The organism is Dyadobacter linearis, assembly GCF_907165045.1.
Lineage (GTDB): Bacteria > Bacteroidota > Bacteroidia > Cytophagales > Spirosomataceae > Dyadobacter > Dyadobacter linearis.
Genome location: NZ_CAJRAU010000002.1, coordinates 115,343 through 173,013, shown reverse-complemented (window position 1 = coordinate 173,013; position 57,671 = coordinate 115,343). Strand labels below are relative to the sequence as shown.

Annotated in this window: 50 protein-coding genes (2 of these 50 running past the window's edge); 31 read left to right on the top strand and 19 right to left on the bottom strand. The window is 45.9% G+C overall.

The features are described 5' to 3' along the window. The 3 genes from ald to KOD92_RS06825 all read left to right on the top strand — a co-directional run. Positions 1-778: the 3' portion of an alanine dehydrogenase gene (gene ald, locus KOD92_RS06835; RefSeq protein ID WP_215232808.1), read on the top strand. It extends 335 nt beyond the left edge of the window; 778 of the gene's 1,113 nt are visible here — the last part of the coding sequence; its start codon lies off the left edge, out of view; it ends in the stop codon at positions 776-778. Positions 779-1,213: 435 nt separating this feature from the next. Beyond that, positions 1,214-2,980, top strand: coding sequence for a DEAD/DEAH box helicase (locus KOD92_RS06830; protein WP_215232807.1), 1,767 nt, complete (start codon positions 1,214-1,216; stop codon positions 2,978-2,980). 63 nt (positions 2,981-3,043) lie between these two features. Further along, on the top strand, positions 3,044-3,568 hold the full coding sequence (locus KOD92_RS06825) for a DinB family protein (protein ID WP_215232806.1): 525 nt from the start codon (positions 3,044-3,046) through the stop codon (positions 3,566-3,568). Positions 3,569-3,573: 5 nt separating this feature from the next. Here KOD92_RS06825 and KOD92_RS06820 read toward each other — a convergent pair whose 3' ends face one another. Next, complete coding sequence (locus KOD92_RS06820) at positions 3,574-4,521, bottom strand: zinc dependent phospholipase C family protein (RefSeq protein ID WP_229254573.1); 948 nt, start codon at positions 4,519-4,521, stop codon at positions 3,574-3,576. Positions 4,522-4,943: 422 nt separating this feature from the next. Here KOD92_RS06820 and KOD92_RS06815 point away from each other — a divergent pair, with 422 nt between their 5' ends. Continuing rightward, positions 4,944-5,348, top strand: coding sequence for a Dabb family protein (locus KOD92_RS06815; protein WP_215232804.1), 405 nt, complete (start codon positions 4,944-4,946; stop codon positions 5,346-5,348). A gap of 58 nt (positions 5,349-5,406) precedes the next feature. On the opposite strand, the gene ung is transcribed toward KOD92_RS06815, so the two are convergent. Further along, a complete protein-coding gene (gene ung, locus KOD92_RS06810; RefSeq protein WP_215232803.1) occupies positions 5,407-6,072 on the bottom strand; it encodes a uracil-DNA glycosylase in 666 nt (221 codons plus the stop codon). Between the two features lie 126 nt (positions 6,073-6,198). Here ung and apaG point away from each other — a divergent pair, with 126 nt between their 5' ends. The 12 genes from apaG to KOD92_RS06750 all read left to right on the top strand — a co-directional run bounded on the left by apaG (position 6,199) and on the right by KOD92_RS06750 (position 17,735). Next, complete coding sequence (apaG, locus tag KOD92_RS06805) at positions 6,199-6,585, top strand: Co2+/Mg2+ efflux protein ApaG (protein ID WP_215232802.1); 387 nt, start codon at positions 6,199-6,201, stop codon at positions 6,583-6,585. Positions 6,586-6,631: 46 nt separating this feature from the next. Then, positions 6,632-7,405 (top strand): O-methyltransferase, encoded by a 774-nt coding sequence (locus KOD92_RS06800; RefSeq protein WP_215232801.1) that lies wholly within the window; start codon positions 6,632-6,634, stop codon positions 7,403-7,405. Positions 7,406-7,509: 104 nt separating this feature from the next. Continuing rightward, positions 7,510-8,478, top strand: a complete 969-nt coding sequence (locus tag KOD92_RS06795) for a DUF2157 domain-containing protein (RefSeq protein ID WP_215232800.1) — start codon at positions 7,510-7,512, stop codon at positions 8,476-8,478. Further along, a complete protein-coding gene (locus KOD92_RS06790; RefSeq protein WP_215232799.1) occupies positions 8,475-9,611 on the top strand; it encodes a hypothetical protein in 1,137 nt (378 codons plus the stop codon). The genes KOD92_RS06795 and KOD92_RS06790 overlap by 4 nt, the downstream gene beginning before the upstream one ends. A gap of 58 nt (positions 9,612-9,669) precedes the next feature. Further along, positions 9,670-10,647, top strand: a complete 978-nt coding sequence (locus KOD92_RS06785; RefSeq protein WP_215232798.1) for a glycoside hydrolase family 43 protein — start codon at positions 9,670-9,672, stop codon at positions 10,645-10,647. A gap of 29 nt (positions 10,648-10,676) precedes the next feature. Continuing rightward, a complete protein-coding gene (locus tag KOD92_RS06780) occupies positions 10,677-12,707 on the top strand; it encodes a sialate O-acetylesterase (RefSeq protein WP_215232797.1) in 2,031 nt (676 codons plus the stop codon). A gap of 35 nt (positions 12,708-12,742) precedes the next feature. Continuing rightward, positions 12,743-13,804 carry an endonuclease/exonuclease/phosphatase family protein gene (locus KOD92_RS06775; protein WP_215232796.1) on the top strand — a complete coding sequence of 354 codons (1,062 nt, stop codon included), beginning with the start codon at positions 12,743-12,745 and terminating at the stop codon, positions 13,802-13,804. Between the two features lie 94 nt (positions 13,805-13,898). Beyond that, positions 13,899-14,660 (top strand): EcsC family protein, encoded by a 762-nt coding sequence (locus KOD92_RS06770; RefSeq protein ID WP_406566163.1) that lies wholly within the window; start codon positions 13,899-13,901, stop codon positions 14,658-14,660. A 40-nt stretch (positions 14,661-14,700) separates the two neighbouring features. Further along, positions 14,701-15,489 (top strand): MlaE family ABC transporter permease, encoded by a 789-nt coding sequence (locus KOD92_RS06765; protein ID WP_215232794.1) that lies wholly within the window; start codon positions 14,701-14,703, stop codon positions 15,487-15,489. Position 15,490: 1 nt separating this feature from the next. Further along, a complete protein-coding gene (locus KOD92_RS06760; RefSeq protein WP_215232793.1) occupies positions 15,491-16,255 on the top strand; it encodes an ABC transporter ATP-binding protein in 765 nt (254 codons plus the stop codon). 2 nt (positions 16,256-16,257) lie between these two features. After that, entirely contained in the window at positions 16,258-17,271 is a 1,014-nt protein-coding gene (locus KOD92_RS06755) for an MlaD family protein (RefSeq protein WP_215232792.1), read from the top strand. 95 nt (positions 17,272-17,366) lie between these two features. Further along, positions 17,367-17,735: an Hpt domain-containing protein gene (locus tag KOD92_RS06750; RefSeq protein ID WP_215232791.1), complete on the top strand. Its 369-nt coding sequence runs from the start codon at positions 17,367-17,369 to the stop codon at positions 17,733-17,735. A gap of 10 nt (positions 17,736-17,745) precedes the next feature. Here KOD92_RS06750 and KOD92_RS06745 read toward each other — a convergent pair whose 3' ends face one another. Both KOD92_RS06745 and KOD92_RS06740 read right to left on the bottom strand, forming a co-directional pair. After that, positions 17,746-18,930 (bottom strand): glycosyltransferase family 2 protein, encoded by a 1,185-nt coding sequence (locus KOD92_RS06745; protein WP_215232790.1) that lies wholly within the window; start codon positions 18,928-18,930, stop codon positions 17,746-17,748. A 3-nt stretch (positions 18,931-18,933) separates the two neighbouring features. Further along, a complete protein-coding gene (locus KOD92_RS06740; RefSeq protein WP_215232789.1) occupies positions 18,934-19,851 on the bottom strand; it encodes a glycosyltransferase family 2 protein in 918 nt (305 codons plus the stop codon). A gap of 179 nt (positions 19,852-20,030) precedes the next feature. Between KOD92_RS06740 and KOD92_RS06735 the strand changes: the two genes are divergently transcribed. Genes KOD92_RS06735 through KOD92_RS06695 form a run of 9 tightly spaced genes read left to right on the top strand, consistent with a single transcriptional unit; the run spans position 20,031 to position 27,738 of the window. Next, a complete protein-coding gene (locus KOD92_RS06735) occupies positions 20,031-20,567 on the top strand; it encodes a hypothetical protein (protein WP_215232788.1) in 537 nt (178 codons plus the stop codon). Further along, positions 20,564-21,721, top strand: coding sequence for a response regulator (locus KOD92_RS06730; protein ID WP_215232787.1), 1,158 nt, complete (start codon positions 20,564-20,566; stop codon positions 21,719-21,721). Before KOD92_RS06735 ends, KOD92_RS06730 begins: the two co-directional genes overlap by 4 nt. A 6-nt stretch (positions 21,722-21,727) precedes the next feature. Next, positions 21,728-22,066 (top strand): STAS domain-containing protein, encoded by a 339-nt coding sequence (locus KOD92_RS06725; protein ID WP_215232786.1) that lies wholly within the window; start codon positions 21,728-21,730, stop codon positions 22,064-22,066. A gap of 28 nt (positions 22,067-22,094) precedes the next feature. Further along, positions 22,095-22,670, top strand: a complete 576-nt coding sequence (locus KOD92_RS06720; RefSeq protein WP_215232785.1) for an anti-sigma regulatory factor — start codon at positions 22,095-22,097, stop codon at positions 22,668-22,670. Between the two features lie 2 nt (positions 22,671-22,672). Continuing rightward, a complete protein-coding gene (locus KOD92_RS06715) occupies positions 22,673-23,800 on the top strand; it encodes an acyltransferase family protein (protein ID WP_215232784.1) in 1,128 nt (375 codons plus the stop codon). Between the two features lie 29 nt (positions 23,801-23,829). Beyond that, positions 23,830-24,720 carry a glycosyltransferase family 8 protein gene (locus tag KOD92_RS06710; protein WP_215232783.1) on the top strand — a complete coding sequence of 297 codons (891 nt, stop codon included), beginning with the start codon at positions 23,830-23,832 and terminating at the stop codon, positions 24,718-24,720. 11 nt (positions 24,721-24,731) lie between these two features. Continuing rightward, on the top strand, positions 24,732-25,493 hold the full coding sequence (locus KOD92_RS06705; protein ID WP_215232782.1) for a glycosyltransferase family 2 protein: 762 nt from the start codon (positions 24,732-24,734) through the stop codon (positions 25,491-25,493). 14 nt (positions 25,494-25,507) lie between these two features. Continuing rightward, on the top strand, positions 25,508-26,851 hold the full coding sequence (locus KOD92_RS06700; RefSeq protein WP_215232781.1) for a flippase: 1,344 nt from the start codon (positions 25,508-25,510) through the stop codon (positions 26,849-26,851). Positions 26,852-26,886: 35 nt separating this feature from the next. Then, positions 26,887-27,738 (top strand): glycosyltransferase family 2 protein, encoded by an 852-nt coding sequence (locus tag KOD92_RS06695; RefSeq protein ID WP_215232780.1) that lies wholly within the window; start codon positions 26,887-26,889, stop codon positions 27,736-27,738. A 1-nt stretch (position 27,739) separates the two neighbouring features. Here the strand turns inward: KOD92_RS06695 and KOD92_RS06690 are convergent, their stop codons facing one another. After that, on the bottom strand, positions 27,740-28,945 hold the full coding sequence (locus tag KOD92_RS06690; protein WP_215232779.1) for a glycosyltransferase family protein: 1,206 nt from the start codon (positions 28,943-28,945) through the stop codon (positions 27,740-27,742). Positions 28,946-28,951: 6 nt separating this feature from the next. Next, on the bottom strand, positions 28,952-29,890 hold the full coding sequence (locus KOD92_RS06685; RefSeq protein ID WP_215232778.1) for a hypothetical protein: 939 nt from the start codon (positions 29,888-29,890) through the stop codon (positions 28,952-28,954). 170 nt (positions 29,891-30,060) lie between these two features. Between KOD92_RS06685 and KOD92_RS06680 the strand changes: the two genes are divergently transcribed. Beyond that, positions 30,061-30,792, top strand: coding sequence for an FkbM family methyltransferase (locus KOD92_RS06680; protein ID WP_215232777.1), 732 nt, complete (start codon positions 30,061-30,063; stop codon positions 30,790-30,792). Between the two features lie 118 nt (positions 30,793-30,910). Then, positions 30,911-31,264, top strand: a complete 354-nt coding sequence (locus KOD92_RS06675) for an Hpt domain-containing protein (protein ID WP_215232776.1) — start codon at positions 30,911-30,913, stop codon at positions 31,262-31,264. Here the strand turns inward: KOD92_RS06675 and KOD92_RS06670 are convergent, their stop codons facing one another. The 8 genes from KOD92_RS06670 to KOD92_RS06635 form a co-directional block, all read right to left on the bottom strand. Next, positions 31,265-32,749: an O-antigen ligase family protein gene (locus KOD92_RS06670; protein ID WP_215232775.1), complete on the bottom strand. Its 1,485-nt coding sequence runs from the start codon at positions 32,747-32,749 to the stop codon at positions 31,265-31,267. It abuts the gene before it with no gap. A 158-nt stretch (positions 32,750-32,907) separates the two neighbouring features. Further along, positions 32,908-34,080, bottom strand: coding sequence for a glycosyltransferase (locus KOD92_RS06665; RefSeq protein WP_215232774.1), 1,173 nt, complete (start codon positions 34,078-34,080; stop codon positions 32,908-32,910). After that, positions 34,077-36,263 carry a GumC family protein gene (locus KOD92_RS06660; protein ID WP_215232773.1) on the bottom strand — a complete coding sequence of 729 codons (2,187 nt, stop codon included), beginning with the start codon at positions 36,261-36,263 and terminating at the stop codon, positions 34,077-34,079. The genes KOD92_RS06665 and KOD92_RS06660 overlap by 4 nt, the downstream gene beginning before the upstream one ends. After that, on the bottom strand, positions 36,260-36,931 hold the full coding sequence (locus tag KOD92_RS06655) for a TolC family protein (RefSeq protein ID WP_215232772.1): 672 nt from the start codon (positions 36,929-36,931) through the stop codon (positions 36,260-36,262). The genes KOD92_RS06660 and KOD92_RS06655 overlap by 4 nt, the downstream gene beginning before the upstream one ends. Before the next feature lie 51 nt (positions 36,932-36,982). Next, positions 36,983-38,197, bottom strand: coding sequence for a sugar transferase (locus tag KOD92_RS06650; RefSeq protein ID WP_215232771.1), 1,215 nt, complete (start codon positions 38,195-38,197; stop codon positions 36,983-36,985). Positions 38,198-38,209: 12 nt separating this feature from the next. Further along, complete coding sequence (locus KOD92_RS06645) at positions 38,210-38,599, bottom strand: response regulator transcription factor (protein ID WP_215232770.1); 390 nt, start codon at positions 38,597-38,599, stop codon at positions 38,210-38,212. 356 nt (positions 38,600-38,955) lie between these two features. Next, positions 38,956-39,972: an energy transducer TonB gene (locus KOD92_RS06640; protein ID WP_215232769.1), complete on the bottom strand. Its 1,017-nt coding sequence runs from the start codon at positions 39,970-39,972 to the stop codon at positions 38,956-38,958. Then, a complete protein-coding gene (locus tag KOD92_RS06635) occupies positions 39,959-40,549 on the bottom strand; it encodes an RNA polymerase sigma factor (protein ID WP_215232768.1) in 591 nt (196 codons plus the stop codon). Before KOD92_RS06635 ends, KOD92_RS06640 begins: the two co-directional genes overlap by 14 nt. A gap of 137 nt (positions 40,550-40,686) precedes the next feature. On the opposite strand from KOD92_RS06635, the gene KOD92_RS06630 reads away from it, so the two are divergent. Further along, positions 40,687-42,534: a YfbK domain-containing protein gene (locus tag KOD92_RS06630; RefSeq protein ID WP_215232767.1), complete on the top strand. Its 1,848-nt coding sequence runs from the start codon at positions 40,687-40,689 to the stop codon at positions 42,532-42,534. Positions 42,535-42,588: 54 nt separating this feature from the next. Here the strand turns inward: KOD92_RS06630 and KOD92_RS06625 are convergent, their stop codons facing one another. The 5 genes from KOD92_RS06625 to KOD92_RS06605 form a co-directional block, all read right to left on the bottom strand. Next, a complete protein-coding gene (locus KOD92_RS06625) occupies positions 42,589-42,765 on the bottom strand; it encodes a hypothetical protein (RefSeq protein ID WP_215232766.1) in 177 nt (58 codons plus the stop codon). Beyond that, positions 42,762-43,238, bottom strand: a complete 477-nt coding sequence (locus tag KOD92_RS06620; RefSeq protein WP_255567381.1) for a zeta toxin family protein — start codon at positions 43,236-43,238, stop codon at positions 42,762-42,764. Before KOD92_RS06620 ends, KOD92_RS06625 begins: the two co-directional genes overlap by 4 nt. A gap of 120 nt (positions 43,239-43,358) precedes the next feature. After that, positions 43,359-43,832 carry a hypothetical protein gene (locus KOD92_RS06615; protein WP_215232765.1) on the bottom strand — a complete coding sequence of 158 codons (474 nt, stop codon included), beginning with the start codon at positions 43,830-43,832 and terminating at the stop codon, positions 43,359-43,361. Between the two features lie 58 nt (positions 43,833-43,890). After that, the gene (treY, locus tag KOD92_RS06610) at positions 43,891-48,108 is read right to left on the bottom strand and encodes a malto-oligosyltrehalose synthase (protein ID WP_215232764.1); all 4,218 of its coding nucleotides are present in this window, start codon (positions 48,106-48,108) and stop codon (positions 43,891-43,893) included. Positions 48,109-48,164: 56 nt separating this feature from the next. Further along, the gene (locus tag KOD92_RS06605) at positions 48,165-48,548 is read right to left on the bottom strand and encodes a response regulator (protein WP_215232763.1); all 384 of its coding nucleotides are present in this window, start codon (positions 48,546-48,548) and stop codon (positions 48,165-48,167) included. Between the two features lie 192 nt (positions 48,549-48,740). On the opposite strand from KOD92_RS06605, the gene KOD92_RS06600 reads away from it, so the two are divergent. The 3 genes from KOD92_RS06600 to treS form a co-directional block, all read left to right on the top strand. Further along, entirely contained in the window at positions 48,741-52,967 is a 4,227-nt protein-coding gene (locus tag KOD92_RS06600) for a hybrid sensor histidine kinase/response regulator (protein ID WP_215232762.1), read from the top strand. A 161-nt stretch (positions 52,968-53,128) separates the two neighbouring features. Then, positions 53,129-55,087 carry an alpha-1,4-glucan--maltose-1-phosphate maltosyltransferase gene (locus KOD92_RS06595; protein WP_215232761.1) on the top strand — a complete coding sequence of 653 codons (1,959 nt, stop codon included), beginning with the start codon at positions 53,129-53,131 and terminating at the stop codon, positions 55,085-55,087. 6 nt (positions 55,088-55,093) lie between these two features. Beyond that, a protein-coding gene (treS, locus tag KOD92_RS06590) for a maltose alpha-D-glucosyltransferase (protein WP_215232760.1) crosses the window boundary here: on the top strand, positions 55,094-57,671 show its 5' portion. Its footprint extends 758 nt past the window's final position; 2,578 of the gene's 3,336 nt are visible here — the first part of the coding sequence; its start codon is at positions 55,094-55,096; its stop codon lies off the right edge, out of view.

Sequence of the window (57,671 nt, the reverse complement as noted above, 5' to 3'; positions counted from 1 at the left end):
AGTTTGTCTGGCTTACGAAACCGTTGAAAAAACAGACAGAAGTCTGCCGCTGCTTGTTCCGATGAGTGAGGTAGCAGGTAGAATGGCGGTACAGGAAGGCGCCAAATATCTGGAAAAACCGATGGGCGGATTTGGTATTCTGCTCGGTGGCGTTGCAGGCGTAAAACCTGCGAATGTATTGGTACTTGGCGGTGGTATTGTAGGTACACAATCCGCAAAAATGGCCGCGGGACTCGGGGCAAATGTAACGATCGCTGATATCAGTCTGCCGCGGCTGCGTTACCTGGAAGATATTATGCCAGCCAATGTGGATACCGTTATGTCCAACGAATACAATATCCGTGAGCTCATCAAAAGCGCAAACCTGATCATCGGCGGCGTACTGATCCCCGGCGCGAAAGCTCCTTACCTGATTACCAGGGATATGCTGAAACTCATGAAGCCGGGTACTGTAATGGTAGACGTGGCGATTGACCAGGGCGGCTGCTTTGAAACTTCCAAAGCGACCACGCACGAACATCCGATCTACGAAGTGGATGGTGTCGTACATTATTGCGTTGCGAATATGCCCGGAGCGGTTCCCTACACTTCCACCCTGGCTTTGACAAATGCAACTTTACCTTATGCATTGCAGCTGGCGAATCTGGGCTGGAAAACTGCCTGCGCGGCCAATGAAGAGTTGCGCAAAGGATTGAATGTAGTAAATGGTAAAGTGGTATTCAAAGGTGTTTCCGATGCATGGAACCTGCCTTATACCGAGGTGAAAGAATTATTCTGAATACAACAAACCTAACTATATATGCCTGGCAGGAGTTACTCTTGTCAGGCTTTTGCTTTCTAAAAATATTACAATTAATTTACTGCATAGCTTGCAGTTTCCGATTATCTTCTTACTTTTGCATAAAATTTACGAACATCCGTTCGCTTCTCTGCTTCATACGGTCAGGCATTCATTAAAAGATAGCAGCCTGCATCAATTCGTCCGGTAAGACAGCCGTTCACATGCAGAGCCCCACGGATGATTGTGGTGGGCTTTGCGCAATCCCTTTTTTAAAATTTTCGTTTTTAAGCTCTCGTCATTTCGACAGAGGTTTGTTGTCAAAACATTTCATATTACTGAGCTAGACCGGTATATTTTTGTTTCGACAAAACCAGAGTTGGCAAATGCTGCTGAGCTGATTTTTCCAAATAGAATAATACTAATAGACAGATAATGACAACTGAAACAATTGAATCATTTTCGGAGCTTGGTCTCTCTGAGAATATCCTTAAAGCCCTTACAGAAATGGGTTTTACAAAACCCTCGCCGATACAAGCACAAGGCATTCCGGCAGTAATGCAGGGATCTGACGTAATTGGTCAGGCGCAAACAGGAACCGGAAAAACTGCCGCATTTGGTATCCCGGTACTTGAAAGAATCGATATTACCAGTAATGCAGTACAGGCATTGGTACTTTGCCCAACACGTGAATTGGCGGTGCAGGTATCAGAAGAAATCGGCCGCCTGGCTAAATTCCAGAGAGGCATCAAAATCGAAGCTATTTATGGCGGAGATTCGATCGACAGACAAATGCGTTCCCTGAAAAAAGGCGTACATATTGTTGTAGGAACGCCAGGTCGTGTAATGGACCACATGGAACGCAAAACCTTGAAATTCGACGAAGTTCGGATGATGGTTTTGGATGAAGCGGACGAAATGCTTGATATGGGATTCCGTGAAGATATTGAAAGCATTCTTGCAGATATGCCGGAAGATCGCCAGACTATCCTTTTCTCGGCAACTATGTCGAAGCCAATCATGTCGATCACAAAGCGTTTTTTGAACGATCCGATATTGATTAAAGTAGTTCGTAACGAGCTTACTAACGTAAATATCGAGCAGGTTTACTTCGAAGTTAAACCTCAGGCGAAAGTGGAAGTAATGACCCGCCTGATCGATATGCACCACTTGAAATCACTGCTTGTTTTTTGTAATACCAAAAGAAAGGTAGACGAAATCGTTGAAGATCTTCAATTGAGAGGCTACGCTTCCGAGGGTATTCACGGCGATTTGCGTCAGCAACAAAGGAGTAACGTAATGAGCAAATTCAAGGCTGGTGTTACTACTATCCTGGTTGCGACAGACGTAGCTGCCCGCGGTATTGACGTGAGCGGACTTGACGGTGTGATCAATTATGACATTCCTTTGGACGAAGAATATTACGTTCACCGGATCGGTCGTACCGGCCGTGCGGGAATGTCAGGAAAAGCATTTTCACTGGTTGCCCGTGACGAAAAATATCGTCTGAAAACAATCGAAGGTTACACCAAGGTAAAAATCGAAAAAGGAGTTATTCCTTCTTACGAAGATATCGTTGGTGTTCGCAAGGCACGTTTTGTTGAAAGTATTTCTGTATCTATCCAGGAAGGTGACGATCAGGAGCTTTTCGGAGATGTTCTCGAAATGTTGCAGCACGCAGGTTACTCGACTGAGCAGGTTGTAGGCGCCATGGCGAAACAGATCATGGGTGTTCAGAAAAATGAATACGGAGATTCAAACCTGGCCTGGGAAGAAAGACGCGGTGACGCCGGACGTTCTGGCGGTGACAGATTTGAAAGACGTCCTTCCAGCGGAGGTCGCTTCGAAAGAGGTAACGATCGCAGAGAAGGAGAACGTCGGGGAGCTGATCGCTACGCACCAAAAGGTGATTTTCGCCGTCCCGAAGGTGTTCGCGATGAGAACCGCAAACCCGCATCAGTTGAAGCTGGTATGACCCGTTTATTTTTAAGCCTTGGTCGCAAAGACCATATCATGCCGAAGGATATTGTTGGTGCCATCGCTGGCGAAGCCAATATTCCTGGCAAGACGATCGGTGCAATCGACATATACGACAAGTTCACTTTTGTGGACGTTCCTGAACGTGACGCTCGCGCAGTGCTTCGTGCCATGGACGGTAATACCATCAAAGGAAAACCTGTTCAAATTGATATTGCGAAATAATCGCCTGTCAAATCATTCAAAAAGGGGACTCAATCGGGTCCCTTTTTTTGTTATTTTGCCACCATGAAAGAGAATCAGAAACCAGAAGTCTGGCTGCGAGGGCCGATTCCGCACATTCCGCCTCTGCTGCAACCGGTAGCACACGCATTGAAGCAGGCAGTTGAAGAGCTGGCTGTATTCTCTGATTTTTTTCCTGCCGACCTGCTCTGGGAAAAACCTTCGGGTCTGGCTTCGGTCGGTTTTCACCTCCAACACCTTTCCGGCGTGCTCGACAGGCTGTTTACCTACGCACGATCAGAATCCTTGAATGAAAATCAGCTAGCTTATTTAAAAAACGAAGGAAGTGCTACGCTCGGCGACGAGACCTACGAAAGCCTGCTTTTCACGTTCGAGAAACAAGTGGCCGCCTCGCTTAAACAATTGCAATCTACCCCAGAAGCTACCTTGACCGAAGTGAGATATGTTGGCCGTGCAATGGTACCTTCTACACAACTGGGCTTGCTATTTCACGCAGCCGAACACACACAGCGGCATGTAGGGCAATTGCTCGTGACAGCCAGGATATTACTCGCCCGGCAAGATCAGTAATTCACCTAGTCAGATTCAGTGCGCACATTGAACAGCTTTTGAAGCCAGCTTTTTTGTTCTTCCGCCTGCTCCTGCGCTTCTTTTATTCCGGGAGCAAATCCTGATATTTCCCGCAGATCAGGCTGCCCAGCATTGACCCAGCAGGTATACCAAATGTCCCCAACCATTTTTACCGAAGCTTTCATCCGTCGCTCCACCTGCTTTGCCAGCATTTGATGATACTTTTCCGAAAATTCTCTTGAATAACTTCTGGTCAGTACATTATTTCGCAATTCATAACTGTACTTCTCGTCCTTCTTGAACCGCAATGTGAGTTGTTTCTCAAACAGAAATACAGAGTCGCACGCAAGATGCGAGTCACGGACAATTTTCCAGGCTTCGATTGCTATATTATCACAATACTCCGCCGGACCGATCCATAAATCGTAATTCCCGGCAAATAGCTCTGGCAGTCGCGATTCCCAGAATCCATGAATTCCCTCCTGCCCGCTCAGTTGCCCATTATAATTTCTGGTGGTATGTAAAGGCACGTGTGCGTCGGCGACATAGTGGCCCAGGTCCGCCGAGACTTTCAATATCCTCCCCGGATTTTTGGTTTTGAAAGCTTCCGTCAATTGATAAGCGGATTGCTGTATTTGCCAGGGCACGATCCCATGTTTCCGGAGGCTATCTTCTCCAAAACGCGCAACAGCGGCTGGCCAGAATTTGGGAAGGATCAGCAGCGCACTGTCACCGTAAACATCCAGGTCGATGAAATGCCGCTCCGCTTCACCCACGACAGCGTACCTTCGTTTGTCCGGATTAGTCGCATTTTCAGTAAGGTATTCAATATGCTTTTTATAAAATACCTGCATTTCAGGCGGCAGGCGGAAAGTCGCCATTCTGTTAATCCGCTTATGGGCCCAGAATCCCCACCGGATATCGGAGCCCAATGCCTCATTTTGGCCTTTCACCAAACTGAGAATGAGTGTGATTATGAAAAAAAACTTTGCTTCTTCTGAAAAAATTTTTTTAGGAGCACAATGTGAGACCATACATAATTTGGGAATAGATTATAAACCTTCTTAAACCTATTTAGACGCCTCTTGCACATTCTGGTCACATCTTTCAATTGTTCTCAAACTCAGTTTTTGGAAAAATGCATATTTCAGAACTCTAAAAGCCCATTCCAGCGCGTGGTAACCGATTCGTTATACATTTATTCAAATAGTGATTACCAAATTATATTTTGCGACAATGAGATTTTGCTTGCTGATCTTTCTTAAATTTGCAATATTTCAACATAAGTTATATTTAATATCCAAATAATACAATACTTGAAGAATGTTTTACCTTTGTAGCACAAACAAGATTTAAGAATTTTGAATTGCTACAAATGAAAACGAGAAATAAAACATTAGGATATCTGGTACCAGTCTTCGCGCTTTGCGTATTCATGCTGGTAATCTACGGCGCTTATGTGCCGCACAAACCAGCTGAGACGCAGAAAGTGGTATGCATTAAATTTAAAGAAGGAGCTACTGCCGAGGATATGGAGAAACACTTGCGTGACTTTGCTTCCATGAAAACGTCGATCAAAGATCTGGTTGCCTATTCGGCAGGTCGTGTGCAGAAGTCAGAAGGAAGTGCAAACGAATTTGATGTGATCCATTATCTGACTTTCCGCACGGATGAAGGTGCACAGCAATATGCACTGAACTCAGACCGCAAGGAGTTCATCAAAACCAATGAAGCAAATTGGGATAAGGTGCTGGAAATGAATTCCGACATTCAGAAATAAAAAAATAGTAATAGGAGTGAAAATTTGAAAGAGAGTCGGGTTTCCCGGCTCTCTTTTTTTACCAGTTAATTGGTTCTAATCCCTTACTTGTCAAAAATTCATTTGCCTTGCTGAAATGCCCCGTCCCGAACCAGCCGCCGTTGTTAGCGGACATTGGTGAAGGATGTTTTGCTTTAAGTATCAGATTTTTATTTGCATTGATAATCACTCCCTTTTCCTGCGCATACCTGCCCCAAAGCATATAAACAACATCTTCCTTATGATCCGACACGCATTTAATAACAGCATCAGTGAAACGCTCCCAGCCCTTATTCTGGTGAGAACCTGCCAACCCGCCCTGTACAGTCAACGTTGCATTCAGCAATAGTACACCCTGCTTTGCCCACCTTTCCAGATTCCCGGACTGCGGAAATGGCTTCCCCAGATCCTGCTGAATCTCCTTAAAAATATTGTTCAGTGAAGGCGGCATACGAACCCCGTCATTGACCGAAAATGAAAGCCCATTTGCCTGTCCGGGCCCGTGGTAAGGATCCTGACCAAGTATAACCACGCGGCAATCGTCAAAAGTGCAGTAATTGAATGCGTTAAATATTTGCTTTGCCGGAGGATAAATTTGTTTGGTTTTATATTCCTCTTTGACAAATGTCGTTAATGCTTCGAAATAGGGCTTTTCAAATTCCGGTGCCAGTTTCTCTTTCCACGATTGCTCTATCTTTACATCCATATCAGGTCTTTGATTTTTGGGCCAAATTATATGTTTTTGATTTGGTTTTATCAGTAATTGATTGCTATTTTCGTTTAAGTGGAAGTAATGCCGGGTACGATTTATTTACCAACACCCTCAATCCATATGGTTTCCAAAGTGACAGATGGTGTGAAAGTCACCGTTTTGACAGAATATCAACCGGACTATTCCAATCCGGGGCAGGACCATTACGTGTTCACTTACAAGATATTAATTGAAAACCACAGCGAACATACCGTGAAGCTTTTGCGCAGGCACTGGCTGATCCACGATGCAAATGCAACTGTGCGTGAGGTGGAAGGAGCCGGTATTGTCGGACTTCAACCGATCCTGGAACCTGGCGATGTACACGATTACGTCTCGGGTTGCAACCTTAAAACGGATCTCGGCAAAATGTCGGGTACCTATTTAATGGAGCGGGTACTGGACGGGCGTCAGTTCCGGGTTGTGATTCCGGCATTTTCATTGGTCGCCCCATATCGTTTAAATTAAAATCGTCGGGAATACCTGCCGATACCTCCGAAAAACCCCCATTCATTTGATTGCCGCGTATTTAAAGTATCTGCTCAGGTCCGGAAACCAACATTCGATCCATTCTCCGTTTCTGTTTGACCTGTATAATCAGGTTATCAATGTAAAAGACCAGCACGCAGATTACGCGGAAATTAAAAAGCTGAGAAAAGAATTGCTTTCTTCTAAAGAGATCATCGAAATTCTTGATCTGGGTGCCGGGTCGCGGGTCAACAAATCCAACCAGCGAAAAATAGGCACGATAGCAAAAAACGCAGAGAAGCCCGAGAAGTTTGGAAAACTTTTTTACCGGCTTGTGCAGCGTTTTCAACCGGAAACGGTGATCGAGCTGGGTACTTCACTCGGACTTACTACACTTTATTTCTCGAAAGCAAATCCTGCCGCCGACATCATCAGTTTTGAAGGCTGCCCGCAAACTGCCGCGAAAGCAGAAACGCATTTTACGCGGCTGGGAGCAGAAAATATAGAAGTAGTAGTTGGCAATATAGATCAGACACTTCCCGCCAGACTTGCCCAGCTCGATCAACCGCTGGATTTCGCCTATTTCGACGCAAATCATCGTTACGAGCCAACTGTGCGCTATTTTGAGGATTGCCTGCCGCATATTCAGGAGAATTCGGTATTCATTTTCGACGACATATATTGGTCGAAGGAAATGACTCAGGCTTGGGAGCAAATCAAATCGCACCCGAAAGTCACGCTTACGGTAGACCTTTTCTGGATCGGACTTGTATTTTTTCGTACCGGACAAGCCAAAGAAGACTTTACCTTGCGTTTCTAAAAAGCGGCACGTGAGCATTACTTTTCGGCCGATGAATAAATAGCAGGAGTATTAGCAGAATACGATTCTCAAAGTTGCTAATTTACCTTTCTGTCCCTATCTGAATGACAACGCAAAGTATCCTCAAAGAGCTGATTAACAAAAAGATCATTTCCGGTCACCAGGCGGAGGCGATCCGTTCATTTGAAACGAATAAGGCGTTTTCGGTGCACTGGGAGCTCAGGTCGATTCTTTTTCTGGGCATTCTCTTGTTCAGCTCTGGCATTGGAGTGTTGATCTACGAAAACATTGACACAATTGGTCATCAGGCTATTATCGCCGCCATTGCAATTCTGACGATCGTTTGTTTCTGGTACGTATTCAGAAACAGCCTACCCTATCAGCATTCCGAATTAAAAAACACTAACAAATTTGCCAGCTACGTGCTCCTCCTCGGCTGCACTACATTTCTCGCGCTCGAAGGCTATTTGCAATTTCAATATGAAATTTTCGGAATTAAATATGGCCTGGCGGTCCTGATACCCACTATCCTGTTCTTTTTCAGCGCTTATCGTTTTGACCACACGGGCGTACTTTCCATGGCGATTACAGGGCTTGCTTCTTGGGTGGGCCTCACGATCGCGCCGCTTTCGGTTCTTACGAAAAATGATTTTACCGACCAAAAACTGGTCTGGTCGGCGATTATTCTCGGCACTTTGCTGGCTTTGACGGGCTGGCTGAGCGATTCAAAAGAAATCAAAAAGCATTTTTCATTTACCTATCTCTTTCTGGGGGGAAACCTCGCCCTGATTGCTTCCCTGATCGGCTCATTCAGAGGCGAGCCGCAGATCGTATTTCAGTTTGCGGGACTACTGTTCTCAGTTTTCTATATATTAACCGCCCGCCGCTCCCAGTCACTCGTTTTTCTGTTAATGGGCGTTGTGACGGCATATATCATTGTTTCCTATATGTTGGCCAAGCTTTTGGGTGAGGCGCTTGCTATGACGCTCGCTACCCTGTATTTTACGTTTTCAAGCATCGGTGTTATTTTGTTTTTGCTCAAATACAAAAAATTCCTGGGTATCAAGAGATGATAAAGGCTTACAATAATACCTGGGTTACCAATCTTTATATTCGGGAAACTGCCGCAGGCTGGGTTTCTAAAAATCTGCTAACAACCGAACAGGAAGCCCAAATCCAGAAAGCTTTCCCTGAGCATTTTTATCGTCCCGGCATATTTGTGACGATCGGATTATTTTTCTTTGCATCAATCGCCTGTTCCTTTTTTGCAGGTTTCCTTTCCCTTTTCTTTCTGGATGGTTTCTCCGATGGGGCATTCGGCATATTCTCCATCATCTGCGCGATCGCTTTTCTGGCTGCGCTGGAATTTGTGATCCGGGACCGGAAATTGTTCCATTCCGGCATTGATAATGCATTACTTTACGCGGCAGTCGGGGCGGTTATAAGCTCTTTTTTCCTGATTATTGAGGGTGAAAGGCCGTGGCTCTACTGCTTTTTGTCGCTATTTATTCTGGTTCCGGCATTATTGCGCTACGCAGATTTGCTGCTTGCCGCCGTCACCTACTTCACAGCCGCGGCGCTCATCGCACTGATCCTCACTGAATCTGCATTGGGTAAGGCACTGCTACCTTTCGCGTTTATGATATTTTCATTTCTGAGCTACATGCTGGTCAGTCGCAGTACCAGTATTTATTACCACAAATGCCAGCAGATACTGGAAGTGCTTTCACTCGCGACCCTTTACCTGGCTGGTAATTACTTTGTCGTGAGAGAAGGAAATGCATTGCTAAATGATCTGCCCGCATCAACACAGGTCGCATTTGCATATCTGTTCTACTTCTTCACAGCTGCAATTCCAATAGCATATATCTGCCTGGGACTGAAAAAGTACAACAGGGTTTTATTTGTAACCGGCTTACTGGCACTTGGCGCGTCCATTGTAACCTACCGTACCTATTTTCTTCAACTAACAATCTCACAAGAACTTACACTGGCAGGCACTTTTCTGATCATAGTCGCGGTACTTGCAATCAGGTATTTAAAAAACCCGAAAAAGGGCATTTCTGACGAGCCGGAGGCGAAACGGAAGTTTGCTTACCTCGAAGCGATTGTGGCCGCAGAGGTACTTGGCCAGGCTCCCCAGGAGAACGGAATTCAGTTTGGAGAAGGAAATTTTGGTGGCGGAGGAGCGGGAGAAGCATATTAATCTGAGCAAAAATTTAGAACTTTACCCAGGTTCAAATATTAGCTCGATTTATCCCACTATGAATAAATACCTTTTCCTGCTTCTGATCTGCGTTTTTACCAATCCCCTATTTGCTCAGTCTGCTAAAAAAACATCCGGTAACCCTGTATTTAAAGGCTGGTACGCAGACCCCGAAGGAATCATTTTCGACAAAACTTACTGGATATACCCTACCTTTTCCGCGCCTTATGAAAAGCAGGTGCATTTCGACGCATTCTCTTCCAAAGACCTTGTCAATTGGAAAAAGCATGAGAATATCCTCGATACCAGTTCCATAAAATGGGCAAAGCGCGCGATGTGGGCGCCTTCCATTATTGAAAAAGACAAAAAATACTATTTCTTCTTCGGCGCAAACGATATTCAGAGCGACAGCGAAAAAGGCGGAATCGGAGTGGCTGTGGCCGATAAGCCCGAAGGTCCCTACCGCGATCACCTCGGCAAACCGCTGATCGATAAATTTCACAACGGAGCCCAGCCGATCGACCAGTTTGTGTTCAAAGATAAAGACGGACAATACTATCTCTTTTACGGCGGTTGGAAACATTGCAATGTAGCCAAGCTCAAACCGGACTTTACAGGCTTTATTCCTTTTGAAGACGGCACCATTTTCCGCGAGATCACCCCAAAAGGCTACGTGGAAGGCCCATTTATGTTTATCAGAAATGGCAAATATTATTTTATGTGGTCAGAAGGCGGCTGGACAGGTCCGAATTACTCTGTTGCCTACGCTATTGCCGACTCTCCTTTCGGACCTTTCGAGCGTGTTGACAAAATTTTGCAGCAGGACCCCAAAGTAGCTACCGGCGCTGGCCACCACTCGGTGATCCAGGTACCTGGCAAAGACGAATGGTACATAGTTTACCACAGAAGACCGTTAACTGAAACCGACGGAAATCACCGAGAAACGTGTATTGACGTAATGACCTTTGACAGCAAGGGTTTGATCAATCCAGTCAAAATCACATTTGAAGGTGTAAAACCTGTTCAGATAAAGTAATTGTTGTTGCGAAAAAGCATCTGCGTAAAATGAAGGCATTAATACCTGTCACCAGCTGCATGCACCGGCTGTTAAAAAATTCGGTAACCCTACTTTTTGTAATCTGCATTTCGGTTCCTGTTCAGGCGCAGCGGTTCAATTCTGTCGTTTTTGAAAAGCTTCCCCAGGATTTTCAGCTTTATCCGCGTGACGAAAAAAGTGAGGGAATTGTCCCGATCTCCGGGATTGTTGAGGCGCCGGACTGGAACTATATATCTGTTCAGATCACCAGAAATAATGCTCCATTTAAATATCTGAAGGCAAATCTTACTTACCAGTCCGGATTAGGAAGATTTGCAACCGAGGCGAAGATCAAAGCAGAGCTTGCGGGTTATGATTTCAAAGTTTACGTAGTGAAAGGAAGCGACTCGGTACTGGTAGTGACGAGGAAAGATGTGGTCAGCGGGGACTTTTTTGTCTTGTCGGGACAATCGAATTCCACCGGATTTTTTACTGAACAGGATACTTCCCGGTTTTGCAGGACATTTGGAAAAATCACGGAAAACCTCAATACCAATCCTTACAACCCAGCTGATACATTATGGGCATTTTCTAATGATGACAGTTTCAGGACGAATGTGGGTTCGATGGGTTTTGAGATTCAAAAGCAGCTTACTCAGCAATCCGGGATTCCAAATTGCCTCATCAATGCCGGATTTCACTGGTCTTCCGCTTTTGATCACACGAAAAGAAACGAAGCAAATCCTACTGACCTGAATACCGGTTACGGCCGAATGCTTTACCGCGTTCAGAAAGCCGGTGCAGCCGATGCCGTGAAAGCATATATTTTCCGCCAGGGTGAAACGGAGGCTTACCATGAAGGCTCAGACTGGCCGTCAAACTTTGCCCAGCTTCGCAAACTCGTAAAACAGGACTTTGCTAACCTGGCCAGAATTTACGTGTACCAGATAGACATTATCTTTTATCCCTCACCCATCGGCGCAGAAGTACGTGACTATCAGCGGCGGCTTTCGGAAATATATCCCGATGTGACTTCACTCGCAACCGTGGGCACCGCCGAATTTGACGGCTTGCATTACGGGCGAGAAGGGAACAAGCAAAATGGCTTCGAGCTTTCCAGGATCATGCTCAAAGACTTTTACAATTCAACAGATACCTCTAATATCCTTTCGCCTTTACTCAAAAAGGTATTTTTTAAAAATGCCGAAAAAAAGCAGCTGGTACTGGTATTTGACGAAGGCCAGTCGCTGGTGTACCCGGAACCTTACCGTACACCTTCGGGGGTAACGTTGGGTATGAAGGATTTTTTCTTCCTCGACTGGGAATCTGGCAAGGTAGCCTCGGGCAAGGCCGACGGAAACAAGATATTGCTCGAACTGACGAGCCCGCAAAACTCAGGGATCATTAATTACCTGCCGATGTACGTACCTGAGGGCGGCCCCTATTATCCTTTTACAGGTCCGTATATTAAGAATAGTAAGGGAATGCGCGCGATGACTTTTTACAATGTGCCGATCGGTACCGCATTGGCCGCACCGACCTTAACCGCCGCAAAAGAGAACGATACGAAGGTAAAACTCAGCTGGCAGATACTGGCGGGTGCGAATCAATATGTACTTGAAAGAAGATATTCAGATGAGTCAACATTTATTAAAATTGCCAGCCTGGATTCAGCAGATACCCAATTTGTAGACGAACCCCAGCCGGCCGATACCGTTACGTACAGATTGAAAGGAATCGGAAAGCTCTCTGAATCAGCCGATTTCGGTTACGCAAGCATTAATATGCCTGTTGTGCTGGGTGTGGAAAAAGTACTTGGCGCGTTATTTTCAGTATTTCCTAATCCAGCAATCAATAACCAGAAGGTACAGGTGAGATTTAGAAAGCCTGTGTCGGGACAACTTTCGGTCTTATCTTTGGACGGACAGACCATTTCGGAAATACAGGTAAAAGATGAGGGGGAAGTGAGTATGGACCTGCCAGCATTTCGGGAAGGGATTCATGTGATCAGATTCAGATCGGGAGAACAGGAATGGTCCGGTAAGATACTGGTGCGTTAATCGACATATACTTACCATCGTGAATTAAATTAAATATGCATTCTCTTAAAACGGGTTTGGAAATCGCCGGCGGGCTGATCGTTCTTTTTTCAGTTATTCCGCTCATTAGAAACGATTTCTGGGCTTTCCGCGTGTTCGAATACCCCAGGCTTCAGAAGCTTTTTCTGAATGTTTTGGTTTTAATATTATACTGCTTTCTATTCAGGATATCCTCGAATTTCGAGATCGGCTTTGTTATAGTTCTGTCCCTTAGTACAGCCTATTTATGCTATCAGATCTTCCCGTTCACGTTTCTTGCGAAGCGCGCTATGCTGCGGGCAACGAAGAGTGATCCTGAAAATACGGTAAGCATTATTTCGTCCAATGTATTTCAGGATAATAAAAACACGGCCGGCTGCCTGGCGCTGATCAAAAAGTATGATCCTGAGATCGTACTGCTTCTTGAAACAGACCAGTACTGGCATAAAGGTGTGGAAGAATTGAAGGAAACTTATCCGCATCAGGCGCTGGTTCCGCTGGAAAACACGTACGGAATGCTCCTTTATTCCAAGCTAAAACTGAAAGATACGGAGGTACGTTACCTGGTCGACGAAGAGATCCCTTCTATCAAAACGTGTGTGGAACTTGCGTCCGGCAAAACCTTCCAGCTGCATTGCGTACACCCTACTCCGCCCGTTCCCGGAGAAAATATTTATTCGACCGAGCGGGATAAGGAATTGCTGCTGGTAGCCAAAGAAGTGAAGGAATGCCAGATACCCACGATCGTCGTCGGCGACCTGAACGATGTGGCCTGGTCTTACACCACGCAGCTCTTTACCAGAATCAGTGGGTTGCTTGATCCAAGGCTGGGACGCGGCTTTTTTAATACATTTCATGCTAAGTATCCCTTCCTGAGGTTTCCCCTCGACCACGTTTTCTGCTCGACGGATTTTAAATTAAATCATTTGAAAAGGCTGGAAAATTTCAATTCCGATCATTTCCCGATTCTGATCTCACTGCAATACGAAGCAATCGCTGAAAAGCAGCAGGAAGAGCCGGAAGCGGACAAGGAAGACCTGGAACTGGCGGAAGAGAAGATCAGAAAAAAGACCGATTAAGGTTCAGTTGGAATGATTTTTGTGATCAAGTGGTAAACCTGATCTGTAAAAGTTACATTATCCTTCCTGATTCTTTATTCTGACCGATATGCATTTGACCACTTACGAGGAAAATACGCGGCAAGAACTGTTGAAATGGCAGCAAAAGATGCAAAAGCGGCCCAACTTTGTCGATAGGACTTCGAAGGCGGTGCAGGATAAGGTCAACAGCATTATTCCCGATAAAGTACACCAGGCGATCACGACGACGATCAAGCAAATGACGCGTGCAGTGCTTACCGGTGCAGAATTCACAACATCCATTACCCCGGCCCGGCATTCCCTGGAAGATATCGAGGAAGCGGCCCGGAAAAGAATACTATTTTACAAAAGAGCTGGCGCAGCCGAGGGCGGGATCACAGGTGCCGGCGGTTTTCTTCTGGCACTGGCCGAGTTTCCGATCCTGATTGGTATCAAGCTGAAATTACTTTTTGAGATAGCAGCTATTTACGGCCGCCCGGTGAACGATTACCGCGAGCGACTTTTTATACTACATATTTTTCAACTGACCTTTTCCAGCCAGAAACAGCGGCAGGAGGTTTTTTTGAAAATGAAGGATTGGCAGTTGAAAAGTCAGGACCTGCCCGAAGATATTCACCAATTTGATTGGAAAACGTTTCAACAGGAATACCGCGACTATATTGATCTTGCTAAAATGGCGCAGCTGATCCCCGGCATCGGAGCCGCGGTTGGGCTGATCGTCAACTACCGTTTGCTGGACAAGCTGGGAAAAACAGCAATGAATGCGTATAGGATGAGGTGGTTTGAGGAACAGACGTTGCCGGGAAACAAAGCATTACTCCCGCAGAGCGTCTGAAAGGAAGCAATAATTAAAAAATCACTTTGCCAAAATTTGAATGAGCGCTAAGAAAAGAGAACACGTTTACACCAGAAGATTGGACTCGGCCTTCCTGGCAGTTTACAATGGCTACGTATTCTTTCTGAGATTTTTCCGGGAAGTATTCAAGGGAAGAATGGAATTCCAGGAAATCGTAAAACAATGTTACGCGATCGGGAACAAGTCACTGTTGCTGATCGGAATGACGGGTTTTATTACCGGAATGGTATTTACAAAACAATCCCGGCCCTCACTCGCCGAATTTGGTGCCGTATCCTGGCTGCCTTCACTGGTCGCAATTGCGATCGTCCGTGCACTTGCTGCATTGGTAACAGCCCTGATCAGTGCGGGGAAGATCGGATCAAGTATCGGCGCAGAACTGGGCTCCATGCGCGTAACGGAGCAGATCGATGCGATGGAAGTTTCCGCTGTAAATCCGTTCAAGTTTCTGGTCGTAACCAGGGTACTCGCCTCCACGATTGCTATCCCGATTTTGATGTTCTATTGTACGGCGGTGAGCTTGCTAGGGGCTTTTTTAAATGTAACCCTCAACGAAGGGACCAGCTTTATCGCCTTCTTTGAGAGCGCATTTGAGCAAATCACATTTCTTGACATTTTCACTTCACTTGCCAAGTCTATCGCTTACGGATTTACGATCGGTATTGTAGGATGTTACCAGGGATACAATGCCAGCAAAGGCACTGAGGGGGTTGGAAAAGCTGCTAACTCTGCCGTTGTTATCTCCATGTTCCTCATTTTTATCGAGGAAGTGATCATAGTTCAGGTATCTAATTATTTCAGGATATAAAATGGAAGAAGTAAATCAGCCCGAAGCGCCGGTAATCAATATACAGGATCTGCACAAATCCTTCGGAAGCCTGCACGTACTTCGCGGTGTTGACCTAAGAGTCGAAAAGGGAGAGAATGTGGTGGTATTGGGTCGCTCAGGTACGGGTAAATCCGTATTGATTAAAATCATAGCCGGACTATTGAAACAGGACCGCGGAGATTGCCTCGTTCTAGGTCAGGAAGTTTCTACCCTGAACCAGAAAGAGTTGCGTGACCTGAGGATGAAAATAGGGTTCTCATTTCAGAACAGCGCTTTGTACGATAGTATGACTGTGCGTGAAAACCTGGAATTCCCGCTGGTGCGGAACGTTGCTAACCTGACCCGCGCAGAAATCAACGAACAGGTTGAAACCGTACTTGACGCGGTTGGGCTGCTGCAAACGATCAACCAGGTACCTTCCGAACTTTCGGGCGGCCAGCGCAAGCGGATCGGTATTGCGCGAACGCTCATTTTGCAGCCTGAGATTATGCTGTATGATGAACCCACAGCCGGTCTGGATCCCATTACCTGCCTGGAAATCAACGAACTGATCAACGAGGTAAAGGAAAAATATCACACAAGCTCAATCATCATCACCCACGACCTGACCTGCGCCCGCGCTACCGGCGACAAAATTGCAATGCTGCTGGACGGTCAGTTCCTGAAACAGGGTACGTTCGAGGAAGTATTTAATACAGAGGAAGAAAGAATCAAAAGTTTTTACGATTATAATTTTATTCAGTAATAATGGAAACATCAACAAGAAAACGCTCCGTCACAGTAGGTCTCTTTGTCATCATCGGCATCGTGATTTTCGTTGTAGGTATTCTTACAATCGGGAGCATGAAGAAGGTTTTTTCTTCCACAATAACCGTCAAAACTAAATTTGACGATGTAAATGGATTGAAGCCTGGAAATAATATCTGGTACTCAGGTGTCAAGATCGGGACTGTGAAAACGATCCGCTTCCTGGAAAATTCCAGGGTAGAAGTAATGCTCAATATCGAAGAAAAATCTCAGGAATTTATCCGGAAAAACGCGAAAGCGAAAGTCAGCACCGACGGATTGATCGGAAATAAGATCATTGTAATCTACGGTGGTACCCAAAAAGTACCTTCTATCGAGGACGGTGACGAGCTGGTGGTTGAAAAAATGGAAAGTACAGAAGAAATGCTGGCCGTTTTATCAGAAAACAACAAAAACCTGCTCGGTATCACCAGTGCCTTTAAAACCATCAGTGGGAATATCCTGGCCGGAAAAGGAACGGTGGGGATGCTTTTGAATGATGAAAGACTTTATAACGACGTTGACCAGACGCTGGCTGCGCTCAAAAAAGCTTCCGTGAATGCGCAAACCATGACCGCCTCGCTTTCGAGTTATTCTCAAAAATTGACCCAGAAAGGCGGTCTCGCGAATGATTTCGCAACCGACACGATGATCATGCGGGATCTGCGCGGCACCATATCGCAGTTGAATGAAACAGTAGGTTCGGCCAATGTAATGGTCAACAACCTGAAAACGGCGAGTGCCGAGTTAAACTCTAATAAAACAAGCCCGCTGGGTATATTGCTGCACGACGAAGCGACTGCGGCTAATCTGAAAGGAACTATTCAAAATCTGGAAAGCAGCACTGGAAAGCTTGACGAGAATATGCAGGCGCTGCGCTCAAATTTCCTGTTCCGCAGATACTTCAAGAAGAAAGCTAAGGAAGAAGCGAAAGAGCCTGCAAAAGAAGAGCCAAAAGCAGAGGGAACCGAATAAATGTTATAGTTTTGCGGAATTACTTTGGGGGAGTGTAATGCTCCCTTTTTGTTTATAAAATAACTCACTTCTGGAAGACTTTTAACCGTAAACCGATGGCCCTACAAATAAATCCAGCCCTGGATATTGCTTATATTGACCAGGCATATGGAGAAGATCCCGTAATTCTGCACATGATTTTTGATGCGTTTTTAAGCGACTCGCTCCCCCGATGGAGAGCTCTGGAAAACGCACTGAGCAGAGACGACAGAAAGGAATCGGCCAGTATTGTTCACGGGTTAAAACCTTCCTTCACCATGACCGGCCTCACCGGTATCCGCCCGCGGGTTGAAGTGCTCGAAAAAGCGATCAAAGATGAAGCGGATGCAGGCGAGCTGATGGAAATGTATACCGCTATTTCCAAAGATCTTGACATCTTCATTCCCATTCTTGAAACCGAATCTGCGCGTTTAAAGCTGATGTAATACTGCCCTTTCAAACTGCATTACTGGCACTTTTCCGCTTGGAACGGTCCCAGGCGGCACTTTGTGATCCCTTGATATATCTCCTGATCCCGGCTAGCACGGCGTAATTCATCACGCAAAAATAGTAGGGAACGAACAGCGCCTTGACCTTGATCCTGCGCTTTTCAAGCAACCAGCCTAGCAACGCAGCACCGTAAAATGCAACCTGCGCAGCCAGAATCAGTCCGTAGAACCAGCCGCCCGTTTGCGCCACAATTACGATATTGAGCACAAAAGCAAGCATCATCAGGAACGGCGTGATCGTCCAGCGCAGTACGCGGTGACTGATATATTGAAATGAGAGCAGCGGGTCGTGAAAAGGATTCAATAGTTTTTTAAGTCTCAAAATCGACTGGATCCCGCCTGCGGCAATACGTACCTTTCTCTTTAATTCCTCCTTAATGTCCTCCGACGAAAGCTCCGATGCATAGGCGGCCGGCTCGTAAATAATGCGGTACCCCTGCTGCGCAATGCGCATTGAGATCATAAAATCGTCCAGTATGGTATCCGGCTCAACGTCCGTATAAAGTGAATTCCTGACACTGAAAAGCTCCCCCGCCGCCCCGACCACCGAATACAGCTCAGAATCCCACTTTTTCAATGTAGACTCGTATTTCCAATAGAATCCTTCGCCAGCTGTCGCATCTGCAACCGCCTCCTGCATAACCCTTTTTTCACCCGATACCGCCCCCACTTTCGGATCTGCATAATGCCGGGCTATCAGCAAAAGTGCTTCCTGATTCAGGAAAGTATTCGCATCCGTAAAAACCACGATTTCAGACTCCACTTCTTTCATTGCCCGGTGCATTGCCAGTATTTTCCCGCTACGCTGCGGCGTGTGCATGAGTTTGATCTCCGGATAATGCCGCACGAGCTCCGGCGTGCTGTCCGTGGATCCGTCCGTCACGAATACGACGCTCAGTTTGCCGGCAGGGTACGAAAGCTGCAGCGTATTCGCAATTTTCTCTTCAATGATACTTTCCTCATTATAGGCAGCGATGATTAATGTTAACGTCGGCAGCTCGTGGTCCAGGCCGGGAATAACCCGGTTACCCTTGATCATGCGCCTCAGCCGGACAAGGATATACAACACGATACCGTAGCCGAGAAAAGTGTAAAAAACGACGAACAGACTGAGCCAGAAGAGGATTTTCATAAATTAGCGGGTAAGCGGAAAGCCGAGATCATCGCTGTCCGCCTTGTGAGTTAAATGCCAGGTAATAGCTTTCAGGAACACCGGGATGAAGCTGTATTCCTTGTTTTTGATATATTTAAAAATATTCCGGGGCGCGACTGTGGCCAGAAAGTAGCAGCAGAAAAAGAAGAAGGTACCGCCAGGTGCATTCTTTCGGATGAACAAAATGCGATTCCTGTTCATGAAATATTCCTTTAACGCAGTTCGCTTCCCCACCGAAACCGATTCCTTGTGATAGATCAGCGCGGATAAGTCGACGTGGATCTCGTAACCCGCCTTTCGGATGCGCTCGCACCAGTCCAGTTCTTCATAATAGAGAAAATAATTTTCTGCCATTAATCCCGCCTTTTGCAAAGCTTCCCTCCGGATCATCATCGCTGCGCCGTGCGCGTAGCCCGTCTCTCCGCTGAGCGAGTCATATTGCCCCCTATCCTCTTCAAACTGCCCGATCACCGCATTACGCGCCGTCAAATAGTTCATTGGGGTATAACCCGTATATTGAAGTATTTCGGGGGTATCGAAATAGTTGATCTTTGGAGAAATCATTCCGATTCTTGGATTCGCCTCTAACTTAGCTACCAGCTTGCCGATCAGATCGGGTGTAACTTCCGTATCGTTATTGATCAGGAACAAAAAATCACCCGTAGCTTGTGCGATCCCGATATTATTTCCTCCTGCGAAACCGGTGTTTTTTTCTGACCTAATAAACTTAATGTCGGGGTATTTCGCGTCCCAGGCAGGAACAGGGTCAATCCGACTGCCATTGTCGACCACTATAATTTCCAGATCACGGTAAGTATTAACCTCTTGAAGCGATTTGAGCAGGTCCTCGGTAACCTGAGGCTGGTTAAAATTAACCGTCACAATGGAAACTGTTTTCATTCAAAAAATGACTTCTTAAAGTGTTCGGAATGAGGGAATATTTTCGTTGTTTTGTAGAACTATTTCAAAATTAGCATAAAAAATATAGCTTTAACAAATTGTAATGCTGATGTGCGTATTTTGAACTAAACACCTGCATTCGCACATAGAACCAAGCATCCCTAATCAACGCTGAACTAGTGAAAATTACCCGTCTGCTGGAAATCAGGCCCGTTAAAATCTTCCCGAGAAAACAATCGGAGAATACATTGCTTGAGAGTAAGGTGCAGGAGCTGGTTCAGGCGATCGGGCAAGCGCCTGTGGATTCGCATCGGGCCAGGATTTATCAGGAGCAGATCTCGGAAGCATTTGAAAACGCCGAGGAAACGCGCAGGAAAATCGCGCCTTTCCGGGCACTTGACGAAGATAATTCACTTTCAAGGGAAGAGCTCCTGGAAGGATTGGAAAAATTGCTGGCCGAAAATCAGATAGATAGTAAGATCAGCAGCGGACATCCGGCAAATAAAGGACTTCAGAAAGGAGTGATATTGATACTGGCTGTGATTCTGATCACGACCGGATTTGCAATGATCATTATGCCCGCTCCTGCGAGTTTTGAAATTGCGACCATATTTTATTTCACGCCTCAGGACGGCGTCACGGTAATGGACCTGGTTTCGTTGCTGATCATTTTCGGTGGAGTGCTCCTGATCGTTTTAAACTTTAACAAGAAATGATCGCATTTCCCGACCCGCCCACCAGTGTAAAAAGGATCCTTTTGGTGGAAGATAGCGTGCTGTTCGGCAGAGTAATCGAGTCGGCCCTGCGCAAAGCCGGTTATGAATGCGTGCTTTGCGACTCCGGCCCCGGCGCACTGGACCTGTTGTCAGTGGAAATACCTGATCTGATCATTTCAGATTACGATATGCCGGGCATGAATGGTTTCCACTTTCGCCAGGCGGTGCTGATGAATCCCAAAATCAATGAGATACCCTTCGTATTCCTCACCTCCTTCACCGACAATTCGCTCGTTTTGGAAGGTTTGAATATGTACGCGCTGGATTTCATCAATAAAGAAACACCGATTCCCGTCATCGTTTCCAAGCTGAATAATATTATTAAATCACTTGAAAACGAGCATTTGCGGTCTGTTCGTGAGCTAAAAATTGCAGCCGACGCATTGAATGTGAAATCTATCCCGACCAGCGCACCGGAGCTGCCGGGCTTCAAGATCCATTTCTGGCATAAAGGCTACCGGGGCTATCCAGGCGGCGATTTTATCGATTTTGTCCGTGTCGATAATCGCTATTGTTTCGCATTTCTGGGCGATATTATGGGAAAAAAGTGGAAGGCCTGGTTTTTCACTTTCGGCTTCCTGAGCTATATCCGTGCAGCGATCCGGTTTTGTGTATTAGACAAGGACTTTGATCTGGATGAAATTGTTCAAAAGATCAATAAACTGATCTGTCTCGACGAAAGCCTTCAAAACATCCTGTCCAGCCTTTCGCTGATCCTGCTCGACAGTGAAACCGGCGAAGTGCATTACACCGGCGCGGGTGACCTTCCGCTGATCGGCTTCAAAACCGCAAACCAACGCATAGCAACAGTCCAGTCTTCCGGTCTCTTGCTCGGCCTGCTGGAAGAAGGATTATATGACAAACAGGTCCTGAAAATGCAGCCCGGAGATCAGCTCGCGATATTCACCGACGGTATGATTGACATTCCCGATAAAAACTCTAAAAAAAGCGATTATCCATTTTTTGTTGAAAAGATCCGGCCCTATTTAGGCCAGTCGCACAGTTTTGACCTGATCCAAAAGTACGTACTGTCGGGTATCGACGACTCCAACCAGCTGGATGACGCGAGTATTATTTTTATTGAAAAACAATAGGTTACTATGATCCTAAGTACAAAAGAAGTCAACGGCGTTGTTCAGGCCACCATTTTGGCAGTAGAAGCCAACCTGACCAATGCAGACCAGTTCAAAGAGGAAATGATCACCCTGATGGTGAACGGTGCAAAACTGATCGTGGTGAGCTTTGAAAATGTGAATTATATAGACAGCTCATTTTTAGGAAGCCTGGTGGTCGCACTCAAATACGGACTGCCAAGAAGCATCGATATTTACCTGGTCGCGCTGAAACCTGATGTACATAACCTGTTGACGCTGATCAGAATGGACAAGGTATTCCGGATTTTCAAGGACCACGAGCAGGCGATGGAAACGCTAAGTTAATCGGTGGTCAAACGTTTAAAAACAGAGCATGAGGGAGCCGAATAACAAGTTTGAGAAAGTTTTTAAATGCAGTCGCCAGGAAATTTCAGACATGTTGAACCGGTGTATGGATTATGTGGGCAACGATGAAATGATCTCCGGAGGAGTTACTCCTGAGATCAGGTCGCGGTTTAAATGGGTGGTAACGGAAATGCTGACCAATGCGATCAAGCATTCGGGGGTTGACGAATGTACCCTTTCCATTAAGAATGACGCAAAAAGTCTGATTCTGGAAAAAGAAGATGTCGGACTTCCGCTGAGACTCGCAGAACCCGACGGTCAGAAGCACATTAGCTGGCCGCTGGAAGGAGCTGTTCTGCCGGTCAATTTTCAGATCTATCAGAATGGGGTCGAGTCGCTTTTGCTGACTTCGACCAGTAAAACGAATGCAGTTTTTTCAGTAAAAGAAATAGGTGACGGCGCATTACCGCCGGTCTCCGCTACTCTGAACGAACATTTTGGCCTGCTGATCCTGGCCAAAGCAGCAGACGAATTTGAATATGAATACGACGCCCAGCGTGGGATAAACCGGTTCCGCTGTGTATTTAATTTGAAAAATAACTGACGATGAAGCACAGGTTTGAGGTACTTGACATTTTCCGGGGCTTGTTTGCGTCATTGGTTTTCCTTTTCCATCTGGCCCCATTCGCAGCGACGCCGATCATCAACAACAGCTTCATCGCGAACTCGGATATGTTTGTGGATTTTTTCTTCGTGCTCAGCGGATTCGTAATTGCATACAGTTACCAGGCAATATCCTCTGTCAGCGAAGTGAAATTATTTCTCAAAAAACGCTTTCTGCGGATCTACCCGCTGCATCTTTTCATGCTGCTGGCTTTTGTGATAATTGAATTCGGCAAGAAAATGATCACAGCTTACGTGAAAGTCAACAACCCGAACGATCCCGACAACAACATTTACACCTTCATTACCTCCCTTTTTCTGCTCAACTCCACTCCCGTTTTCGACCCGAAAGACGTAAGCTGGAATATCCCAAGCTGGTCCATCAGCGCGGAAATGGTATCCTATATTGTATTTGCACTCCTCACATTGTGCGTATTTATATTAGGTGCGGGTAAAATAAAAAACTGGTTTTATGCGCTGGTAGTGATTCTGGCAAGCATCTGGCTGATTTCTGTTCAGACCGGTTTCAAGATCGACTTTACTTTCGATTATGGTTTCTTGAGAGGCGCGATCGGCTTTTTCCTTGGCGCGATTTGCGTGAACTTCTTCCGGCTTACTTACAACAACGTTTCCACATTACCTTCTACACTGTTTACATTCCTTGAAATAATAACTGTGGCCGCAATTGTGGTTATGATCAACTGGGGAGAGGTTTTGAAAGAGATCGGTTTTGTTTACGAAGCATTATTTTTTGTCTCGATCTACATTTTTGCATTCGAGAAAGGTCGCATTTCAGGTTTGATGAAAAGTATCCCGCTGCTCCATAATCTGGGCAGATACTCCTACTCTATTTATATGTGCCACGCGCTGATGATCAGCCTGTTCAACGTCGCGTTTATCAGAATACTCAAATTTCCCGAAACCGCTTATTCTTACCTATTTATACTGAATTTCCTGATCATTTACATCTTCTCAGCCTGGACTTACAAGCACATAGAAATGCGGTTTGCGTATAAGTCGAAACCGAAAGCAGCGAGAAATGTAGCGTCGCCCGAATTGAAAACACCCTAATAATCAGCCAGAATTATAACATCGAAAGTATGAGCATGAAAGACACGATTACCATTGTAGTTGCTACCGATAACCACTACGCAATACTGCTGGGCGCGCTGATCAAATCCATCGAGATGAATCACAAGACGCACGAAAAAATCGCATTGTACATTATCGATGACGGCATTTCAGCATCCAGTAAAAAGAAGATACTCGCGTCCAGTAACCCGGCGGTGACGACGATGTACTGGCATAAAACCAATGATGTAATTCCGCCTAATGTGAAGATTCCGGTAGATAAATCTGCATTCCCGATCACTACTTACCTGCGGCTTTTTGCACCTTATATCATCCCGAAAGAGACTACAAAAATGCTTTATCTGGATGTGGACATGCTTTTGATCGAGGATATCTCAAAACTCTGGCACATTGACCTCGGCGACAAACTCTTTGCGGCAGTGCCCGATCTTGCGAAGATTTTTGCCAGCGAATGGGGTGGTGTTCCCAACTATAAAGAGCTAGGTTTCGCGCCCGACACGCCCTATTTCAATGCAGGTATGTTGCTTTTGGATCCTATCAAATGGAGAGCGGGCGACCTTTCGAACAAAATTATCCAGACCATTTTTGACAACATCGCGTCGGCCAGTTTCCCCGATCAATATGGTCTGAATGTGGCTCTGGCAAATCAATGGGTCATTTTGGACCAGCGCTGGAATACCTTCGCCGTGCTCGAAATCGAAGATCCCTGGCTGATCCACTACCTCGATATCAAACCGATATTCCAGTCTTACAATTGTAACCCGGCTTACAAAGACCAGTTTTACAAATACCTGAGAATGACGCCGTGGAAAGATCACAAACCTGTTCCGGACTGGGTAAGATTGAGCAGAAAAGCGTATAACAAACTGAGAAAAATTGTTTCGGGATATCTCAAATAGAACACTTTCAGATGCATAGTTTTGATGAAATAACTTTACTCGTAACGCATTATAACCGAAGCACTTCGCTCGAAAGGCTATTGAAAAACTTCGCCGATCTGGGTTGCAGTTTCGGAAATATAGTTGTGTCCGACGACGGCAGCAAGCAGGAGCATATTGACTATATCAATTCCCTCAAAAGTAAATACACTTTTCAGCTGGTAACCACGCCGAAGAACAAGGGTTTGGGGAATAATATCAATAAAGGCCAGGACGCGGTGGGCACGCCTTATACTTTGTATGTGCAGGAGGATTTTGTGCCGCAAACCATTTTTCCAGCAAACCTCGCCAAAGCTTTTGGTTTCATGCAGGAGCGGAAGGAGCTGGATTTTGTCCGGTTTTATGCCTATTTCAAATATCCTTATCTGAAACCGTACAAAGACGGATTTTCGGATATGATCTTCAAGATCGGTAATCCCGGCTACAAGAAATTTTACTATTACAGCGACCACCCGCATTTGCGCAGAACCACCTTTTTTCAAAGGTTCGGCCGCTACCCCGAAGGCTTGAAGGTGGAAGTGACCGAGTACAAAATGATGATGTCGGTTTTGAAAAACAAAGGTAAGGGGCTGTTTTTTGAGGAATATACCACCCTGTTCGACCAGGTGAACTCTTCTGCTGAACCGAGCACGGTGAGACGAAATTTCTGGCGGGAAACTGAAAATCCTTTCGTTACCATGTCGCGGCATTTGTACCGGCATGTAAAATTTAATTACGATTATCTGACCTCCTAGCGTCAGCCGGTACCATGGCAAGTGAAAAAAATGGAAATGACCAGTATTGGCTGAAATCGGGATTTATCAATGTCCTGCAAAACCTGACGGGCGTACTGTTCGGTTTTGGTGGATTTTATTTGCTGGTAAGAATGCTCGACAAGCATTCATTCGGTGTGTGGACACTTTTCGCGGCTACTACCACCATTTTCGAAATGGTACGCAGCGGACTGATACAGAATGCATTGATCAAATATCTTTCGTTCAGTGACGCCAAAGAACATAACAAGATCCTTTCCGCTTCTTTCGCACTCAGCGGCGGGCTTACCGTGCTTTGCATTCTGGTTAACTTGTTGCTTGCGACTTATTTAGGCAGGATCTGGAATTCAGAGGAGATTATTCCGCTGTTCTGGGTTTACAGCATTGTCTACCTGTTTTCAGGTATTCTGTCACAATTTCACTGGATGGAACAGGCCAATTTCCGGTTCAATGGAATTTTCTTCACGAACTTCTTAAAATCCGGCGTATTCTTTTGCTTTCTGCTTTTCTGCTTCATTTTTGATTTTCAGATCAAGCTGGTACAGCTCGTTTACGTGCAGGCAGTTGCGCTGTTTCTGGCTATTTTACTGGAATATTATTTTGTAAAAGACCTGCTGAATTTCACTTTGCAAGTAACCGGAGAGTGGGTCAGGAAACTATTGAATTACGGCAAATATGCATTCGGTACGTCAATAGGCTCCATTCTTTCGAGTACGATTGACCAGATGATGCTCGGTTCGCTGCTTTCGCCGGCGGCTTCTGGTGCATTCAATATCGCAGTTCGCATCATGAACCTGGTTGATATTCCCACCAATGCGATTGCCGTGATCGTGTTTCCGCAAAGTGCGCGCCGGCTGGCTACCGAGGGAGAAGCTGCTATTAAATATTTGTACGAAAAATCGGTCGGTACCATTCTTGCCATACTGATCCCGGCATTGCTTTTCCTGTTCCTTTTTCCAGATTTTGTGGTGAGTTTTATCGCCGGCGACAAGTACACTGAAACGATTCCGATCCTGAAAGTGACCGTTTTATATTGCGTACTAATCCCGTTTGGAAGACAATTCGGTACCATTCTCGATTCGATCGGCAGACCGAAAATCACCTTTTCACTGGTACTCCTGAGCGCGATCACCAACCTTGGGCTTAACTATATTTTGATCACCAGAATGGGCGTAATGGGAGCGGCTTATGCGACTTTGATTTCCAACATTTTCAATTTCGCAATCTCACAAACGATATTGAACCGGATACTTAACGTCAACATTCTCAACACCTTTGTTTACGCTTACCGGTTTTATCCCGAGTTTTTTGTCAAATACATCAAGCCGAGGCTAACCTGATTTCCAATACTGATCAACATCATAAGTCGATTCAAATGTCATTTTTTAAAAACCCGGACTGGCTCGAAAAATACAATTATCCCTACACTGCATTCGAGCAGATCCCGGCGACTGTTTTCGATGAAATAAACCAGAGGCTGGACCAAAAACAGTCTTCCGACCCACTCGTGACCGTCATGATCGCGGCCTGGAATGAGGAAGTCAACCTGCTGAGATGCGTAGCGACGTTAGCGGCGATGGCAGCTGCTACCCCGTTTGAAATTCTGGTTGTCAACAATAACTCGACCGACAAAACGCAGCAAACCATTGATTCCCTGCATGTAAGAACCGTTTTTCAACCCATTCAGGGACCGGGCCCGGCGCGACAACTGGGTCTGGAAAATGCAAAAGGCAAATACATTCTCCTCGCCGACGCCGATTGTTTTTACCCGAATTGCTGGATGGACGAAATGCTGAAAGTACTTACCCAGCCCAGCGTAGTTTGCGTTTACGGGCGGTATTCATTTATCAGCGAAGAAGGCTACTCGCGCTGGCAGCTGTCGGTTTTGGAAACAGCCAAAGATGTGATCGCCGAATACCGCCACCTCAACCGCCCTTACCTCAATACTTATGGGATCAGTATGGGATTTGTGCGTGAATTTGCATTGAAAATTGGCTTCGTCATGAAAAACGTGCGGGGCGAAGATGGGCGATTGGCCTATGCACTAATGAGTTACGGGAAAATCAAACAGGTAAAGTCAAACAGCGCTCGGGCATGGACTGGCGCGCGCACATTGAAAAGAGACGGAAGCTTTTTTAGTCTTTTTACGAAACGGGTGGTAAAAGAGATTAAAGGGCTGTTCTTCAACCTGCATTCAAAAGCGCCGAAGGAAATCGAAAAGCTCTGAATTACTTATTGCTGAATGCATTAGCCAGCAGTTCCGATATCTGGTCTACCCTTTTTTCCCAGGTATTATCCGTCGCAATCTGAATCCTGCGCTGCCTTTTTTCCTCATTGTCGTTTTGCAACGCATCTTCGATCGCTTCGGTAAACGAATCTGCATCGGCGCAAAAAGCGACGGAATCGCCTGTGAATTCTCTTAGATCGTCATTGAAATTAATGGAAACCAGCGGCTTACCTGCTCCCAGGTATTCAAAAAGTTTCAATGGAAAAATAGTTGCGCTCACTTCATCGCGCTTGAAAGGCAGCAACGCTACATCAAAACCCTTGATCACGGCAGGCATTTCGGAATAAGGAACGCTGCCTGTTGAGTAAACATGGGGAGTATTGAAAAACCAATCGGGAATATAAGACCTATCCTGCGGTCCGACGAAAACGAAACTTTTGTCGGGGTTTTGGCGAATAATCTTTTCCAGCATCTCATAATCCATGCGCCGCTCGATATTTCCAAAGTAGCCGACTACCGGTTTAGGAATATCTTTCAAAACCGAAGCAACTGGCAAATCCGGATCCAGCGCTTTCTGACTGTGCCGGATATCCGCCGCATTTGGAACAAAGTATGTATTGGTATTCAGCAACTTACTGTTGTTATACAGTTGCCGGCTGGTACAGAATACCAGGTCACTTTTTCTGAGCAGTTCGTTTTCTGAAATTCCTCCATGCCGCGCATCAAACGGGACCACAATGGGATCTACGCAATAGTAGGCAGTTAGTTTCGGAGCTAATCCTTCAATCAGATTCGGGTAATGGAAATTGAAGGAATTGATGTAGATGAAATCCTTGATTTGGTATTTCCTAATAACCCTTTTCAGCTTCGCCCGGATCAATGCTTCATTGATTTTCAGCAGCGTCCGAAACAGTTTTCCTTCCGGCAGAAAGTTGATTGAAAGTAACACTGGCGGGACAATTACTTTAAAATCAGCAACATCCGTATCAATCACCGCATCATTTGTTACATCAAAGTAGCCTTTCCTTTTCGCAATCTCGGGTCCTTTTCGCAGCCGCATATAGTCCTTGATCGTGAAAGGATGCTCCACATAAAAGACCCGGTTTTCCCGCGCGAGCATTTTTGCAACGGTGTAATTGGTCGATTCGATTTTGGAATCAAACCGTGGTAAACCAAATACAATGATATCTTTTCCTTTCAGTTTCATGGTACGTCAGACGAAGTATTCATTTACATACTGCTTTACTTCATCGTCAGTTTTCGCATGAAGGATTTTCGCGCCGGAAAGTTGCGGGTACAACTTTTCGTAGCATTTGAAATGATGCTCCGGCCCCTTCTTGGAAAGGATCAGATTTGTGCCGCCAAAATAACTTGCCAACGTGGCCGTACCGCCGTGAATGGAAATGAATTTGCTGGCATTTGCGTACACGATGAGCTGTAAGTGATTGAAGTTGTTCGCATTTGCCTTATTTTCCTTGAAGAGATTTTCCATCAGAATCACATCAGGATAAGTCCTTTCCAGCCAATCATATTCGTCCAGATCATAAATATCACTGTTATCCATCGTGATATGCTGCGGTCTCGGACGGTTGTAAATGATCGTGTATTTGTCAGACAGACTATCAAATATATAGGTGAGCAATTCAATACTGTAAAAACTAATCGGCGGACCGTCCCATTCCATATTATACCGGTTCGCGACGATCAAAATGGGCTTATCGTATACATAAATATTATTCTTATAATGCGCTTTCAAAGGTACCGGCAGCCACTTTTTCATATCATAGTCCTGGCTGTACAAAATACGCGGCATTTCGAAATTCTTATTGCCTTCTTCGGTGCGAATATCAAATGCTTCAATATGTTCCGGCGAGAAAAAATAAAGCTCTTTGGTAAACTTCGGACCACTGGTCGTTTTTAATGTACCATTTTTAAAATGCCAATACGCAAAAGGAAGGACAAATTGTAATTCAGGAGCAAATTCACCCTGAAAAGACAGCTCTTTGTATTTTGGTTTAAACAAATAATCCCTAAAAAAATACCTGATCTGGTTCAGCCGGCAGGAATAAGTGTGTCTGTAAAAGTATCTGAGCTCTATCGGCAGATTACCATATTTGATCAGTACTAAAAAGCTAAGTAATTTATTAAACATACAGTCACAAATTGTTCACAAAAGCGTAACTCCGGTTGGTTCATTTTAGTAAAAATAAGGAAGAAATGTCAGTCGTGTAGCAATCGTGTGCTAAAAGTATTAAATTTAGGAGTGGCAACTATTTCTACGAAAGGAGCAGTACATCTTATTTCCCAGTTTTACCTATTACCATGAAAAATTTTATCCGTTACCTGTTGCAGAAAACGCTGTCTTTCAAAAATTATCTTTTCCTGTTTTCGCTGTATTCGATCAGGACTATTGAAGCCGGAAAGTACGAGCGAGAATTTTTGCATTTCATTAAAATCATCAAAGGGAACGGCATCATTCTGGACATTGGAGCGAATATCGGTATTACTGCTGCACCGCTCGCCAAACATCATCCGGGCGCACAAATCCACGCCTTCGAACCTATTTCAGAAAATTTTTCTGCGCTGCAAAGGGTTGTTAATTATCTCAAACTGAATAATGTGAAGCTTTTCAATATTGCATTGGGAAGTGAGGACGGAAATTTGAAAATGATTATGCCGGTGCGAGGTAATTCCCGGATGCAGGGATTGAGCAAAGCTTACGAAGAAGGCGCTGGCGAAAAAGGAGTTATCTACGATGTTCCTTTGAAAAAACTGGATCACATTTATCCTTTCGAAACCAATATCACTGCGATCAAAATTGATGTCGAAAACTTCGAGCTGGAAGTTTTGAGAGGTTCGGTTGAGGTGTTAAAACGCAATAAACCAACTATTTACGCAGAGCTATGGGAAAATGATAACCGCACCAAGGTATTTGAGCTGCTGAAAAATATTGGCTACAATTCCTTCACATTCGATCTCCAAAGCGAAACGCTGCAACCTGTCACAATCAGAGAAGGGTTACCTGCCGGAAACTTTTTCTTTATCCCTGCTTGAAATAATACTACACCAATAAATTATTGATTTATTAATATTAAATTTGCAGGAAAGCCCCTCTTATTATTAAAGAGTCGATTTAGAAAATGTCAATTCCCGCGCCAAATAGTACCCAGAAATGAATAATTCAGCAGAAGGAGATTCTTTGATTGATATAGCTTATCTTAATGAAATAACGGGCGGAGATGAGGAGCTCAGAACAGAATTAATAGAAATGTTCGAGACGGAAACCGTTGACCAACTGGGGAATATAAAAGCATATTACACTTCTTCAAATCTGGAACAATTAAAACAGGCAATTCATAAATACCGCTCTTCCCTGTTCTCGGTAGGATTATTAAAAACTGCTTCTAAATACAAGGAAATTGAAACAACCCTGAAAAGAAATGAACCTGTTGAAAACCTGAACACAAAGCTCGGTGATCTGGAACAGGAATCTCTGGTTGCATTGCAGTTCCTGAAAGAAATCTGATCAGGTATTTTTTTCAAAATGCGCTGACTCTTTTCGGTCAATCAATAATGTAGTGTGCACGATTGCTGCGGCCATAAAAAACAGGATATTATTGGGAAACTGAACCAATGCTTCCTGCGGAAAATTGCCAATATTCAGTGCAAATATCACGAGCGTCATCGCCAGACAGTAAGTCTTCAATTCGCTATTCCTGATTTTATAAAAATTATTGATCCCCATTTTAAGGATCGTAAACATCATAAAACAGAAAAGTAATAATCCAATCCAGCCAAGCTCTACTGCCACCCGAATATATCCGCTGTCGGGGGGAAACGTCGCCAGGAAAGAATGCGGCGCAAAACGTGCACCCCAGGCGCCCGTGGACCCGAGCCCGCCACCGATCGGGTGACTTAAAATATAAGGCTGAATCCGTTTCTGATTGTGTTTTCTAACATTAAAAGACGCGTCGTCTGACGGGCGGAATGCAGTTTGAAATCGCGCAATCGTTGGACTCGAAGTGGGCATCAGGATCAGTATTGTGATAAAAACCGCAGCCACACAGGAAGCAAGCATGATCTTTTTGCTGAAATTAAGCAGCGCAAAAGGAATAAGTGCCGCCGGCACAAGCACATACGCGCCCCTCGTTCCCGAATATAGCATCGCCATCAGAAATGCAACGATCATTGCGGCGAGTATCCCTTTTTTCAGCCAGCTTCTCTTTGAAGATAACAAAGCAATACAGATCACACTCGCGCAGACCATCGTATAAGAGAACGATACCGGATCCGAAAAAATGGAGTATTTCCTCCAAATCCCGTTGATATACAACAAACTAATCGACATCGGATCACTCCACAAGTCGGCTAATTCCGCCGGGGCGATTCCAAAAAACTCCTGTTTGAAACCATAAATTGCGCCGCAAACCGCAAGTACCAGCCAGGCCCGAATCACAATGCGGATCGATTTGAGAGTCCGGAGGTGATATACGAACACGAAATACATGATCGTGACCGCCGCGACTGACCGCACCGTATACACCCACGCGAGCCGCGACTCCGCCCAGGGATTGGCGACCTGGATCAAATTATAGCCGATCCAGATCAGGATCATCACCGAAACCGGATTTTTAAAAATGCTCATTTCCCACTCACCCCGCTGCTTTACCTTGATTAAAACTCCCAGCAAAAGCAGCACTTCCAGTCCGTCCATCAGTGTTCCCAGCGGAAAATTGATACCAAGCCGGAGAATAAAAAACAGGAAAAAGCCCATCGTAAGCAGCGTTACGATTCCGAAAAGCGGGTAGACTACTATCGCGTAAACCACCGGAATCGCTATCATTGAAACCAATAACAACAACCCAGCAACCAGTCCACCGTAAATAGTAGCAATGCCGACACACACCGCAATCACTGCGAGCACGATCATTCCCACCGTTCCATTCAACTTATCAATGAGTGGAATATGCGTGAAATTGCGATCTGAATGTGCGGACAATTCGTACTTCAAAGGTTACCGGATTTAAAAAAATAGTATTTTAAAAAAGAATACAAATACGCTGATAAAAGCCAGGATTAAGGCGATAGTTCGCGTAACAGTTTGCAAATGTGTAAGTTCCGGATCGCGGACTTTATGTCTGACTTTTCTGCTTGGGAATACTTTCATTGTCAGGGCGCTTTGCGGTAAGTATGTTTGGTTGCCACCGAAATTTTGTTCGCCTTCTTCGCTTTCAGAAGCGACTTCACCTGATAGAACATAAAAACGGGGATCGAAGTAAGTGAGCGGATAATGCGTTTATCAACAGATGAATCGAATAACGGTACCAGGAATCCAGCCACGAAAACCAGTAAACCTGTAAACCAAAGTGCACTTGCCACGGGATTAATCCACAAGTCGACGAACATGAAGAGTACCGCCAGGATCAGAAAAATGAAAAGCGGCGGACGCAGCAGCACGAAGCCAAACAAAAATCGGTTCCAGCTCAGATTCTTGACGCCACTGAAAACCATATCAAAACCAAAACTGAAATATTTAAACCAGGTATTGATCCACCGCGAACGCTGGTTCACAAGCTGCTCGGATTCAGAAGTTTTTTCGTCCCACACCACAGCTTCTTCCCTGAATGCGATCCGGTGACCGCCGCCTACGATCTGCTTTTGCAGTATTTTATCAAAACCAGCCCCGACAATATCGAGGTGCCCCAATGCTTCTTTGTATAATTTCACAGTAAATGCCATTCCCGAGCCAGAAAGCGTAGCCGAAGAACCCGCACCAAACAACTTCTCACCGTCGTAATAATGGTAATAAATATCGCGGGCTGCATCCAGACAGGCATAAACAGAATCGAGATTCTTCGCTTTCCGAACTCCCTGAACCGCTACAAACCCTTCGTCGAAACACACATCGAGCTCGTTAAGAAACTCAGGATCAACCAGGTTATCGCTGTCAATAATAGCGAGGCGCTCGTGCTGTCTTCTGAAATGATTGATCGCGAAAAAGTGTGAGCGGGTATTACTGGCCAGCACGGTTTCGGGATGCAATACGATCACTCTATCACTTTCCAGGTGCAAGCCGGACGCGTCGCACTTGTCAGCGACGATGTAAACGAGGTAATTCGAATAATTCAGTCTCGAAATCGAGGCGACCACGTCGGGTAGCTGCTGCGTTTGTTCATAAGTAGCGACGATGAGCGCGTAATCTGCTTCCGCTTTTTTGACAACCGGCCGGCTTCGCTTTTTTCTTCCAGTGAAAAAATTCAGCAACAATAACCCGACCGGGAATACCAGGTAAAATCCGATCGCGATCTGGAAAAGCCACCAAAAAAACCAGATTACCTTCATTCAGTCACGTATTTTGACACTTTGCCAGTCTGCTTCAATAAGTCCTGCGCGCCGGTCAGTACCCAGCCGGCCATTTTTCCGTTCAGGCTTTTGAGGTATTCGATCTTAGACCGGTCCTCGTAAGAAATGCTCCTTCCGCTTTCAAAAACGGAAATAACCGCGTCGGAAAATGTGATCCACTCTTTCGCCTTATTCATTGAAACGAGCGAATCTGCATCGATCAAAATGGTATCATATTGACTTTTCAGGGAAGTTAATGCAGATTTGATCCTCGTTTCGTCGGCCAGTTCGTAGAGTGAAACGTCTCCGCCCTTATTGGCCAGGATTGAAATAGAACCATTTGCTGTACTCACAGGGGTCGCCTCGCCCCTATTCAAATAATCTTCCAGAAATTTCGAGCCGCTATTCAACTTAGTAATATCGCCTGCATTAAAATTGCCGTCGATGATCAGTACCCGTTTATTGATTTTGGAGAACGCCCAGGCCAGGCTCAACGTCAGCAAAGTTTTTCCGCTACCCTCGTGCAGGCTGGTTACTGCTATGATCTTCGGATCGGGAAATTCGCTATCGAGCTCAAATCGGATCGAGCGGATCAGGTTCCGGAAAATCTCAATCTTGCTTTCCTGCGTATTTTCATTCTGCAACTCGCTGATCCTGAAACCTCCACCCACATGATTTACAAAACCCAATACCGGCCTGTCCGTTGCATTGGCAAGCTGCTGCGGGTAGCGGATCGAAGAATCCAGGAAATAGAGGATAAATAATATAAACAGGCAGAATGCAAAGCTGATTACGCCGGAGAGGATGATCAATACGATTTTCTTGGAAGGCTGGATCGTACCCGGAAGCGCCTTTTCAGCCACTTTCAAAGTTGCCGGAAAGCTCGATTGCAGGCGTGCATCGTTGTATTTCTGCAAAGCTTCCATGTATTCTTTGCTCGCAATATCGATCGCAGTTTCAAATTCCTGGACTTTCGCTTCGTTGGGTACCAGCCCGTCGAACCGGTTATTCAATGCTTTCATTTCAGCTTCAATAGTCGCTAAGCTATTGGCTGCCAGATCTTTCTCCACTTCCATGGTCAGCTTCTGAGAGACCAGATTTTCTTTCACTGATAACGGATTGTACAGATACCGGTCGGTAGATTCGTCGATCTGCGCTGAAAGTTTAGTCTGAATAGAATCAAGGCTCGCTTTGTACTTCGGGTCAAAATTGCTTTTTACATAAGCCTCATTAACAGCCCGCAGCCGCTGCTTGGTCGCCACGATATTCTGATTAATGGTCGAAACCGCGCTTTCAAAATACTTGCGGTCATTTGCATTGAATTTGTTCTCGATATTTTTGATCGCCACGCCGTAAGCAATCACATCTTTCTTTGCAACCTCGCGACGGAGCTCAAACTCAGCCATTTGACCGTACAGACTTTTCGCCTGTTCATCCAGGTTCAGCACCCGGTTGCGGATCTTGTAGTCGCGCAGCCCGTTCATCTGAACGCGTAGTGCGAGGCGCTTTTGTTCCAGAAATTCGGCCAGGAAATTGATCGTCTTATTATAATTGTTCGCCAGGCGGAAAGCGTACATTTTGATAAAATCATCGCTGAGCGTATTGATCACAAATGCGGCCATCTCCGGATCTCTGGCCTCAAATTCAATATTGATGAAATCACTATTTGAAAGCCGGAAAATGGTCAGCTTTTTCTGTATACTTTCCGCATCGTACTGCATATCATCCAGAATATCCAGCAATTTTTTCTCAAAAGGAACAGCCGGCGAAAGCTCCTGCTGGGTTTTATATTTCTGTGTCAAAACAGCTGCCGCCTGGTTTTTCGCATTCTGATCCAGTGCCTGCAATGTTTTGGAAGGTTCAGCAAAATCATCCTTTTCTGCTGCTTTCAGATCGTGCAGCAACAGTTGATAGGAAACCTGGTCCAGCACTTTTTTCTGCGACATCATCTGAATAATGTTGTCGAATTTGCGCGAGATCTCGAAATCCTGTTCGGTTCCGGTACTCATTAAACCCTGCTCTGTTTTGTCCACGAGCCCGGTCGCGATGCTGCCTTGCGCCTTGTATTGGTCGGGAAGTGATTTGACCAGAAAATACGCCGCTACCACGGTAATCAGCGGTACAAATATCAATACAAACTTATTTCTGTATAATATGCTCAGGAATTGTGATAGCTCTGTCATTTGATATCTTCCAGTTTTTGTCCCAATAACTCTTCCAGGGCGCTCTTAGAAATGAGCACGTCCGCCTCTGCGGAAACCCTGGCCTGCTGCCTGTCCGAAATCACGACCAATGCTTTGCTATATTCTTCCAGGGAGGTCTCCCCTTTTTCATATTTATATTTAAGCTCCTGTGCGAGTGATTCCACATCATGCAGCGCGTCAGCTTTCAACCTGAGCAACACTCTGTACTGTGAAAAGGCAAAATATCTTTGCTTTACGTCGGCTTCCAGATTCAGCATATAAGTATCACGATCGTGCTCGACAGCCCGCAGCTCGCTTTTCGCCTGTTTGATCAGTGCCGGTTTTTGAAGCAGCGAGCCGATATTTACGAAAAAACCAAACTGGTATCCGTTCAGGAAGTTTGGGTTAATGGTGCTTGCCAGCCGGTCGGGGCTGTACAGGTACGAAAAAGAGAGAATTTCGAAGTAGGACAACTTCATTTTTTTGGCGTTGTAATCGCCTGCATCTACCCGCGCCTGGTACAGTTTCAGTTTGGGATAGTTCTTCTTAGCGAGTTCAACCAGCTTTTCCAGGTAAGGGTACGAAATTTCATCTGCTAATGAATTTTGCGCCTTTGCGGAAGCTAAAAAGGTGAAGAAGAAAAAAGTTAGGAAGCAGAAGTATCTCATTTACAGGGGTTATGATGAATGATAGTTTTTATAGAGAGGGTAGTAAATGCATTAAACGTTTTCGGATTGCAGTAGTGCGGGGAAGGTTTTCAATATGATATGCATATCCATTTTGAATGAGAATTCTTTGGCGTAAGTAATATCCAGCTGTGTACGCTCCTCTTCGGACATATCCGCTTTCCCTTTGCCGCGCTTGGTCACCTGCCACAAGCCGGTAAGACCGGCCGGGGCCGCGAAACGGAATATTTTGTCGTCGGTAGTCATTTTTTCGGCTTCGTAAAGTGGCAGCGGGCGGTTGCCTACCAGCGACATATCGCCTTTCAGGATATTGATCAACTGCGGCAGTTCGTCGATACTCGAATTCCTCAAAAACTGCCCAAGCCGGGTAATGCGCGGATCGTTCTGGAACTTCATAAAAGCCGCTTTCTGCTCCTTCTGAAAATGGTACAGCTTTTCGCAAATCTCTTTCCCGTCGTGGAAAAGAAGGCTTTTGCATTGCCCGCCTGCCCTGCATTCGTCGCAAAGTCCGCCGTTTTCGATTTTCTCTACGGGCTCAGTGGTTTTGTTATACATACTTAACGCAGCCATTTTACGAATCAGCTGATCTGCGTCTGTGCGCATTGTACGGAACTTGTAGAGGTCAAAAATCTTGTAGCCGCTCCCTACCCTTTTGGATTTGTAAAAAACAGGCCCTTTTGAGTCCAGTTTGATCAGAATTGCAATAAGAAGGAATACCGGCAGCAGTAAAAGGACTGCCGTACCAGTGGTAGCAATATCGATTGCACGCTTCCATGCCGGCGTGTGCCCGCCCTGGGTGCCTATTTTTTGATGGGCTTTATTGGCAACGTACCATTGCCTTTTCTTGAAGTATTTGATGCGGGTAATCAGGTCACCATCATCGAAATTGACCGAAAAAATGTCATCAGCATGTTTCGCGCGCGCGGTGGCAATAGCATCTTCCGAAAGCTTGTCGACCATCAGTACGTAAGGGATATTGCCGAAACCTGCGGAGCTGCGAATGAAATCGAGCAATTCTGTACCGCCGCTATTTACGTGCGCGATGATCACATCAGCGGGAAAGTTTTCCTGCAATGCGGCCAGTACACTTTCTTTGCTGCTGAAATACTCGACTTGCAACGCAGCTGCGAAATGCTCTGAAAATTTAAGGTAATGCTCAAAATCGGAATGAAGGTACATAACCCTGAAATGAGCTGTATAAGACTTCGTCTCTGCACCCATTACCGGTATCTCACTGGCCATTTCCATGTTTCTGACTGGTTAGGAGTATCGTTTACTACGCCGCAGTATTGCATTGATCTTGGCGTGCACTTCCATTGGATTGAAAGGCTTTACCATAAAATCGTCGGCGCCCAGGTTGAGACACTGGATCCGCTCGCTGCTTTCGTCCGAGCCCGACAATATGATCACGGGGATATCTGCGTATAAATTGCTGGCTTTGGCAACTTTCAAAAATTCTTTACCGCTGAGATTAGGCATGTGAAGATCCGCGATGATCAGATCGGCTTTGTTACCTTCTTCAAGCCACAACATCCCTTCTGAACCGTCACTCTTGACAATGACACTGAAATCCTTTTTTAAAAAATGCTCCAATATTTTAGTAATACTGGGCTCGTCGTCGATAATCAACAGACTCCTTTTACTATCCATGCTTGGGTTAAATAAATTTTTTCTCGATAGGTTTTTCTGTTCCGTGCGTCAACACTACCCCAAATTATTTTGTAGATATAGTAATAATACTTATGATAACAAAATGGCTGTTTTAAAACTTTGGTGCAGTAGCATTCCAAGACCTTGTAACGCTTAAATATGCCTTGTTTTACAGGAAAACCCGATAACGAAAATTACGTAGTGGCATTTATTTTCAAGTTGTTAAAGAATGGATGCGAAGAGTAGACAGTAAAATTATATACTGGCAGCTACACCACAAAAGATAAACAATCTAAATTACGAATTTTTTCAAATTAGTTCTACGAAATTATTGTAACCACTTGATTTGATTGAGTTTACTCCTTTAAGCGTACCCCAATGGATACCCTTACCGGTGACTCTGCCAACGCTCCGTCTCCGGCAGCAGGGATCCAGGAAGGCCCCTGGCGGATTATTTGGATAGCCTGGTCCCATAGCTCAGCCGGGCCCGACACTTTGAAGTCAGACAGCGCCCCGTCCGTTTTGACTATGAATTCGACACGCACCGTCGTACTGTCTTTACTTGTGAGCATATTTTGGTGAAGATAATCCTGGTAAGCCAGCCACCCTCCTGCCGGTTTGGCGATTCCGAAGTTCAATATAGAGTCGGGCAGGATTCCCTGTGGGCTGAAAGCAGAAACCGTCGTGCGAGAAGTGTAACTCACCGAATTATTCGAAGCTATTCTGGTCTTCTTTAACTGCTCACGCGCATCCTGCAGAGGTTGCGGCGCTGCTGGAAATGCCGAGGGTACCGGCTCGCCCGTCGCAATGCGCTCCTCTGCCGCATCTTTGGCCAATATTTCTCCGGCAGGCTCCGGGTCCGCGGGCACAATTGCGGGAACTGAATTTTTATCAATTGATGAATAAGCGGTTCTCGGCAACGATTTGATATTAGGCTCGGGCGAAACAGGCGCGCTTTCAGGCTGGCTTTTCGGTTCCGTTACGATTCCGTTTTCCGGACCTACTTTCGCTTCCGGCACCTGTATGCTTACTTCTTGATTTACAGTTTCATTTCCATTACGAAAAAAGGCAAGCCACGTTACTCCCAAAACAAGCAGAATAGTAGCAGCCGCTGCGTAAACCTGGAATGCAATGCGTTTAGCGGATTTTTTGCCTATTCTTTTTTGAAGCTGACCGGAAAGCTCCTGGCTGATATTAGTAACGTTCAGCCCATTTTCCTGCATCAATACAAAACCTTCATAGGCTTCGGCATAAGCGGGGTCAGCAAGCAGCTTTTTCTCAAAAACATTTTGCTCCCGGCTCGACATTTCACCGCTGTGGTACCGGTGAAATTCCTGAAAACTCGCTGCATTACCTGTATCAAAAGTTGCCATTTCTATCCATACATATTTTCAGATTTCGCTTTCCATTCTGGATATAGCTCTTCACTTTACTCAACTCAAAACCCGTTTCTGCTGCAATTTCCCGGTAGCATTTGTCGCGCAGGTAGAATAGCTCGACGGTCACTTTCTGTTCACGGATCAGGGTTTCCATACATTTTTCCAGCGAAAGGAGATGTTTCTCTGAGATATCAAAATCCTCATTTTCAATGTGATAAGCCAAACTTAAATCTTCCGGGCCAGCCTGATCATCTGCTGTTACAAATATGCGCTGCGACCGGAGCTGCATTAAGCAATAGTTGCGGCTGACCGTGTGCAGCCAGCTTTTCAGATTGGTTACCTCGTGTACTTTAAGTTCGGTCACCAGTTTTTCAAAGAGCTGCATCACCGCATCTTTCGCCTCATCTTCTGCTTTCAAATATTTGTAACAAATAGCAAAAACCATTTCCATGTAGGGTGCATACAAAGTCCCGAGCAGGCCGACATCACCAGACTGCCGGTAAGCTGCCAGCTTCTCCGACTCGGTCAGCGCATCATTTCCATTATTTCTGAAAACCCTTAAAAAATTCACACGTGTATGCTTAGTGAAAAACCTTATCGGCTAGCTGGTAGATGCTGTAGTTGAAAATTTTCCATAAATATTTTTCAAGAATTTATGGAAATGCATTTGCGGCTGCATCCAGTCAATAAACTAAAACTTTGCGAACCATGAAAGGAAAGATCGTAATACTCCTTGCATTATTTCTAAGTGCATTTGCACTGTTGCCCGACCGGACTTTAACAGGCATTGTGCGCGATACCCGTCAAAATCCTGTCGCCCGGGCGATCGTGAGTACGAAAGATGGAAAAGTGCGTGCGATGACGGATAACGCGGGAAAGTTTAAGATCACAGTCCCTGCATATTCCAAATCACTGCAAGTTGTGGCAGCCGGTTTTGTATCCAAACAAGTTCCGTTGACCGCCGCAAACGATATTCAAATTGAACTACAACCGCAGCCGCTGCCTCCCGGCGATGTGAATATTGCCTACGAATCTGCGCCAAAACAGGTTACCAGTGATTTTGCTACCATGTCGGTACCGGCGGGAAATGCCAGGACATTGATTCGCCAACAGGCGAATACAGAAAACTATAAAGTAATAAATGAAACGGGATTTCAGAATGCGCGGCAGCAGGCGGTTACCACCTTTTCAGTCGATGTGGACCGGGCTTCTTACAGCAATGTGCGCCGCTTTCTGAATGCAGGAAAACTGCCGCCTGTCGACGCAATCCGTATTGAGGAAATGATCAATTATTTCGACTATTCCTACCCGCAGGCGAAAGGGGAACATCCCGTAGCAATCCACACCGAACTCACTGATTCTCCGTGGAATAAGGGATTGAAGTTGCTTCACATCGGAATGCAGGCTAAAACGATCCCGACAGAGAATCTGCCAGCTTCCAACCTCGTCTTCCTGATCGACGTATCCGGCTCGATGACGGACGAAAACAAGCTTCCGTTGCTGAAACAGGCATTTAAACTATTGGTAGACCAGCTCCGTGAAAAAGATCAGATCGCCATTGTAGCTTATGCAGGAGCGGCGGGCACTATTCTTCCGCCTACTTCCGGCAAAGAAAAAGTAAAGATCAAAACGGCGCTTGACGAGCTCGAAGCCGGCGGCTCGACAGCTGGTGGCGAGGGTATTCAGCTAGCTTACAAATTAGCCAAAGACCATTTTTTACCAAAAGGGAATAACCGCGTGATCCTCGCTACCGACGGCGATTTTAATGTAGGTGTTTCGAGCGAAGGCGATTTGCAGCGGCTTATTGAAGAGAAACGAAAAGATGGTATTTACCTGAGCGTTATGGGTTTCGGTATGGGAAATTACAAGGATAACCTGGCCGAAACACTGGCAGATAAAGGCAATGGTAACTACGCATATATTGATAATATTCAGGAAGCGCAGAAGGAATTTGTGCACGAGTTCGGCGGGACGCTTTTCACGGTTGCCAAAGATGTAAAGATCCAGATCGAATTTAATCCTGCGCACGTGCAGGCTTACCGGCTGATCGGTTACGAAAACCGTGCATTGAAGAATGAAGAGTTCCATGACGATAAGAAAGACGCCGGTGAAATGGGCTCGGGCCACACGGTTACTGCCATTTACGAGATCGTCCCAGCCGGGATCCAGCATGCATATCTGCCTAAAACGGATGATTTGAAATACCAGAAAACGAATATCTCTGATCTCGGAAAAACCGAGGAAATGCTCACTATCAAAGTGCGGTACAAAAAGCCCGACAAGAACGAGAGTGTCTTATTTGATCTACCAGTAAAAAATGCGTCCAAGTCGCTGCAAGCAAGCTCCGAAAATGTACGTTTTGCAAGCGCGGTTGCGCAATTCGGTCTGCTGCTCCGCAATTCGGAATTTAAGGGAAACGCCTCTTACGCCAACGTAATAAATCTGGCCAAAGGTGCATTTGGAAAAGATGAAGAAGGCTACCGGTCCGAATTTGTAAAGCTCGTAAAAATCGCTCAGGCGATAGATAACCGCGCAGAAACTGCGATTAAGGAGTAATGTACCCAGCCCCAGCCCGCTGGTGAGCGGGCTGGGGCTGGGTATTATTTAGTTTTAGGCATGTTTAAGCAGATCTTTTGCAGGTACATGCCTTATTTTTCCCTCCTGATCTTCAATTACGACAGTTTCATTTCTCGCTGCGCTTTCGACCAGCATTTTGTCAACGGCCTTTTTCACACCTGCAACAATTCTCTCACTAAGTTTTTGAAAAGATTCTTCTTCGTTTTTCATATTTGCGATTGGCTGATCTGTTGCCAAATATCTTCATTTGTTACGGTTATCTCATTGTCACGTCCACCAATTGCGATTGTCGAAGGAGAAGCACTCGCATTACTCACTATCAGCCAATTGTCACATATTGGCATATATAGCCGAAAGAGATTATCCAGCCCTCTCTGATATCTTCTTATAATTGTCTCGTTCGGAATCGAATGACCTCCTTTTCTCACACGCATTGCAACCCTTTCTATCGCCATTTCCGGCGATGCAAGCCAAAAATAAATGAGTGTAATTGAATATCCTTTCGATCTGGCCTCTCTGACTGTAGATACGTAACTTCTGGTCGAAAGTGTAGTTTCAAGTGCAAAATCAACTCGGGAGTCCAGTAACTCTTTAATTCTCTTTAACATAATTCGTCCAGCTTCAAACGCAACATTCTCGGGATTGAAAGGCGATAATCCCGCGGCGATGTTGTCCGCATTCACAAACTACCGGCACCTTAAAATTTCTGGCAGTATTGTAAAGCTGGCGGTAGTTTTGCCAGCACCATTGCAACCCGCGATTATGTATAATGTCGGCACTGGACTCCGGTTAATTTTCTCAAATTATTTCTCTGCCTTAAACTTCAGCACAATTCTGGTAACATTCGGATAGTCGTAGGCGGTGCTTTGGGTTTTCATGGAAAATGATTCTTTGGTCACGTCGGCGGGCGAGATGGACCAGTCGCTGGGAGAAGGCTTGGCACCTGGCAACCCTACCAGGATATTCTTCTCATTGGCTTTCCATTCCAGCAAAAAAGGTTTGGTTTCGCCTTTGAATACCCCAGAAAAAGTCCCGCCCTTTTTGATCTCGACCACTTCCATGTACCGCTGGAAATCGATGCCGCCAAACTGCTGCGTCATTTTTCCATTCTGAAACGTAGCGACATCATTCACCCGTATTTCATCAATTTTCCATTTGGGAGAAGAGATAAGCAACTCAGCAGCTTCTTCCGGACTGTCTGCTTTTTGCTGACAAGAGACAATCACAGCTAACAATACCAGTAACCGGATAACCGAAGTCGTTTTCACCAAACCCATAATTCAAAAGGACAAATACATTTACAAACCACAAAGTAAGTGCAGCGTTGTGAAAATACTAGTCGCGATTGAACAATACCGCCAGTTCAGCTAAAAACTGTTCGTCTTTCTCAGTAATCTGTCCGGGCAAAAGGCGCCACGCCCAGTTGTTTTCGTTGGACCCGGGCAAATTCATTTTTGCTGTTTCATCCAGGTTTAATACGTCCTGCATAGGAAGCATAGCCACGTTCGCGACAGAACTGTAAACCATGCGCGCCATTTCGCGGTAAGCATTTTGTTCGGTAATTTCCTTTCCTGAATAGGCTTCAATCCGCTTTTTGACACCATCTTCGGCCACTTGTTTGAACCAGCCCCTTACTGTATTATTATCGTGCGTTCCGGTATAAGCAATGAAATTAGCCGAGTAATTATGCGGGATATGATCTGATTGTGGCATATTCTCATCAAATGCAAACTGCAATACCTTCATCCCCGGCAATGCAAATTTATCACGTAGCTTATATACCTCCGGACTGATCTCCCCGAGGTCTTCTGCGATAAAGGGCAGCTTGCCCAAAGCTTTCTGGATCGTTTCAAAAAAGTCCGCATCCGGCCCGATCTTCCAGGTACCATTTACCGCAGTAGTCTCACCACCAGGCACTTCCCAGTAATCTGCGAATGCTCGGAAGTGGTCCAGCCGAACCATGTCGAATAGTTCGATATTCTTTGCAAGGCGATCGATCCACCACTGGTAACCCTCGTTTTTGAGTTGATCCCAATCAAAAACGGGCATTCCCCAAAGCTGGCCGTCTTCCGAAAATGCGTCTGGCGGTACACCGGCGATCCCGCTGATTTTGCCCGAGGGCTCCACGCGGAAGAATTTGCGGTTTGCCCAAACGTCAGCCGAATCGTAACTAACGTAGAAAGGAATATCCCCTAGCAACTTGATATCGAGGCTGTGGCAGTATTTCCGGAGATTTTTCCATTGTTTATCAAACACATATTGCTGCCATTTCACGAAACTGATCAAATCCTCTTCCGATTCCTCAATCTGTGCAATCGCAGCCTGTTCACGTTCCCGATATTGCTCCGGCCATTCGTACCACGGATTTCCATCATGCATTTTTTTCAATGCGATGTAGGTAACAAAGTCGGGAAGCCACTCGGCATTCTTCTCACAAAATTCCTCAAATGCTTCCCGTTCGCTCTCGTCATTTTTCTCTTTATAGCTTTCAAAAGCCTTTGCCAGCAGCTCGGTTTTTAATTCTTCGGCTTCACTGAAATCTACTGTCGAAGCAGGTTCCTGGTGATAACCTGCCAGCCACTCCCGATCCAGAAGTCCGTCATTTGCAAGCAGATCCGGACTGATCAGCAGCGGGTTACCTGCCCGGCTGGACACCGCGCTATAAGGTGAATTTGATTGCGATTCCTCCGTCGGATTTAATGGAAGTATCTGCCAGATCTTCTGGTCTCCGCGATTGAGGAAATCGGCAAATGCAGTTGCTTCTGGCCCCAGATCGCCTATTCCGTAGGGCGAAGCGAGTGAAGTGATGTGAAGCAGCACGCCAGCTTTACGTTCATTATCCGGTTTGGATCCCTTTAAAATAGCAACCGGCAGCGAACTGAATATTTCACCAGGAGCCAATTTACCCTGCAATTCCAGCTGGTCGCCTCCCAGGATATTTGTCCATTCGGGAGCAAGATTATCCGGCAATACCACGGTGGTATCTTTCCAATCCAGGTCGAAAAACGTAGTCTGCTGCTCGCGGCAAAGCGTCGAAACGTTCAGCGGGACCACAACTACATAAAAATCTTTTTTGCTCTTTCTGGCAAAAGCTAATAAGTGTTGCTTGTATTCACCGCGGGTTTTAAGCGCAACATATTCACCTTTTGTAAACAGCAGGCTGTGTTCGTTTCTGAGTTTAAATAAATGGTTGGTCAGCCAGAGTTTGATCTTTGCATTCGAGCGTTCACTCCACAATTTTGACGATAATTCATCTGAGCCAATGTTTTCCACTTCGGTTAACCAATCAGCACGTTTGGCGTAATCCACCGGGCGACGGTTATCCGGGTCGACCATGCTCAAATCCCACAACTCGCAGCCCTGGTACACATCAGGAATACCCGGACAAGTGAATTTGAGTACCAGTTGGGACAAAGAATTAATGATACCGTAGTCAGCGATCTCTTTCAGAAATGCTGTAAAGTCGGTATAGAACGGACTGTCTTTTTCAAGAATTTTAGACACAAAATCCTTTACCTGACCCTCATAAGCCTCATTCGGCTCAGCCCAATTCGACTTAACCTTACCCTCCCGCATTGCCTTTTGCAGGTACTCTTTCAAGCGGCTTAAAAATTCGTCGTCTTCTTCGCCCGGCATTGGGTGCGCCCCTGCAATAGTCTGATAGATAAGGTATTCATCGTTCGCATCCGGCGCATCTTGCCTGATATCCGCATTCAATTGCTGCCAATGCTTCACTTTCTCAGTCCAGATCTCGCCCAGGTCGGTCAGTACGTTGAGCCGCGCGCGCACGTCTTCTCCCCTTTTCGTATCGTGTGTCGAAGTAGCATTCAGCGCCAGCGGCCAGTGCTTCTGCCTGTTGTGCATGTACTTATGGAAATCCTTAACCGGCACGCCGAAACGGTCCGGAAAATCGCCTACTTCGTTGTGTCCGATGAAGCGGTGATTGGTGTACATCAGCGTATCTTCTCCGCCTTTGGCCATTAACGGCCCCGAGAACTGCATGCAGCGCTGGTAAAATTCAAGCGCCCTCGCCTGGTAGTTTTCATCCTCCTGCTCCGGCGTATCGATCAGGCATTTTTCGAACAGGTTCGCAGCAGCTTCCAGGTTAGGATGAAACGTAATCACTTCTCTGATAACAGCTTTCAGCGCAGTCTGATCTGCCTCTGGAAGCGGCATTTCATTTCCGTAATACCGATAAACCGGGCAATGCACAAGCAGTTCGCCGATGAAAGCTTTCAGATCTTCCTTCCCTATTTCCTTCAAATCCTCAGCATCGGCCAGTTGCAGCTCTACAAATAGCTGGTAAAGGTTTTCCAGCTCGCCGCCCATGTGACCATATAATATCTCCGATTTCTTGCTTAACAGCTGATCATGGATCGTCTTATCCGAGCCCGTGAGCTCCTGATAAAAAGCACTAAAAGCGGGCTCTGCGTTTTTATTTGTGAAAATATTATTGACCATCGCCAGGAATTCGTAACCGGTTGCTCCCTGAATAGGCCACTCGGTCGGCATGTCTTCCTCTTTTTCCAGGATCTTCTCAGCAATAATATAAGTCTCCTCTCCTACTGCTGTCCGCAGTTTTTTCAGGTAAGAGTTTGGGTCAAAAAGGCCGTCGATATGATCAATGCGCAATCCCTGGAATATTCCTTCGCTCACCAGTTGCTTCACCAACTCGTGGTACGCATCGAAAACATCATCGTTTTGCATATTGAGGCAGATCAGACCGTTGACGGTAAAAAAGCGTCGGAAGTTGATCTTCTCTTCGGTAGCTTGCCAGTGGCAAAGCGCATAGGTTTGCAGGTCGACAATCTCTCTCAGCCGCGCCGGGTCTTCATTATAGTATTGCAGCGCCTTTTCCAGAAATCCGCCGATCTGCTCGGTTTTAGCCAGCGAAGCCAGTTGTAATTTCAACTCATTGAATCTTTCTGAGAAAGCGCGCGATTCTTCAACTTCGTTGATTTCCTTCAACTGGCTAACCAGTTGCTGCACCGATTGCGGCTGATCCTCACTTGCATACGAAAGAATGGCGACGTAAGCCCGAAGATTTAGCGGGAACACAGAGCCCTCGTAATCCATCACCAGCTTGTCGCCGGCATAGTCGAGTCGCAACTGCCCGCCTTCAATGACTTCGCTGAGGTCTTTTGTCAAAAACGGCACCATGATCTTGCCGTGGAACATTCTGTTGTTCCAGGCAATGTCAAAAAACGAGGCATATTGCGATTGTATACCCTTTTCGAGTACGTCCATCAGCCACGGATTTTCGGAGTGGAATGCCATGTGGTTGGGTACAATATCCTGTAACCAGCTAATACCAGCTTCTTTAAGCTGTCCGCTGATATCACGCAGGTCTTCGAGCGAGCCTAGTTCAGGGTCTATCGCTCCCGGGTTTACGCCATCGTAACCGTGCGTACTTCCCGGTGTAGATTCCAGTATAGGTGATGCATAAATGGCCCCCACACCAAGCTTTTTGAAGTATGGTATCAATCTCTCAAAATCAGTGAAAGAGAATTCTGTATTGAATTGAATGCGGTAAGTAGATGAAGGATAATTCATATCTGGCTATTGGTTTTCTGAAAACCTGCACTCTAAATATTATGCCAGCCGCGTATTCAGTCCTGTTCTGCCAGGAGCTTTTTTAGGAAAGGAATGTCCAGAGGTTTTGGAAGCAGCCTGATGATAAATGGATCATTTTCCGCCAGGACCAAGTCATTTGCATCAACCGTGGAGGAGATCATGAAAAGCTGGATACGCTCGCGGATATCCTCGTCGATCAGCCCATATTGCATGGCAAATTCAAATCCATTCATTTCGGGCATTTGAAGATCAAGCAGGATGACGGTCAATGGAATCTGAACCGTTTGCCGGTTGAGATATTCAATCGCTTCTACCGGCGAGGCAAAAGCCAGCACGTGACTCGCCAGCCCACTCCGTAAGAGCAGTTTTTCCTGCGTGAACAGGTCGAATACACTATCATCTATAATGATAAATTCCATTGAGTGGAGGCAGGAGACGATGACGTAACTGCCGGGCGAATGTTAGGTATTCTAATAATAAAAGACAGATTTTTTTTATACATTTAAAATATCTTTGTCGAATTAGTTTCCAAAACTTAACATATTTAATTCTTAAATCCCTCAAATTATTAAAAATGTTGAGTCAAATTTCACATCGGAGCTGACTAATCGATGAAACTACATCTCCGATTGTGCCTTGCTTTACTATTGTTCTTTCATAGCGCAAGTGCCCAGAAAATCCAACGTGCGTTCCGGCATATTACTACCAATCAGGGTCTTTCGCAGAATAACGTGACGGATATCCTGATGGACCGGCGTGGCTTTATGTGGTTTAGTACGCAGGATGGACTCAACAGGTACGATGGCTACAAGTTTACCGTATACCGTCACGACCCGGAGGATGCCGGAAGTATCGCGCAAAGCTATGTCACCACCTTGTTTGAGGACAGGCAGGGGCGCCTTTGGGTAGGCACACAGGACGGTGGCATTAGTTTATATAACTTTGAAACCGACCGCTTTACCAATTACCAGCACGACCCGCGAAAAAGTAAAAGTATCAGCAGCAACAAGATCACATCGATCGTACAGAATGCTGCAGGTGATTTCTGGATCGGCACTTCGGGAGGCGGCCTCAACTTTTTTGACAATAAAAAGAGAACTTTCAAAAGCTACCGAAACGATCCCGGCAATGCTGCGAGTCTGAACGACGACTTTATTAAGGATGTCATGATCGATCACAAGGGTGAGATCTGGGTCGCTACACGCTCTACCGGTATTAACAGGTTCAATCCTTCAACCAATACGTTCACCCGTTTTATTCACGATCCTGCAAATCCTGCCTCACTTAGCAAAAACGAGATTAACAGCATTTATGAGGATCGGCAGAAGAACTTGTGGGTCGCCACGGAGGGCGGCGGAGTAAACCTGATGAACCGCGCCAATGGTACATTCAGATCTTTCCGTAACAAACCCTCCAATCCAGCCAGTATTTCCCACGACGATATATTGTCATTTGCCGAGGATAAAAGCGGAAGGTTGTGGATCGGGACGCGGAACGGCGGGATCAATATCCTCGAAAAAGACGGGCGCTTTATCAGATACGAGTTTAACAAGCTGGATCCGAACGGGCTTAACAATGGTTCTATCTATTCGATTTTCTGTGATCCTGTGGGTACGATGTGGGTGGGCACTTTTGCGGGCGGATTGAATATCATGGATTACGAGCCGCTCAAATTCAACCGCTTCCGCAGTAGTACGGTTGCCTCGAAGGGACTGACCAATGACAATGTGCTGAGTGTAATGCAGGATTACACGGGCAAAATCTGGCTGGGCACAGACGGGGGCGGCATTAATGTCATGGATCCGAAAACGGGCAGCTTTGAATACTACGCACACCAGCCAGGCCAGCCATTTTCTGTTGCGAGCAATTTTATAACAGCATTGTATGAGGATGCCGACCGGAAAATCTGGGTCGGCAATTACAAAGGCGGCCTGAGTATTTTCGACCGGCCTGGCAACCGGTTCCTCAACCTGAACCGCGATCCGGAAATAGCGAGGATCATCCCCGTCAACATTCATTCGCTCGTCGACGACCGGAAAGGATATATTTGGATAGCCAGCTCGCAGGGCTTGCTCCGGTATGATAAGAATACCCATTCGTATATCAGTTACCTCAACGACCCGGGAAATCCCAGGAGCATCAGCAGCAGCAGCGTGCTGGCTTTGTATATTGATCGCAGCGGCAAGCTTTGGATCGGCACAGAAGGCGGAGGATTAAATCTTTTTGACGAAAAAGCGAATGCATTTATCCGTTTCACGCATGATCCTGCCAATAGCAGATCGATCAGCAACAATCTGGTGAACTGTATATTTGAAGATAGCAAAGGCAACTTGTGGCTGGGTACGAATGGAGGTATCAATCTTTTTGACAAAAGAAACCAGACTTTCACCTGCTACCGGCAAAAGGACGGACTGCCGAATGATCTGATCTGGGGGATTCTCGAAGATTCGCACGGGCTGCTCTGGATCAGTACCAATAACGGCTTGTCGAGATTCGACCCGGCTTCGAAATCTTTCCGCAACTTCGATATCAGCGACGGTTTGCAGGGTACTTCATTTAATAGAATGGCCGCTTACGAAGATCAGAACGGCAGGATGTATTTTGGGGGACAAAACGGGCTCAACATTTTTCACCCGGACAGCATTCGCTACAATACATTTATACCCCCCGTTTTTATTACAGATTTTCAGATCTTCAATGAATCTGTCCGGGTCGGCGGCGAGTCTCCACTTCAAAAACATATTACGCAGACGCGCGAGATTACGGTTTCCTACGATGACCTGATGCTTTCATTCGAATTCTCCGCACTGAATTACACGCTGACGAGAAAGAATAAATACGCTTACAAGCTGGAAGGGTTTGACAAAGACTGGATCTATTCGGGCACGAACAGAAAAGCTACTTATACCAATCTCGATCCGGGGAAATACCGTTTTCGCGTGAAGGCGGCTAATAACGACGGGATCTGGAATGAAACGGGCACATCGGTACTGCTGCGGATCGTCCCGCCTTTCTGGCAAACGTGGTGGTTCAGGGCACTGATGGTATTGCTGGTCGCGGCGGCTGTGTATCTGCTATACCGCGGGAGGGTCCGTGTTATTCAAAATCAAAAACAGGTTTTGCAGCGGAAGGTCTTCCAGCGGACGAAGGAAGTGGTGCGGCAGAAACAGGCGCTTGAAAAACAGGCGGCCGACCTGCGCGTGCTGAATGAAAGTTTACATCAAAAACACATTCTTGAACACCAGGCCCGCGAAGAGGCAGAAAAGGCCAATCAGGCAAAAAGCGTGTTCCTGGCTACAATGAGCCACGAAATCAGGACACCAATGAACGGGATCCTGGGAATGGCACTTCTGCTTTCACAAACCGAAATGAGCGAGGAGCAGGCGGAATATACCGAGACGATCATCGGCTGTGGCGACGGGTTATTGACTGTGATCAACGACGTGCTGGACTTCTCGAAGATCGAGTCCGGGAATATGGAGCTGGAAAGTAAGAACTTCAATCTGCTTGAATGCATCGAGGAAGTGCTGGATATTTTTGCAAGAAAAGCGGCCGACCTCGGACTTGACCTCGTGTATCAGATCGACCCGGATGTGCCGCCTCAGATTATCGGGGACAATCTGCGGCTGCGGCAGATATTGATCAATCTGGTGAGCAACGCAATTAAGTTTACCCACGAAGGCGAGATTTTGGTGCAGGTAAGTCAGAGAAAATTGAACAGCGGAAACGATATTGAACTGACATTTCAGGTCCAGGATACCGGGATTGGTATCGCGGCCGACAAGCTCGACCTGCTTTTTAGGGCATTCTCGCAGGTGGATTCTTCTCACAGCAGGAAATACGGCGGAACGGGGCTGGGGTTGGTGATCAGTCAGCGGCTGGTGCAACTAATGGGCGGAAGTATTTATGCAGAAAGTGAACCGGGCAAAGGCACCAGCTTTTACTTTACTATTAAAACAGAGGCCGGCACCGCCCTGCCCCAGGCGAATACGGCAACAATTGGTGCAGAAATCGACGGTAAACAGGTTCTCATTGTTGACGATAACAAAACCAACCTGCGCATTATTGAATCACAACTCAAATACTGGAAGCTATCTCCGATCCTGGCTTCTTCCGGGGCAGAAGCGTTGAATATCCTCAAAGCGGATCATAAAATCGAGCTGGTGATCACGGACCAGAACATGCCGGAAATGACCGGTGTGCAGCTGGCAACAATCATTAAAGAACAGTTTGGTGAAATTCCCGTGGTGCTGCTTACTTCCGTGGGAGACGAAACACGGAAAAACTATCCGGGCATATTCTGCTCGATCCTGACCAAACCGGTGAAAAACCAAAAACTCGGCGAGGTTGTAAAAAAGGAACTTTCGCGGCAACAGGTTATGCCTGATAGAAAGGTTGCCGCTGAGAAAAATCTCTTGTCAGCCGCATTTGCCGAACAGTTTCCTCTTGAAATCCTGATCGCAGAGGATAATGTGATCAATGAAAAGCTGTTTGTGAAAGTACTTTCCAAAATGGGTTACGCCCCGAGAGTAGCCCGAAACGGCAAAGAGGCGCTTGCGGAAGCTTCAAAATCGGAGTATGACGTTGTCTTCATGGATGTTCAAATGCCTGAAATGGACGGTTTGGAAGCTACCGGCCGCATCCGCCAACTCTCCGGACGCCAGCCGCTTATTATCGCGATGACAGCCAATGCGATGCAGGAAGACAGGGAAATATGCATTGGTGCAGGTATGGATGATTATCTAGCCAAGCCGCTGCGTTATGAGGAAATAAAAACTGCGCTCGAAAGGGTTTATCATCTTAGAAATACCATTTCTACCGAAAACGAAACCCGGTAAACGCTACTTCTGCCCGAATTTCAATTCCTTTCAATACTTGTTAAAAAACTGAACGTAAGAAACGCACAGGTCGATTGCATCCGCAGTAAATTTGTTCTGCAGGCATGATTTTGATTGCTAGTTTTGCCATTCAACCAAGTGGAAAACTAAAAATCTGATCGATGAGCAACAAGGACGGAAGGAAACGGGTGATAATCACCAATGTTGGTCCCCAAGTTGAAGAAGGCAGGCTTCCGGCGAGAAGAGCTATTGGAGAAAGTATCGTTTTTTCGGCTGATATCTTCGGAGATGGCCATGATTCAGTGGCCGCAAGCGTAATCTACAAATACGAATCTGACCAGTTCTGGGAGCAAATCCCCATGCAGTTTATTATAAACGACCGCTGGGAAGCTCGTTGGACCCCGGACAAGATCGGGCTATACGAATACCGGTTTACAGGCTGGGTCGACCATTTTACTACCTGGAAAAAGGGTTTGGTAAAAAAATTCGAGGCCGGCCAGGATATTGCAGTCGAACTTAAAATAGGGGCTGAGATTTTGCGGGAAGCTGCCGGTTTGACAAGTGGTGAAAACGCGTCTCTACTTGCAGGCTCGGCCGATTCTCTCATCACAGCTACTGACCCGCAGTGGGCTGTTGATCTGGCGATTAGCGATGACGTTGCCAACACAGTTTCTACAATCCGCTACACCGATCGTACTACCGTTTTTGACCATACTTTTGAGCTTGAAATAGAGCGGAAAAAGGCGGCATTCAGCAGTTGGTACGAGCTGTTCCCGCGATCAGCTTCCAGCCAGCCAGGTCAGCACGGTACTTTCAGGGACGTGATCAACTTGCTTCCAAAAGTTGCCAAAATGGGTTTCGATATCCTGTACTTTCCTCCTATTCACCCAATTGGAGAAATGAAAAGGAAGGGAAAGAATAACTCACTTACTCCATCTGACACCGATCCCGGTTCACCCTGGGCAATCGGTAACAGGCTGGGCGGACACAAAGCGGTACACCCGGAACTAGGTACGATCGAGGACTTTGTTGAGTTGGTTGAGAATGCGAAAAAGCTGGATATTGAAGTCGCAATGGACATTGCCTATCAATGTGCGCCCGATCATCCTTATGTGAAAGAACATCCCCAGTGGTTTAAATGGCGGCCCGACGGTACGGTACAATATGCGGAGAATCCGCCGAAACGTTACGAAGATATTCTACCGTTTGACTTTGAGACCCAGGATTGGGAGAATATGTGGCAGGAGTTGAAAAGTGTGATCGACTTCTGGATCGAAAAAGGCGTGAATGTGTTCCGGATCGATAACCCGCATACCAAAGCATTCGGTTTCTGGCAGTGGCTGATCGGCGAAGTTCGCAAATCACACCCGCAGGTATTGTTTCTGGCTGAGGCATTTACTCGACCCAGGGTCATGGAGCGACTTGGCAAGATCGGCTTCAACCAATCTTATACCTACTTTACGTGGCGTAACAGTAAATGGGAGCTGGAACAATACATGAACGAGCTGACCAAGACAGATCAGCAGTACTATTTCCGTCCCAACTTCTGGCCTAATACCCCAGACATTCTCCCCCATCACCTTGTCGAGGGTGGAGAAAATGCGCATATCACCCGACTTATCCTGGCAGCTACACTTTCTTCCAACTATGGGCTATACGGACCAGTTTACGAATATGGAGTCAACACGCCGCATCCCGGAAAAGAAGAGTACACGGATAATGAAAAGTATGAGATCAAGCAATGGGATTGGGATCGTTACAGCCGCACCAGGGAGATCATAACCCGGATCAATACCATCAGAAAGCAGAATACTGCGCTGCAAACGACCTGGAATATAGAAATTGCAGAAACTGACAATGATATGGTAATGTGCTATTTAAAGTCTGATCCCGCACAAAACAATGCACTGCTGATCGTCGTCAATCTCGATTATTTCAATACCCAGGGCGCGCATATCAAGGTTCCGCTGCACCTTTTGGGTATTCGTTACGACCAGCCTTATGCGGTTAGTGATGTGCTTAGTGGTGAAAAATACTACTGGCAGGGAGAATACAATTTTGTTCAGTTGAATCCTTACGAAATGCCGGCGCATATTTTCAAAATAGAAACACTCAATTGAGATACCATGGAATATAAGAACGGAATACTTGAAAAGAATTTGCATTGGTATAAGGATGCGATTATTTACGAGCTACATATAAAAGCATTTAAAGACGGGAATTGTGACGGTATCGGTGATTTCAAGGGTTTGATGGAACAACTTGATTACCTTCAGGATCTCGGCGTGACGGCAATCTGGCTGCTGCCTTTTTACCCCTCGCCGCTTCGAGACGATGGTTACGATATCGCTGATTATTACACTATTAACCCTTCTTACGGGGATATTGCCGAGTTTAAGGCATTTCTGAAAGAGGCGCATAAGCGTGGTTTAAAAGTAATTACCGAGCTGGTAATTAACCACACTTCCGACCAGCATCCGTGGTTTCAGCGCGCGCGGAAAGCACCCAAAGGTTCTGCACACCGTAATTACTACGTGTGGACGGACGATCCGAAGCAGTTTAAAGATGCCAGGATCATTTTCCAGGATTATGAAAAATCAAACTGGACCTGGGACAGTGTTGCCGAACAATATTACTGGCACCGCTTCTTCCACCACCAGCCCGATTTGAATTTTGACAATTTGCAGGTTCAGGAAGAGATATTCAAAATCATCAATTTTTGGTGTAAAATGGGTGTCGACGGTTTCAGGCTGGACGCGGTACCTTATCTTTTTGAGAGAGATGGTACTAACTGTGAAAACCTTCCCGAGACCCACGCATTCCTGAAAAAACTGAGGAAGCACGTCGACCAGCGCTACCCGGGCACTTTGCTGCTTGCGGAGGCGAATATGTGGCCTGAGGATTCGGCTGCATATTTTGGTGATGGGGATGAATGTCAGATGAACTATCACTTCCCGATCATGCCGCGGATGTTTATGTCGCTGCAAATGGAGGACAGGTATCCTATTACGGATATTTTTGACCAAACTCCTGCTATTCCGGATAACTGTCAGTGGGGTATTTTCCTGAGAAACCACGACGAGCTGACGCTTGAAATGGTAACTGACGAGGAGCGGGACTATATGTACAAAGCCTACGTGAAAGATCCCAAAGCGCGGATTAATCTCGGAATCAGGCACCGGCTGGCTCCTTTGATGGAAAACAACCGGAAGAAAATAGAGTTGCTGAACTCCCTGCTATTCACTTTCCCGGGAACCCCTATTATTTATTACGGGGATGAAATCGGAATGGGAGATAATTTCTATCTGGGTGACCGTGACGGGGTCAGGACACCAATGCAATGGAGCCCTGATCGCAATGCAGGTTTTTCACAGGCGAATCCACAGCAGCTTTATCTACCACTTATTCTTGATCCGCAATATCATTACGAGTCGATCAACGTAGAATTGCAGTCCCGAAATTCTTCGTCGCTGCTTTGGTGGATGAAACGGGCGATTAATACAAGGAAAAAATACGCTGCATTCAGCCGCGGCGATATTCACTTCCTGAACTCGGAAAACTCGAAGGTACTTGCATTCACACGTACGTTTCAGGACGAAACTATGCTGGTGATCGCCAACCTTTCCAGGTTCCCGCAACCCGTCGAGCTGGATCTGGATCAGTATAAAGGTTATCAGCCTGTGGAAATTTACAGTAAAAATAAATTTCCTTCGGTGAAAGATAACACACCTTATTTCTTCACTCTGGAAGCGTATGCTTGTCAGTGTTTCGCATTGGAAAAAACGCATCCGGAAATTGACGATAACCAGGAACTTCCGCTTTTGCAACTGGACAAATGGAAGGATCTGCTGGATCAAAGAGCGATCGAGCAGCTTGAAAACAAGCTTTTGCCCGCTTACCTGATGAAAATGAGGTGGTTTGGCGGAAAGGGCAAGGGACTGGACAGCATTAAAGTGATAAGTCACGCGACTATCCCGCTGGGCAGCAACCCACCAGCTTATATTTTCCTGCTGGAAGCTTCTTACCAAAACGATGTGAATGAGATATATCAGCTGCCACTTGCCTATGGTAAAGAACCATTTTCAAACAGGGTAAGAGAAGACTGCCCGCAGGCTGTTATATCCCGTATTAAGATCAAGGGTGAAGAAGAAGGGGTTTTGTTCGATGCGATTTATGGTTTCGAGTTGCAGCAGGCTTTGATTGTCAACATGGGATCGGGTGAAAAGTTACCTGCAAAAAACAGCGAGATTCATTTTACCGGAAACAGCGATCTTGAAACGCATATCAAGACTACAGAAAAGATTAAGCCGAAGGTATTGTCTGGTGAGCAGAGCAATACTTCCATTAATTACGATGGAAAGTACTTCTTCAAATTGTACCGCAAAGTCGACCGGGCGATTAATCCGGATATGGAGATCACGCACTTCCTTACTCACAAAGCCCACTTCAAGAATATACCTGCATTTGTCGGGGCGGTGGAATGGAAGTATAAAAACGATTCTATGGTGCTCGGTATGATGCAGGAAATGGTGAATAACAGCACCGACGCCTGGGCGAATATGCTCGACCGACTTGACAGCTTCAATGAAAAGATCCTTTTGGGCGGCGAGATCGAACTTCCCGAGCTTAAAGGAACATTGACAGAACCGATTGGTTATGAAGATATTCCGGAAACTTTCAGGGATTTGCTTGATGTGTCTGTCG

Coding starts and splice junctions, on each gene's coding strand:
- KOD92_RS06830 (WP_215232807.1), top strand. CDS start 1,214: ATGACAACTGAAACAATTGAATCATTTTCGGAGCTTGGTCTCTCTGAG.
- KOD92_RS06825 (WP_215232806.1), top strand. CDS start 3,044: ATGAAAGAGAATCAGAAACCAGAAGTCTGGCTGCGAGGGCCGATTCCG.
- KOD92_RS06815 (WP_215232804.1), top strand. CDS start 4,944: ATGAAAACGAGAAATAAAACATTAGGATATCTGGTACCAGTCTTCGCG.
- ung (WP_215232803.1), bottom strand. CDS start 6,072: ATGGATGTAAAGATAGAGCAATCGTGGAAAGAGAAACTGGCACCGGAA.
- apaG (WP_215232802.1), top strand. CDS start 6,199: ATGGTTTCCAAAGTGACAGATGGTGTGAAAGTCACCGTTTTGACAGAA.
- KOD92_RS06795 (WP_215232800.1), top strand. CDS start 7,510: ATGACAACGCAAAGTATCCTCAAAGAGCTGATTAACAAAAAGATCATT.
- KOD92_RS06790 (WP_215232799.1), top strand. CDS start 8,475: ATGATAAAGGCTTACAATAATACCTGGGTTACCAATCTTTATATTCGG.
- KOD92_RS06785 (WP_215232798.1), top strand. CDS start 9,670: ATGAATAAATACCTTTTCCTGCTTCTGATCTGCGTTTTTACCAATCCC.
- KOD92_RS06780 (WP_215232797.1), top strand. CDS start 10,677: ATGAAGGCATTAATACCTGTCACCAGCTGCATGCACCGGCTGTTAAAA.
- KOD92_RS06775 (WP_215232796.1), top strand. CDS start 12,743: ATGCATTCTCTTAAAACGGGTTTGGAAATCGCCGGCGGGCTGATCGTT.
- KOD92_RS06765 (WP_215232794.1), top strand. CDS start 14,701: ATGAGCGCTAAGAAAAGAGAACACGTTTACACCAGAAGATTGGACTCG.
- KOD92_RS06760 (WP_215232793.1), top strand. CDS start 15,491: ATGGAAGAAGTAAATCAGCCCGAAGCGCCGGTAATCAATATACAGGAT.
- KOD92_RS06755 (WP_215232792.1), top strand. CDS start 16,258: ATGGAAACATCAACAAGAAAACGCTCCGTCACAGTAGGTCTCTTTGTC.
- KOD92_RS06750 (WP_215232791.1), top strand. CDS start 17,367: ATGGCCCTACAAATAAATCCAGCCCTGGATATTGCTTATATTGACCAG.
- KOD92_RS06745 (WP_215232790.1), bottom strand. CDS start 18,930: ATGAAAATCCTCTTCTGGCTCAGTCTGTTCGTCGTTTTTTACACTTTT.
- KOD92_RS06740 (WP_215232789.1), bottom strand. CDS start 19,851: ATGAAAACAGTTTCCATTGTGACGGTTAATTTTAACCAGCCTCAGGTT.
- KOD92_RS06730 (WP_215232787.1), top strand. CDS start 20,564: ATGATCGCATTTCCCGACCCGCCCACCAGTGTAAAAAGGATCCTTTTG.
- KOD92_RS06725 (WP_215232786.1), top strand. CDS start 21,728: ATGATCCTAAGTACAAAAGAAGTCAACGGCGTTGTTCAGGCCACCATT.
- KOD92_RS06720 (WP_215232785.1), top strand. CDS start 22,095: ATGAGGGAGCCGAATAACAAGTTTGAGAAAGTTTTTAAATGCAGTCGC.
- KOD92_RS06715 (WP_215232784.1), top strand. CDS start 22,673: ATGAAGCACAGGTTTGAGGTACTTGACATTTTCCGGGGCTTGTTTGCG.
- KOD92_RS06710 (WP_215232783.1), top strand. CDS start 23,830: ATGAGCATGAAAGACACGATTACCATTGTAGTTGCTACCGATAACCAC.
- KOD92_RS06705 (WP_215232782.1), top strand. CDS start 24,732: ATGCATAGTTTTGATGAAATAACTTTACTCGTAACGCATTATAACCGA.
- KOD92_RS06700 (WP_215232781.1), top strand. CDS start 25,508: ATGGCAAGTGAAAAAAATGGAAATGACCAGTATTGGCTGAAATCGGGA.
- KOD92_RS06695 (WP_215232780.1), top strand. CDS start 26,887: ATGTCATTTTTTAAAAACCCGGACTGGCTCGAAAAATACAATTATCCC.
- KOD92_RS06690 (WP_215232779.1), bottom strand. CDS start 28,945: ATGAAACTGAAAGGAAAAGATATCATTGTATTTGGTTTACCACGGTTT.
- KOD92_RS06685 (WP_215232778.1), bottom strand. CDS start 29,890: ATGTTTAATAAATTACTTAGCTTTTTAGTACTGATCAAATATGGTAAT.
- KOD92_RS06680 (WP_215232777.1), top strand. CDS start 30,061: ATGAAAAATTTTATCCGTTACCTGTTGCAGAAAACGCTGTCTTTCAAA.
- KOD92_RS06675 (WP_215232776.1), top strand. CDS start 30,911: ATGAATAATTCAGCAGAAGGAGATTCTTTGATTGATATAGCTTATCTT.
- KOD92_RS06665 (WP_215232774.1), bottom strand. CDS start 34,080: ATGAAGGTAATCTGGTTTTTTTGGTGGCTTTTCCAGATCGCGATCGGA.
- KOD92_RS06660 (WP_215232773.1), bottom strand. CDS start 36,263: ATGACAGAGCTATCACAATTCCTGAGCATATTATACAGAAATAAGTTT.
- KOD92_RS06655 (WP_215232772.1), bottom strand. CDS start 36,931: ATGAGATACTTCTGCTTCCTAACTTTTTTCTTCTTCACCTTTTTAGCT.
- KOD92_RS06650 (WP_215232771.1), bottom strand. CDS start 38,197: ATGGAAATGGCCAGTGAGATACCGGTAATGGGTGCAGAGACGAAGTCT.
- KOD92_RS06645 (WP_215232770.1), bottom strand. CDS start 38,599: ATGGATAGTAAAAGGAGTCTGTTGATTATCGACGACGAGCCCAGTATT.
- KOD92_RS06640 (WP_215232769.1), bottom strand. CDS start 39,972: ATGGCAACTTTTGATACAGGTAATGCAGCGAGTTTTCAGGAATTTCAC.
- KOD92_RS06630 (WP_215232767.1), top strand. CDS start 40,687: ATGAAAGGAAAGATCGTAATACTCCTTGCATTATTTCTAAGTGCATTT.
- KOD92_RS06625 (WP_215232766.1), bottom strand. CDS start 42,765: ATGAAAAACGAAGAAGAATCTTTTCAAAAACTTAGTGAGAGAATTGTT.
- KOD92_RS06615 (WP_215232765.1), bottom strand. CDS start 43,832: ATGGGTTTGGTGAAAACGACTTCGGTTATCCGGTTACTGGTATTGTTA.
- treY (WP_215232764.1), bottom strand. CDS start 48,108: ATGAATTATCCTTCATCTACTTACCGCATTCAATTCAATACAGAATTC.
- KOD92_RS06605 (WP_215232763.1), bottom strand. CDS start 48,548: ATGGAATTTATCATTATAGATGATAGTGTATTCGACCTGTTCACGCAG.
- KOD92_RS06600 (WP_215232762.1), top strand. CDS start 48,741: ATGAAACTACATCTCCGATTGTGCCTTGCTTTACTATTGTTCTTTCAT.
- KOD92_RS06595 (WP_215232761.1), top strand. CDS start 53,129: ATGAGCAACAAGGACGGAAGGAAACGGGTGATAATCACCAATGTTGGT.